Source organism: Pseudomonas sp. JZ114 (assembly GCF_051027705.1).
GTDB lineage: Bacteria > Pseudomonadota > Gammaproteobacteria > Pseudomonadales > Pseudomonadaceae > Chryseomonas > Chryseomonas luteola.
On the sequence record NZ_CP069256.1, the window covers coordinates 3155474 to 3210537 of the forward strand.

Genomic DNA, 55064 nt, shown 5'->3' on the forward strand with positions numbered 1-55064 from the left:
ACCGGTTTTTGAAGAGCTGAACGGCATGTTGTTCTACCCCGTTCAGTATGAGGGCGAGGAAATGTCGCCCAACGTGTTCTATACCGGCGCAGCGCCCAATCAGCAGGCCATTCCGGCAGTGGAATACCTGATGAGCGAGGATGGTGGTGCCGCCAAGCGCTTTTTCCTGCTGGGCACCGATTACGTCTATCCTCGTACCACGAACAAGATCCTCCGCGCCTTCCTGCATAGCAAGGGCGTAGACGACAAAAATATCGAAGAGGTCTATACCCCCTTTGGTCATAGTGATTATCAGACCATCGTTGCCAATATCAAAAAATTCTCTGCCGGCGGCAAGACCGCTGTGGTCTCGACCATCAACGGCGATTCCAACGTGCCCTTTTACAAGGAACTGGCCAACCAGGGGTTGAAGGCAACAGACGTACCGGTAGTGGCTTTCTCGGTGGGTGAGGAAGAGCTGCGTGGTATTGATACGGCGCCACTGGTCGGTCATCTGGCAGCCTGGAACTACTTCCAGTCCGTCGAAAATCCGGTCAACGAGAAATTCGTATCCGACTGGAAGGCCTATGCCAAGGCCCATAACCTTCCCAACGCCGCTACAGCTGTCACCAATGACCCGATGGAAGCGACCTACGTCGGTATCCACATGTGGGCGCAGGCCGTCGAGAAGGCCAAATCGACCGATGTGGACAAGGTGCGTGATGCGCTGGCGGATCAACGCTTCCAGGCGCCTTCGGGTTATACCCTGACCATGGACAAGACCAATCATCACCTCCATAAGCCGGTCATGATCGGCGAGATCCAGGATGACGGTCAGTTCAGTGTGGTCTGGCAGACTGAAGGTCCCATCCGCGCACAGCCCTGGAGCCCTTATATCACCGGCAATGACAAGAAGCCGGAGCATCCAGTCAAGGGTACGTTTTAACGCATGAGTTGATAACGCGTCGCGGGCATTGGGGAGCCTTTCGCTTGCCAGTGTCTGCTTCGCCACGAAGCGCCCGAGGGTGCAGCCCCTGCACACACGAGAGAAAACATGCGCCTGGTTTCCTTTTTATTGACTGCCTTGCTGCTGAGCGCTGCCGGCTTGGCCTGCGCCGGCCCGGCCAGTGATTTCGCCGCCGCCAGCAGCGCCGAACAGATCAAGCTACTACAAGCCTGGTCGGCTGAGCCCAGCCCTGACCGCTTACCTTTTCTACAAGCCCTGCAGGACAACACCGTAGTTATCGACGATGAAAAGCACGTGTTCTACAAGGACGGCAATACACTGCATGCCGCAGAAGGTGACTCTACAGTAGCGCCTGTCGGCACGCCGAAAAGCTTCCGCTTGAACAACCGGCTCCGGGTCTTGATCAGCAATGCCCTGGCGAGCCACCAGCTCCTGTCCAACGATGCTTCGGCACGTCTGCACGCCGCACAGGCATTACGGCAGGAAGCCAAGCCAGAACAGCGTACGCTGCTCGAACAGCGCCTGCATATCGAGGCAGATGAAGACGTCAAACAGGCGTTGAGCCTTGCCCTGGCCAACCTACAGTTGACCGATCCTGATCCTGCCGTGCGTTTGGCTGCGGTGCGCCTGCTGGGCGATACAGGCGAGCCCCAGGCACGCACGCGCCTGCAGGCGCTGACCAATCCCGCCAACGAGACCGACGCCAATGTACGCAAGGCCGTAGCAACCAGTCTGAAACAGGTGGAACGTCGCCTGCTGATCGGTGATCTGCTTGGACAGGCCTTTACCGGCCTTTCCCTGGGCTCGATTCTGCTATTGGCAGCCTTGGGCCTTGCCATCACGTACGGCCTGCTGGGTGTGATCAATATGGCCCATGGCGAGATGCTGATGCTGGGCGCCTACTCCACGTACGTGGTTCAACTGCTGTTCCAGCGTCTGGCGCCCGATTGGCTCGCTTTTTATCCACTGCTGGCTCTGCCTGTGGCATTTCTTATCACAGCGGTCATTGGCATGGCACTGGAACGTACCGTGATCCGCCATCTGTACGGCCGCCCGCTTGAAACCCTGTTGGCTACCTGGGGCATCAGCCTGATGCTGATCCAGCTGGTGCGCGTCGTGTTCGGGGCCCAAAACGTGGAAGTGGCAAATCCGGCATGGCTCTCGGGCGGTATCCAGGCCTTGCCGAATCTGCTGCTGCCATATAACCGGCTGATCATCATTGGTTTTGTAATTGCGGTTCTGGTTCTCACCTGGAGTCTGCTCAATATGACCCGGCTAGGCTTGAATATCCGCGCCGTGACGCAGAACCGCAACATGGCAGCCTGCTGCGGCGTGCCGACCGGGCGCATCGACATGCTGGCATTTGGCCTGGGCTCGGGTATTGCCGGCCTGGGTGGCGTGGCGCTATCGCAGGTTGGCAACGTCGGACCTGACTTGGGTCAGGGCTACATTATCGACTCCTTTCTGGTCGTGGTGCTTGGCGGGGTTGGCCAGCTGGCTGGGAGCGTCATGGCTGCGTTCGGCCTGGGCATTGCCAACAAGATTCTCGAACCACAGATCGGCGCAGTACTGGGCAAGATCCTGATCCTCGCGCTGATCATCCTGTTTATCCAGAAGCGCCCCCAAGGCCTCTTCGCTCTCAAAGGGAGGGTTATCGATTGAACCAGCCCCTGACCATTACGCTTGCGCAAAAAGCCGGCCCGCGCTGGACCCTGGCCCTTGGCGGATTAGCCCTGGTTGGCCTGCTTGCCTTGCCGCTTCTCTCCTTGCTACCGGCCGACAACCCATTACAGGTGTCGGCTTATACCCTGACACTGGTAGGCAAGATTCTCTGCTATGCCATCGTGGCGCTTGCTCTGGACCTGGTCTGGGGATACGCCGGACTGCTGTCGCTCGGCCACGGTCTGTTCTTCGCCCTGGGTGGCTACGCGATGGGCATGTATCTGGTACGCCAGTCTGCCGGAGAAGGCGTCCCGGCCTTCATGTCGTTTCTGTCCTGGACGGAAATCCCCTGGTTCTGGGCGGGTACGCAGCACTTTCTGTGGGCGCTATGCCTGGTCGTACTTGCACCTGGTGTGCTTGCCTTTGTGTTTGGTTTTTTTGCCTTTCGCTCACGCATCAAGGGTGTGTACTTTTCGATCATGACCCAGGCGTTGACCTTTGCCGGCATGCTGCTGTTCTTTCGTAACGAGACCGGTTTTGGCGGCAACAATGGGTTCACCGGCTTCACTACCCTGCTCGGCTTCCCGATCGCCTCACCGGGCATGCGTGCCATGCTTTTCCTGCTGACAGTCGCCCTGCTTGTAGGCAGTCTGCTCCTGGGCTGGCAACTCGCACGCAGTAAATTCGGCCGCATTCTTACCGCCATCCGCGATGCGGAGAACCGCGTCATGTTCTGCGGCTACGACCCACGCGGCTTCAAACTGTTCGTCTGGACGCTGTCGGCTGTGCTTTGTGGTCTGGCGGGTGCGCTGTACGTACCTCAGGTGGGCATCATCAACCCGAGCGAAATGGCTCCGACCAACTCCATCGAGGCTGCCATCTGGGTGGCACTGGGCGGCCGCGGCACGCTGATTGGCCCGATCATTGGTGCGGGCATCGTCAATGGCGCCAAGAGCTGGTTCACCGTTGCCTTTCCCGAGTACTGGCAGTTCTTTCTGGGCCTGCTGTTCATCGTAGTGACCCTCTATCTTCCCAAGGGCGTGATCGGACTGATCCGTAAGGATAAAGACCTATGAAAGCCGCTCCTGTACCTGAGCTGCTCGATGCCTCCCTAGGCAGCGAATCGAGCGGGCTGGGCCACCGTGTTACAGGCGGTCTCGATACCCGCCACGGCACGATTCTTACGCTAGAGGATATCAGTGTCAGCTTCGATGGATTCAAGGCGCTAAATGACCTGACGCTTTACATCGGCGTCGGTGAGCTGCGCTGCATTATCGGGCCCAATGGTGCCGGCAAGACGACCCTGATGGACGTCATCACCGGCAAGACCCGCCCCGATACTGGCAAGGCCTACTTTGGCGAAACCCTGGACCTGACACAGATGAGCGAGGTGCAAATCGCTCAGGCAGGCATCGGTCGGAAGTTTCAGAAGCCTACGGTATTCGAAGCGCTTACCGTGTATGAAAACCTGGAGTTGGCACAAAAGGCCGACAAGTCTGTCTGGGCCAGCTTGCGAGCAACGCTTAGTGGTGAGCAGAAGGAGCGACTCGAGGACATCCTGACCACGATCCGCCTGAGCGAATCGCGTCATCGACCGGCCGGGTTGCTCTCCCATGGACAAAAACAATTCCTGGAAATCGGCATGCTACTGACGCAGGAGCCCCAGTTACTCCTGCTGGACGAACCGGTAGCCGGCATGACAGATGCCGAAACCGAGTTTACGGCGGAACTGTTCAAGTCGCTGGCCCGCAAGCATTCGCTCATGGTGGTGGAGCATGACATGGGCTTTGTCGACACCATCGCTGATCATGTCACCGTGCTGCACCAAGGGCATGTTCTGGCAGAGGGCTCGCTTGTCGAAGTACAGGCCAATGAGCAGGTCATCGAGGTCTATCTAGGTCGATGAAAGCGCCCCGTAGCGTGGATCAAGCCCAGCAATGCTGTGCAGCTGGCAATTGATGAGTAGGTAATCTCCCCTCTCGCTCATGCGTCCATAAGGAACAACGATGCTTCAGGTTAACGAACTTCATCAGTATTACGGTGGTAGCCACATCCTGCGCGGTCTGTCCTTTGAGGCAAGAATTGGCGAAATCACGTGTCTACTGGGCCGAAACGGCGTTGGCAAGACGACGCTGCTCAAGTGCCTGATGGGTCTTATACCCTCGAAACAGGGAAGCGTGACCTGGGAAGGCAATGTGATTACTTCGCTCAAGCCACACCAGCGGATTCATGCCGGTGTCGCCTATGTACCGCAGGGTCGTGAGATTTTCCCTAGGCTTACCGTAGAGGAAAATCTGCTGATGGGCCTGTCTCGCTTCCCGGCCGGACAAGCCAAGGAAGTCCCTGATTTTATCTATGAGCTGTTCCCTGTTCTCAAGCAGATGAAGCATCGTCGAGGGGGAGACCTCTCTGGTGGTCAGCAGCAACAGCTCGCCATTGGCCGCGCCCTGGCCAGCCAACCGCGCCTGCTGATTCTTGATGAGCCCACCGAAGGGATTCAGCCGTCCGTTATCAAGGAGATCGGTACGGTCATCAAGCGGCTGGCGGCCAGAGGCGATATGGCCATTTTACTGGTGGAGCAATTCTATGATTTTGCCGCCGAATTGGCCGATCACTATCTTGTGATGTCTCGTGGGGAAATCATCCAGCGCGGCCAGGGTACACAGATGGAGGCCGACGGCGTAAGCGGTCTGGTCGCCATTTGAAAACCGCTTGCCAGAGCACCCACGCGGCATGCCATGATCCCGTCAGTTCAGCGTAATGATGCTGACGGTAAACCAAAACAGATAAGAACCGATGAACGCACCAATTACATCCGCCCTATTTACCCCTGCCTGGCAGGCCGAGCTGGAATTGGCCTATTCACGCCAGGATGACTGGACTCGTCCAGTCATGCGGCGGCATGCCGGTCCGCTGCGGGTGCAGAAGCATTTGCACGCGGAGGGGCCGGAGGTGTGCCAGCACATCATTGTTCACCCACCTGGCGGTATTGCCGGCGGAGATCGCCTGGCAATCAGTGCTCGTGTCGGTGAGCAGGCCTGGGCGCAACTGACCAGTCCGGGTGCCGCCAAGTGGTATCGCGCGACAGGCCCAGCTCATCAGTGTCTCACACTCGCCGTCGAGCCCGGCGCCACGCTGGAATGGCTACCTCAGGAAACCATTGTCTTCTCGGGTGCGCAGGCCGAGCTGGCTACCCGTATCAATCTTGAAGGTGACGCCCGCCTTTTTTACTGGGACATGGTTGCCCTGGGTCGCCCCGCCAGCCAAGAGCGCTTTGCTACAGGACACTTCCAGTCTCATCTGGACATCTACCGCGACGGCCATCTGCTATGGCATGAGCGTCAGCGCATTGCCGGAGGCGACCGTTTACTGGAATCGCCTATTGGACTCGCCGGATATCCTGTCTTCGCCACGCTGATCGTGACCGGCGATATTGACGAATCCCTGCTACAGGCCTGCCGCGCCCTGCCGTGCCAGGGCCGTGGCGATCTCTCACAACTCCCTGGCCTGCTGGTAGCTCGTTGTCTTGCCCATGAGGCGTTGGCGGCACGTGCCTGGCTGATCGAACTCTGGACGCTGTTACGCCCTGCCCTGCTAGGCCGCCGCGCCGTCTCTCCTCGCATCTGGAGCACCTAATGGATTTGACACCTCGCGAAAAAGACAAACTATTGATTTTCACTGCCGGTCTTGTGGCTGAACGGCGTCTGGCCAGGGGCCTCAAGCTCAATTATCCCGAGGCCATGGCCTTTATATCGGCCGCCCTGCTCGAAGGCGCCCGGGACGGCCAGACGGTAGCCGAGCTGATGCACTACGGCACCACGCTGCTTACCCGCGAACAGGTCATGGAAGGGGTTCCGGAAATGATTCCAGACATCCAGGTGGAAGCTACCTTTCCCGACGGGACCAAGCTTGTAACCGTACACCAACCGATTGCCTGAGGCTGTTATGACGTGCTCTATCGCTCCTGCCCACGAATCCGATCTGCCTGGCATTCTGGCCATCTACAACGACGCCGTAGAAAACACCACGGCGATCTGGAACGAGACCCTGGTCGATCTGGCCAACCGCCGCGCCTGGCTGGCAGACCGCACCGCCCAGGGGTTTCCCGTACTGGTTGCCCGTGATGCTGCCGGTGAGGTAGTCGGCTATGCCAGTTATGGCACCTGGCGAACCATTGAGGGTTTCCGTCATACCGTCGAGCATTCGGTATACGTCCGCAGCGATCAACGGGGCCAGGGCATCGGCCCCATGCTGATGAAGGCCCTGATCGAATATGCCCGCAACGCCAATCTACACATGATGGTAGCGGCTATAGAGAGCGGTAATACCGCGTCGATCCGCCTGCATGAGCGACTGGGTTTCGTAACGACCGGCCAGATGCCGGAAGTGGGCCGCAAGTTCGATCGGTGGCTGGACCTTACATTCATGCAACTCAAACTGGAGTCCCATCATGGTTGACGTCACCCTTGAACGCATCGATGCAGAAGCATTTCAGCACTACAGACAGGGCTTAGGCGACCTTTTGCGTGACTGTGTTGCAGGCGGTGCCTCGATCGGGTTTCTGGCTGATCTGAGCAATACCGAAGTTGACGCATATCTGGATAACGTTCAACAGGACATCGCAGATGGCAGCCTTCATCTCTGGGTTGCGCTGTTAGGTGACCGGACGGTGGCCGGTAGCGTACAGCTGGCGCCAGCGACCAAACGCAATGGCCTCAAGCGCGCCGAAGTACAAAAGTTGATGGTACTACGTGGCGCTCGGCGGCACGGCATCGCACATCGGCTGATGATCACGCTGGAAAGCGCTGCATTGGACATGGGCCGCACCCTGCTCTACCTCGATACGCTGGCGGGTTCAGGCGCCGAACAGCTCTATCAATACCTGGGATATCAGCGTGTCGGGGAAATCCCGGATTATGCCGCGAACCCCGACGGCATCTATCACCCGACCGCCCTTTACTACAAGCAGCTCAGGAGCCTCTCATGATCCCTGGCGAATACCAGATCAAAGACGGCGATATAGAACTCAATGCCGGTCGTCGAACCTTGAGCCTGACGGTAGCCAACACGGGGGATCGCCCTGTCCAGGTCGGCTCTCACTATCACTTCTTCGAAACCAACGATGCCCTCGCCTTTGACCGTGAGCAGGCCCGTGGCATGCGCCTGAACATTCCGGCAGGTACGGCGGTACGCTTCGAGCCGGGCCAGTCACGCGATATAGAGCTAGTGGAGCTGGCAGGCGACCGTATCGTGTATGGCTTTGCTGGCCGTGTGATGGGCCATTTATAACGCGCAGCTCCGATGCAATAAACATCAGTCTTGATGATGGGTATTGCTTCGCACCTTCCATCCCATTGCCAGGATGGTCAAGGCGCGCCGCCTGAAGGCAGTAATACCCCTTACCAACCCACACCCGAAACACAGAACGGGACCGGCGCTGCGCCACCGTTCCCTACACGATCAGGATGAGTGATATGAAGATTTCACGCCAAGCCTATGCCGACATGTTCGGTCCCACTACGGGCGACAAGGTGCGTCTGGCGGATACGGACTTGTGGATTGAGGTCGAGCACGATCACACCGTTTACGGTGAAGAGGTCAAGTTCGGAGGCGGCAAGGTCATCCGCGACGGCATGGGCCAGAGTCAGCGCTGCGCAGCCGACGTGGTCGACACGGTGATCACCAATGCGCTGATTCTTGACCACTGGGGAATCGTGAAGGCGGATGTCGGCCTCAAGAATGGCCGTATTGCAGCCATCGGCAAGGCAGGCAACCCGGACATCCAGCCGGGAGTAACGATTGCTATTGGTGGCGCAACAGAGGTCATCGCCGGAGAAGGCATGATCCTTACAGCAGGCGGCATCGATAGTCACATTCACTTCATCTGTCCGCAGCAGATCGAAGAGGCCCTCATGAGTGGTGTGACTACCATGATCGGCGGAGGCACAGGCCCAGCGACAGGCACCAATGCGACTACCGTAACGCCCGGCCCCTGGCATATGGCGCGCATGCTGCAGGCGGCAGATGCCTTCCCGATGAACATCGGTTTTACCGGCAAAGGCAATGTGAGCGTCCCCGAACCGCTAATAGAGCAGATCAAGGCTGGTGCTATTGGCCTTAAGTTGCATGAGGACTGGGGCACGACACCGGCAGCTATCGACAACTGCCTTGCAGTGGCTGACCAGTACGATATCCAGGTTGCAATCCATACCGATACGCTGAATGAGTCTGGCTTTGTCGAGACAACCCTGGGCGCGTTCAAAGACCGTACCATTCACACCTATCACACCGAAGGTGCAGGTGGTGGACACGCGCCGGATATCATCAAAGCCTGTGGTTTCCCCAATGTGTTGCCCAGCTCCACCAATCCAACCCGGCCGTTTACCAAGAACACCATTGATGAGCACCTGGACATGCTTATGGTCTGCCATCACCTCGACCCAAGCATCGCTGAAGACGTAGCCTTCGCCGAGAGCCGTATCCGTCGTGAGACCATTGCTGCCGAGGATATCCTCCACGACCTGGGCGCGTTTTCAATGATCAGCTCTGACAGCCAGGCCATGGGCCGGGTAGGCGAAGTCATAACCCGTACCTGGCAGACGGCAGACAAAATGAAGAAGCAACGCGGTCCTTTGCCCGAGGACGGTCCCGGCCATGACAACTTTCGCGCAAAGCGCTATATCGCCAAATACACTATTAACCCGGCCATTACGCATGGAGTCAGCCATGAGGTAGGCTCTATTGAAGTGGGTAAATGGGCAGATCTGGTCTTGTGGCGCCCGGCCTTCTTTGGCGTGAAACCCTCATTGATTCTAAAAGGCGGTGCCATTGCGGCGAGCCTAATGGGTGACGCCAACGCGTCCATCCCTACTCCACAACCGGTTCACTATCGACCTATGTTCGCAAGCTACGCCGGTTCGCGTCATGCCACGAGCCTGACCTTTATCAGTCAGGCGGCCTTTGACGCAGGTGTGCCTGCCCAGTTAGGCCTCAAGAAGCAAATTGGCGTCGTAAAAGGCTGCCGTACGGTGAAGAAAACCGACCTGATCCATAACGGCTATTTACCCACCATCGAGGTCGATCCACAGAACTATCAGGTGAAAGCAGATGGACAGCTGTTGTGGTGCGAGCCGGCAGAGGTATTGCCCATGGCACAGCGTTATTTCTTGTTTTGATCGGGTCTTGCGGAAGCCCCAAGGCAGCGTTACCGCTTCTGAGCGGTAACGCTGCCTTGGAGAAACGGAATTACTTGCTTGCGGCGTCGATGGCCTTCTGCAGGTTTTCCGTATCGGTCGCGCCGGGAATAACGGTCACGTTGTCTGCGGTTGCGCCCTTGGTCGGCATGACTACGAACGTAGGCGTACCCTGGATCTGCATCTTGCTGCCTAGGTCCATGTTGGCCTGGATCTGGGACTCTAGCGTCTTCGCGTCAGCCTTGACATCGGCCAGCTTCAGATCAACGGCTTTCAGAGCCTTCTCCACGTCCTGCTCGGTCAGCTTGCCCTCGTTCTTGCCGGTTGCAAACAGACCGTTATGGTATTTCAGGTAAGCCTCACCACCCTTCTTCGCATACACATACTGACCGGCTTCCGCCGCCAGGATGGACGCAGGCCAGCGAGCACCAAAGACCGGGAACTCCTTGAAGACGAAGCGAACATTAGGATTCGCCTTGATCAGTCCTTCGACCGTCTCGGACATGTGATAGCAATAGATGCACTGGTAATCGAAAAACTCGACGATCGCCACCTTGGCATCCTTCGGCCCTACGGCAGGCGTCTTGGCATCGTTGAGCAAGGCATCGGCGGAAGCTACGGCACCCACGGTCAGCTGACTGATCTGCTCTTCCTGTTGCTTCTGCTGCAACGCCTGGCTGACCTGAACCAGCACCTCAGGGTGCTTGATCAGATAATCCGCGGCAATCTTGCCAATCGCATCCTGCTGGCTGGCATTGAAACCGCCAACACTGCTATCGGCGTGGGCAAAGGGAGCGCAGGCCAGAACCAATGCTGCAAGAGCTGATTTGGCACGCAGCGTCCGACCTTTGAAATTCTGCATCTGTGGTTCCTTGGCTATGAACGAGGGGAAATAGCACTCCGCCGGTGGGCGGAAAGCTCATGATCGTACCGCATGCCGAGGCCTTTACAAAAACAGGTTGAATTGAACAGGCACAAACCTGAGGCATTTGGCACACCTGAAGGCAATCCAGCAGAATGCCTTGGGGCAGCTGGTCGCCTTCAACTGACGTTTGCCATGAATGAGAGTCCGAATGGTTTTAGCGAGGTAAATGTAAATGACTGATCAGGCTGACTTCATCCGAATAGTGAAGAGTGAAGTGCTTTCCGAAGACTTCTCTGTACTCAAGAAACACACCATCGATTACCGTCGCCGTAACGGCCAGTGGCAACAGCTGACCCGGGAAACCTACAATGCAGGCGACAGCACTACCGTGCTCATCTATAACCGGGCGCAGCGGACCGTTGTGCTCACCCGGCAGTTTCGCTTTCCTGCCTTCGTCAATGGCGTAGCAGACGGCATGCTGCTCGAAACACCAGCCGGCAAGCTTGATAAGGCGTCTCCTGAGAAACGTATTAAGGAAGAGATCCGTGAAGAGACCGGCTATGACATCCAGAATGTCACGCCACTGTTTGAAGCCTACTCAACCCCCGGCTCCGTGACGGAAAAGCTCTCTTTTTTCACGGCTGAATACGAGTCAAGTAACCGCAAGGAAGACGGTGGCGGCCTGGAGGGAGAAGGTGAGGACATCGAGGTACTGGAAATGCCTTTCGATGAAGCGCTGGGGTTAATCAGGCAGGGGCAGATCAAAGACATGAAGACCATCACCCTGCTCTACCACGCAGCGTTATACGTATTCGATAAACCTGTAGCGTAATGTCAGCCATTTTCGGGCGAGCAAGCTTACTAGGCCCACTCGCCCGAAGGCGATTCCTTACAGGCGGAACCGTGCCATTTGCGTAGCCAAATGATCGGCCATAAGAGACAGCTCCTGACAATCCGCACGACAGGCATTCACATCCTTGACCGTTGTTTGAGCAAGGTCAGCGATACCCTGAACGTTCCGGTTGATCTCTTCCGTTACTGAGCTTTGCTCTTCAGTAGCGGTCGCCACTTGATGGTTTCTATCCGTAAGCTCTTCGACATGCGCAGCAATGGCATCTAATGACCGGCCTGTTTGTCTGCTGGCCTCTACGCCCGTTTCAGTAGCCGACTGTCCGGCACGTATGGAGGCAACGGCCTCGTCAGCACGCCCTTTGAGTTCACCAATCATGCGCTGAATCTCAGAGGTCGCGCTTTGGGTACGGCCAGCCAGGGTACGAACCTCATCAGCCACCACGGCAAATCCACGCCCCATTTCCCCTGCACGTGCTGCCTCAATGGCTGCATTGAGCGCCAGCAAATTCGTCTGGTCGGAAATACTACGAATTACCAGCAAAACCTCATCAATGGTATCGACCTGTTGAGCCAAGGCACCTACAGAGCTTGCCGCCTCCTCAATATCGGCCGACATCCCTTGGACATACTGGATAGATTGCCCAACCACCTGCTTAGCGGATACCGCCTCTTCCTGAGTGCTGCAAGAGACCTCAGCTGCAACGCCGGCATTGCGTGCGATCTCTTGCACGGTCAGCCCCATTTCATGCACAGCGGTAGCCACCATGTCGGTCATATGCTGCTGCTGGGTCGCTCGCGCCGATGTGCTGTCCACTACCTGGGCAACCTGGACCACATTCTGCCGAAGCTGCTCGCTGGTATGCAGGGCATTACCGATCAGCTCGCGCAAACTTTCAACAAATCGATTAAAGCCACGCGCCAGATCACCCAATTCGTTCGCACGGCTTTCATCAAGCCGACGCGTTAGGTCGCCATCACCGCTACCAATATCGATCAGCGCGGTTGTTACCTGACGAATCGGCCGAACGATACTGCGCGCCATCCAGACAACCAGTCCCAGAAACGCCAGAACAACGGCCAGACTAATACCTGAAATGATAAACAAAGCCTTTTGGGCAGGACCATAAACCTCCGAAAGCGGCACCTCGCTGACCAGCGTCCATCCAAGCGACTCGACTGGCTCAGCTACCGCTACGTATTCCTGGCCATCCCGCTCAAACATCACAGCCTGACTGTCAGCGCCTTTTGCCTTGGCAATCAGTTGCTGGGCGGGCCCAGTTCCTACTAACTGCTCAAGCATCTTCTTGTCATTGAGTTCGGCTTGGGGATGGATTTTCACCTTGCCGTCTGGACTGACTAAATATACCTGACCCTGCTGGCCAAAACGGAAGTCACGAATCATGTCTGACAATGCTGTCAGGCTGAAGCCCAGCCCTACTACACCCAACAGGCGGCCGTCGCGCTCGATACGCTCATCAATAAATAAGGTGGGCATATGAGTATTGTTATCAATGTCGATCACGATCAAACGCTGTTGTCCGCTCGCCAGAAAGTCATAAAACCACTTACTGTTCGCTTCGCCAGGTTTGAGCGTGATATCCAGGCCTTTGTTCGTAAAATAATGGCCGGAATCCTTGGAGATGATAAAGGACACGAGCGCGTTGTAATGCTGTTGGAGATTCGATAAATAATGTACGAACTGAGGCTGTTGCTCGACAGCTTCGCCAGCACTCAACCAGTCAGCAATCAAGGTATTGTTGGCCATATTACTGGCCGTGGTCAGCGGGACGGTCAGTACTCGCTCAAGATCATTTCGAATCGCTTTGACACTGGTCGGCATAGCCTCTTGAAGCAGATAACGATCGGTTAACCGATTCAAGGCATAGGCATAGATACCAATTACAACCAAACTGCTAATGACCAAGGCGGCGCCCATGCTCAAGATAAGCTGCCACTGGATACTGTTTCGCCAAAGACGCATAACGTAACGTGCCTCAAATTCCGCGACTAGAAGAGATGCTGCAAAGAGATCTGGAGATGGTTAAGCGGTAACCCTAAATGCAAGGGCACAGCTAGCGTCTAGACGTTCTTTGAGTAAACGAATAAATAGTGCAACGCGTATCGACGAACAGAAGAAGAACTTTACGGGGAGAGAATGGTTTTTGGAGAGTGGGTGACTGACGGCAACAATAAAAACCGGACAATAAGGCGTTGCCTTTTAAAAAGGCAACGTCATGATTCCTTAGAAAGATGCTAGCGTGCGTTGACAAGCCCTGTATTTATAAGGCTTTAATGAGCAGCAAGGTGGCTCTATTACCTTGCTCCCTACTGCTCTCTAGCGTAGCTGACTATCCTTGCTGCCACGTCGGTTATAGCCGCTGAACCGGGCCTGCTCCTTGTCGTGCGCGGCCTGACAGTTAACGCACAAGCGCACGCCCTTTACTGCCTGGCGTCGAGCCTCGGGAATAACCGCATCGCACTCTTCGCAGTGCGTCAGGCTTTCACCACGCCCCATCTGGCTTCGAGCGCGCTGGATAGCATCTTCAATGGTGCTGTCGATCTGCTCCTGAACCGCACCGTCGTTTGCCCAACCACTGGCCATAGGACTCTCCCATTTAGCTGTGAGACATCCTGTTGATATGGGTACATCTGCACCTATAACAAGAGGCCAGCGCAACGTCATTTGCCGTAGCCGACCAATGACATCCTATGACTCATTTACACCAGATCTGCTCGTGTCAGCTCACTTTTGAGATAGGCGTAATAAATAGGCGCAGCCACAAGTCCTGGTAGGCCGAAAGCCGATTCAAAAACCAGCATGGCTAACAGTAATTCCCAGGAGCGGGCCTTGATTTGCCCTCCGACAATGCGCGCATTGAGGAAATACTCAAGCTTGTGGATAGCGACCAGATAGCACCCTACGGATACTGCCACCCATAACGAAACCGACAGCCCTACGATCAGAATCAAGGTATTAGAGAGCAAATTCCCGATCACGGGCAGCAGCCCCAGAATGAAGGTCGCTACGATCATTGTCTTGATCAGGGGCAAGTGGATGCCACAGAGCGGCAACACACCCGCAAGAAAGACGGCTGTCAGAATGGTATTGATAAAGGAGATCTTTACCTGGGCAAATACCACGTTGCGAAATGCCTCTGACAGCAGCGCCACACGGTCCAGCAGCGCGGTGGACAGCGGACGTTCCTGGGCTCTGCTGCGCTTGCGCTGCAAGGCAACGGCAGCGCCCAGGATCAGGCCAATTACGAGGGTGACAAACGTGTGTATGGCATCCTTGCCAATGGTCTGCAGCTCACCCAGGTGAGCGCCGAGCCACTCATTGACCGAGTGACGAAAATCCTCGGCGCTGGCGGGCAGGTATTTATCGAGCGCCATGGGAAGTTGCCCACGGGCACGCTCGGTGAGCGCCATGAATTTATCGATCAGACTGCCCGGATTGCGAACTTCATGCAGTACAAAACTGATCGCGCCCGCAAAGAATACAACCAGGACACAGACAACCAGGGTCACCAGCAGGGCTACCGCTACGATACGGGCACGATCACCGGAAATAAGCCCCTGCAGGCGAGGCTCCAGCATATTGGCCAATTCAAAGACCAGCAGACCGGCAAACAGACTGGGGACCAATCCAAGCGGAAAAACCAACATGAGGCTGGCCAGAATAACGAACCAGCTAACCAGAAGAATCTGACGAGGCGTAAATACGGGCATGATGTCCTATGCGTTATAAGGCAGCCTCAAGGAGGCAATCCATTCCATCAATCATTATCGTAAAACAGAGGTGACTACGGCTCTTGCGCAACCTCTATTGTGCCCTGTTAAGGGCCCGCGCGGGAAATACCGTTCATGTCCGGGTCTTTCAAAATTCGACGGCATAACGCCTAAAGCCACTACAAAATGAAGGGTTGCTCTATACTACGCGTTTCCCTTTCAGAGGCTTTGCCACGTGTTCGCCGGTCTCGCTCATTTTCGTCAAACGTACCTTGTCCGCTTCTGGGCTCCCCTTCCGACACTGGTCGCCTTGGGTGTCCTTTCGGCGTATTACTTCATGCTCACCCATACGTTCTGGGCCGTCACCGGAGAATTTACCCGTTGGGGAGGACATGTACTGTCCTGGTTCGGCCTCCATCCTGAGGAATGGAGCTATTTCAAGCTTATCGGTTTGCAGGGCACCCCGCTGGACCGGATCGATGGCGTCATGATTGCCGGCATGTTTCTCGGTGCCTTGAGCATGGCGTTGTTCGCAGGCAATGTGGGCTGGCGCTGGCCTACCAGTCGTAGGCGCCTGCTGCAGGGATTGATTGGTGGGATCGTTGCAGGCTTCGGTGCTCGCCTGGCTATGGGATGTAACCTGGCCGCCTTTTTTACCGGCATTCCGATGTTCTCCCTACATGCCTGGGCTTTCATGCTTGCGACTGTCGCAGGAGCCTGGATAGGGGTAAAGCTCAGCCTGCTGCCCTTTCTGAGAGCGCCACTCAAGGTTGGCAAAACCCGCTCGCCCATGCCTTCCCCAGATGCGCTTGCACGCCGGGCCAGAACACAATCCCGCCTGGGCATCACCGTACTGTGTACCGCGGCACTGCTGGCTGCCTGGCGATTCGAAGCCTCCTTTGTATTGGGTATCGCCTGCGTATTCGGACTCTTGTTCGGTACCCTGATCGAGCGGGCTCAGATCTGCTTTACCAGCGCCGCCCGTGACATCTGGACGACCGGCCGCACTCGGGCTGCCCAAGGGATTCTGTTGGGGATGGCGGTTGCGTCCATTGGCACCTTTGGTGCAATTCAGCTGGGCGTTGCGCCCAAGATTTTCTGGATGGGCCCGAACGCCATCATTGGCGGCCTGCTCTTTGGTATCGGCATCGTATTGGCCGGCGGCTGCGAGACCGGATGGATGTACCGCGCCGTGGAAGGACAGGTGCACTTCTGGGTAGTGGGCCTGGGCAATGTGATTGGCGGTACGTTGGTGGCAGTGTATTGGGACGAGCTGGGTAATGCACTGGCTCTTCCTTATCCTAAGATCGACTTACTGAAAGCCGTCGGCCCTGGCTATGGTTTGCTACTAACCTTTATCGGCCTGGGCATCGCCCTGCTATTGGTTCAACTCAACGCTCGCCGTTTCGGCACCTCCAGGAGAGTCCATGAGCACACAACCGGATCTGTCTCTCGACCTGAGGGGCGAACACTGCCCCTATAACGCCATCGCTACACTGGAAACCCTGGAAACAATGCAGGCTGGTCAATTGCTCGAAGTCATTACCGACTGTGCGCAGTCGGTACATGGCATTCCAGAGGATACCCAACGCTATGGCTATCGGTGCCGTAGCGTCGAGCAGCATGGCTCGCTGTTCCGCTTCCTGATCGAAGTCCCTGCGGAAAAGGCAGGCCAGACGGCAGCCAGCGTTACCGTGTAGTCAGGAGGCCTCTCTGGAGGCCCCCATTCGACTTACGCCTCGGCAGCCACTCGGTGCGCCATGGCAACACCGGGCCTTATGGCTGAGCCGACTGACATCAGTTCATTCAATGCCGACACTACCTGATCGACAGTGATCGCCTGCATGGACGCCCGGCACTTTTTGCAAGGCAGCCGTGCGCCATTACCCAACGGCGTCTTGCCTTGATACAGATTGATATGGCCCAGGTAACCCGTGACCCGTGGCGAAATAAACTCTGAAAACAGCACAACGGCTGGCGTCGAAACCGCTGCAGCAGCATGGTGCATTCCGCCTTCAGCCCCAACAAAACCCCGGGCGTGAGCCAGTACGGCCGCCGCTTCGCGAAAACTGGCCGTCACGACATGCCGTACCCCTGGAAGCAGCCGGGTTCCCTCCGGCCCCAACTGCACGAAGTCGAAGCCGCACCGAGCCAGCTGTTCCCAACGCTCCCAGAGCCAGGCCTTGTTGGAATCGGTCACCTTGGTATGGGGCTCAATGACAATCGAGCCCTGGGCATGTTGTCGACCGAACGCCAGTTCCTGGGCAGAGAAAAATATCTCGCCAGGCACCAGCTCAAAGACCTGCCACTCGCAGACCTTCTTGTTCTTGCGGTAGATATACGGACGGCTCTTGGGTGCGTTGCATATCGTGACGCACCCTGGCTCCGGCTGTTTGAGAATATAGGGATTGTTCTCCCAGATCTCCGACCAGCGCGGCTGCCCCTCACAATCCACGAACACCACTTTCTGCCGTGTCTTTTCATAATGCACGCGGGCCTGACCCGCAGCCATCAGCTCGTCACCCCATCCCATTCGATTTCTCCCGAATGTAATGCCGAACCCAAAATGTGCCAGGAGACTAGCAGGCTCATCCTTAAGATTTGCTTAACCAAACTGCATTCGTAAGCGTTTCGTTAAGCAGACACCTTTCAAGGGTGTAAGCGGGTATTTCCATCGGTTCTGAGCGATGCCGTCGACAGCATCGTCACAGAGTAACCACAGGGGCACACGGCTTTTCAGCCAGACGTGCGATAGTGTGGGCTGATCGGATACCGGAGCGCTTGATGTACCAGGAACTCAACGAGCTATGGCTGCTGTTCATTCAGACCCTGGCCTGGACGACCTACTATCTTCAGCTCGGGCTGCTGCTTTGCGCTGTTGGCATTGTGGCCGGCCTTGTGAAATGGGGCGTATGGTGGGGTAAGGCTCTGGTTATAGGCTCTGTCGGGATTGCCGCCCTGCTTGCGCTGGCACTGGACGCCATTGGCAAACTGTTTGCCACGTTATAGATGAGAAGCATTATACAAGGCATGTCAAAAAATCCCTGGAGCCGAACCTGTAAGGAACACTACCCGGCACCGCCGGTCCGTGTGTAGGTGACAAGGAAACTGCTTATAACAAGTTGTTTATCCATGGAGACCACCATGACTGTCAAAGCCCTGTTTGCTGTAACTGCCCTTCTGGCCTCCAGCGCTGCGCTGGCAGCCTCCCCAGCGATGGAAAAAAATGGTGTTCTGGTCGATGACCAGGGCAGAACGCTATATACCTACGACAAGGACACTGAAGGTGTTTCCAGTTGCAATGGCAAATGCGCGGAAAACTGGCCGCCGCTCAAGGTAGAGGCTGGCAGCAAGCCTTCGGATGCCTGGACCGTGATCGAGCGCGAAGATGGCGCCATGCAGTGGACCTACAAGGGCAAGCCGCTGTATACCTTCGTCCAGGACAAAAAGGCTGGTGACAAGACTGGCGATGGCAAGGGTGGTGTCTGGCATATAGCCAAACCATAACGGCTCAGGAAACCGGCTACCGCGCCGGTTTCCCTTCTGACACACCGCTGCCAAGATGCACTGGCATGCTCATCAATACCCAGCACCTGAGCCCGGCATCAGCCCGCCTGAATACCCTCTTTCGAGAACTCTTCATGACCGACTCCTCGCCCATCCGTATCCTCGACTCACAGATTCTTGCCAATGACTGGGGCGTGCTGACCAAGTACACCCTGGATTACCAGCGGCGTGATGGATCACGACAGCAGCACACCCGTGAGACCTACGACCGCGGCAACGGCGCGACGGTACTGTTGTACAACCTGGAGCGCCGTACCATTGTGCTGATCCGACAGTTCCGCCTGCCGACCTATCTCAATGGCATTCCTGATGGCATGTTGATCGAAACGCCGGCCGGCCTGCTCGACAACGCCGCGCCTGAAGAGCGCATCCGCGCTGAAATCGAAGAGGAAACGGGATACCACCTCCATCATGTTACCAAGCTGTTCGAAGCCTACATGAGCCCGGGCTCGGTCACGGAAAAACTCTACTTCTTCGCGGCAGAATACGATAGCGATACACATAGAAGCGAAGGGGGTGGGCTGGCTGATGAAGGTGAGGACATCGAAGTAATGGAGTTTGGCTTCGATGAATTGCTAGACATGATTCGCGCCGGACGCATTCTGGACGCCAAGACCATTATGCTGGTGCACTATGCAGCGCTCTACTTGTTCCCTAAGCGCTAGACATCGTACACATGGCTAATCTGCCTCTCAAAGCGAATATCCTGCTGCAGACCCTGCGGCCTACGACCATGCTCTTCGTTGAACATGGCCAGGACGTGCTTTAACCAGATTTTTAAGCCATTTCACAGTTTTAGATCCCTCTCCTGCAAGGGCAGAAACCTCTGCGTTTGCAGGAGGTCGCACACCTCTTATCAGTTGAATCAGTGGCCAGCCACTTTGCTGGCAAGCCCGTAATATGCAAGCACCGGATAGACGCATCAGGAAATAATATTCCGGCTTACTGGCCTGAAAAGGTGTGGATCGTTCAGGTTCTAGCCAGAATTTAGCATATAACCTGTTTGACGGCCCCTGCGCGGCGTGCTCCATGCACAAACTCTGCATGAGGTGATTGCTGATCGTAGGCCAGGCTTGTTACGGTACGGCCCTTTCCAAAAGATGGCCTTTTGTCCAGGCTCTCATACTTTTATTACATGACCATTTAATGCCTATGCCCACTTTTCTCGCAGCCCTTTTTTCTCGTACCCCGTTAGCCAAGGGCACACGCATTTTTTCCAAAGGCTCTACCTGGAGCGCCTGTTTGCTCGGAGCAGCCCTTACAGCAGGTCTGGGTCAGGTACAGGCCCAGGAAAACAAGGCGGCTGACCGTTGGGTCAGCGATACGCTGTCTACGTATGTTCGCAGCGGCCCGACCGATGGCTATCGTATCGTTGGATCACTCAAGTCCGGCCAGAAAGTCGAGCTGGTCAACACCCAAGGTGATTACAGCCAGATCCGAGGCGAAAGCGGTGATCTGGTATGGATTCGCTCCAGCGAACTGCAGGAACAACCAGGCCCGGTAGAGCGTGTACCGCAACTGGAACAGCAGGTAAACGAGCTGAGCAGCAAGCTCAAGACGATCGATGACAGCTGGAAATCCCGCGTTCAGGGCATGCAGGAAACCATGGACGCCCGCAAAGCACGCATAGATGAACTTGAGCAGACCCGGCGCCAGCTAGATGCTGAACTGACCGACGCACAGTCCGAACTTCGCAGCGTTAAGGCGCGCCTGGGTGATGAGAACAAAGATGCCATGATGCGCTATCTCGTTTACGGAGGCAGTATTGCCGGAGCCGGCCTGTTGGCAGGTTTGATCCTGCCGTCATTTGCGGGTCGCAGAAAGCGCAACGATCGCTGGTTCTAAAGGGCAGGCTCCAGCACAACATATGTGCCTGGAGCCCTCCTTTTACTCATCAAGCACAAAGCGGGCAAGCCGCTGCCTGAGCATGCGGTTTTCCATACGCAGGGTTTCTACCTGGGTCAGCAGGTCGAGCGCCAGTGCGATGCCCGCCCAGTCCAGCTCAAGCTCTCGTTGCAGCCGTACGGCACGACGTACCGTATGCAACGCTGGCAGGTCGAATACCCATACTTCTGGCCGCGGCCCGCGTGGCTCGACGATGCCATGCTCGACAAGCTCGACGATGTGAGTCACTGGCGTATCGACCAGCTGGCTGATCTCTTCGATGTCAAATTCCACGATTACGGTGGTCATCTCAGTCCCTCCACTCACTTCTAGGGTTGAAGCTGGCCTTGTTTGCCAATTGCTCCCATAGTTTCCGAGTAGCCTCATCATGAGTCTTGGGCATGACAATCTTGATCACGGCGTACAGGTCTCCTGCGCCGCCCTTCCGGGTTCGCAACCCCTTACCCTTGAGACGTAAACGCTGCCCCGCCTGGCTGTTGGCCGGAACGGTCAATTGCAGCTTTCCGCTCAAGGTGGGGACAGTTACCTTAGCGCCTAGTGCAGCTTCCCAAGGCGCAAGCGGAACGGTCAGAAGCAGGTCATGCCCGTCGACATCGAAGAGTGGATGAGGAACCAGCCGGACAACCAGATAAAGATCGCCGTCGGGTCCGCCATTGAGCCCTGGGGCGCCCCGCCCTTTCAGCCGGATTCGCTCGCCATCGGTCACGCCTGCCGGAATGCGTACGTTCAGGCTCTTGGGTACGCTCTCGTGACGCAGACCGTTCGCACTATAGCTAGGCACCCGATAGTTGATGGTCCGCGGCTCGTCCGACAGCGTGTCTTCGAGAAACAACGGCAGTTCCATTTCCACATCCTGCCCTCTTCGTCCGGCACTACGCTCCTGGCCGCGCCCACTACCGGGTCGGGCACCAAAAACAGATTCGAAGAAATCGGAAAAATGCCGCTCGTACTGCCCGTCTCCTCCTCCGCCAAAATTGCCGTTGAACTCCCAGCCTGGCGGCGGCTCGAACTGCTGCCCGGCCCGGCCGTACTGGCGTAGTTGATCGTATTCGGCTCGTTTTTCCGGATCTCTGAGAACCTCATAGGCCTCGGAGACTTCCTTGAATTTGTTTTCCGCATCCGGCTCTTTGCTGACATCTGGATGATATTTGCGCGCCAGCTTGCGGTATGCGGTCTTGATCGCTTTTTCGTCTGCGCCCGGGTCGACGCCCAGTAGCGCATAATAATCTTTGAATTCCATCGAACCTCACCGTCTCGTCAATCGACAACAGCCAAAAGCAGACAGCCATGACAGGCCTGCCGCTGCCCGGTGATCGTACCTGTCTATAACCATAGCCCTATCAGCCCGGTATGGCGCTGATACAGGTCAGTGCACGACACAAACACCCTTCGATAAAGATGTGGACAGTACGCCAGGAATCCAGTGCCGGTTGCGAAAAAGACACGGAAGGCAGCCGTTTGCCAAGCGGCTTCAGGCGCGCACCGCCTGTGCGAAGGCGGTGCGCGAGGGAGGATCAGTTTTACTGCTGAATCAGATTGACGCGGTTGCCTGTGCCGGATTGGCTCAGGTTGACCCGTAGATCAGCACCGGTCTGCTGTAGCGTGATGTGGTTATCCGATCCGCTCAGCTGGCTGAGATACGCCACGTTACGATCGCCCTGCTGCCCGATGATGATTTCATTGAGCGAGCCTTCGGTCGAAGCGCTCAGGATGTTGTCGCTACCCTCTTGCGTGCCGTACAGGACGTTACTGTTGCCGGTCTGGTCGGCATAGAACTCGTTACCGGTCCCGGTCTGGTTGGCGGTCGCAATGTTGTAGTCACCCACCTGGCTGAGCTGAGCGGCCTGCCAGTCACCTGCCTGGAAAGCATCGATACTGTTCGAGACACCACTCTGGGTAGTGTCTGCGTCGTTATTGCTGCCTTCCTGAGTGACCAGGGCGCCGCCATTCTGACCGTCGATACGAACAGCGGCTTGCTGCTGCGTACCGCGCTGGGTGACATAGGCCGAGGTATTCATACCACTGACCTCAAGCGTGGCCACGGAACCCTGGCTGTCCAGCTGGTAGATATTGGCGGAGGTATCGTTCCCTGTCTGAATGACCGTCGCAACGTTATTGGAGCCGTCCCGCTGCCACAGCAGAGCGGTGTGATTGTCGCCCTGTTGATTAACGGATACTTCACTGGCCACGGCCCCTTCCTGCAGCGTATGGGCCCAATGAGTATTGCCGTTTTGCGTAATCCGGGAGGTTGCCTGGGTCGTGTTTAGTTGCTCGGTTTCAGCTTCGTTGGCAGTGCCTGTCTGGCTCTGGTTGACTGAAGCGGATTCGGAAGCTTGCTGGGAGACCGACGCCTGATTGTTCCAGCCATACTGGTATTGGTTGGAATAGGCATTGGTCGAGTCAGCCTGCTCGACAGTCGCAACGTTGTAATTGCCCGCCTGTGCCTGCTGTGCAGTACCGGCTTGGCTATTGGCCTGAGCCAGACGAGCCTCATTGGCGTAACCGCTATGCGACTGCTTGGCGGCGTTACCGGAGCCGGACTGCTCGATCGTAGCCGTATTGAGCACACCGTGCTGGTCCTGTCGGGCCGTATTGTTTTCAGCGAAGGCTTGCGTGGCTAACACCGCGAGAACGGCAGCGGCGAGCGGTTTGAAGATAAACATAGCTCTCTCCATGAATGTTTATTTCCACCAGAGGTACAGCAAGGCCTAGAAGACCTTTACCGCATTACCATTGCGCAAGAACCTGCAAGGGCACCCTAGCGATCAGGCATTGTGAATCGGGAGGCTATATTCGCCGTTTAGCGCAGCGACGGGTATCAACCGAAAGATTGAAAATATGTGCGTCTTGCCTTTTGCCAAGCGATGACCGGCACCTTATGGATGGGCGGTTAGAACCTTACGACGCCCTTACGGCCTAATGGATAACGCCTGAATAAGGCCCGAACGGGAGACGAACATGAGCGACATCAAGCACCCCAAAAACCAGAACGCTGAAAACGAAGACCTCGATAATCGTGACGTCGATGACGACCAGCTAGACCAGGCCGTAGAGGAAACCTTCCCTGCCAGCGACCCGATTTCACCATGATCTGATCAGTCGATCGGATTTCTTCTACTCGGTCTTGGGGTTGAAGACTATATGCCTATAGCTTCAACCCTTTTTTTGTGCCTGATGTTTCCCAACGCCTGTCTATCACGGATGCGCTAACGGGTTGGCCATCAGGGGACGGATCAGAATCACCGAACGCAGCAGCGTTGAAAGCCTGGCTGCCGCCTTCGACATCCGGCGTAATCATTCCTGGATAGCAATCGTGCCCCTCATGCCTGTGGCAGTCAGGGCATGTTGCGTATTGAAGCGTTAGCCTGCCGAGCGACACCTTTACTGATCGCTGTTGGAGCATCCTTGCAAGTTGGCCTGGGTCACGTTGCTGAACGCCGGAACACTACGCGTCAGCCAGACATTACCGCCAATGGTGGAGCCTTTTCCGATAGTGATGCGTCCCAGAATGGTCGCGCCGGCGTAGATCACCACATCGTCCTCGACGATCGGATGACGTGGATGCCCTTTTTGCAGATTACCGGACTCATCGGCCGGGAAGCGCTTGGCACCTAAAGTCACTGCCTGATAGATCCGGACCCGCTCGCCAATGATGGCTGTCTCACCGATAACCACGCCGGTACCATGATCGATAAAGAAGCTGGGGCCGATCTGCGCCCCTGGATGGATATCGATACCCGTGGCTGAATGAGCCAGCTCTGCAATCATGCGCGCCAGTAGCGGCAGGTCCGAACGATAGAGCTGATGCGCCAGACGATGGTAGATAACAGCCAGGATACCGGGATAGCACAGCAGCACTTCATCCACACTGCGCGCGGCCGGATCGCCCCGGTAGGCTGCCAGCACATCGGTATCCAAAAGACGGCGTAGATCAGGCAGTGCCAAAGCGAAGTCCTGCACGATGCGCTGCGCCGGGTCTTCGACCAAGCATTCAGGCATCCCCCGCTGTCGGGCGGTATAGCACAGCTCCAGCCGCACCTGCCCTAACAGAGCATTGAGCGCACGGTCCAGCACGTGCCCTACGAAAAAGTCTTCGCTTTCCGCACGTAGGTCACTGGGTCCTAGACGGAGCGGAAACAAGGCGCTACAGAGCGACTCAAGGATCTCGCTCATTACCGCTCGCGAAGGCAGTTCACGGCTGCTCAGTTCTCGCGTTCGGCCATGCTGGCTACGCCATTCGTTACGAGCGTCATGCAGCTCACCTACGATTCGTTCCAGTTGCCAGTTGATCCCCGGGGCTTTACCCCGCACCGTATTTGAATCGCTCATTACCACGTTCCTGGAAAAAGAACCGGCGCGGGCCGGTCCTGGGTTCGACAATAAAACGTTGCGGCTGATCGAGCGCGCCCCAACGCCTGTTCGTACCTTACCGCATCGCCTGCCCGATCGGATAGGATGGGGACAGACCTGCCAACGCCGCACCGCCTGGCGTCAAGGCAACCATAAGTGGAACATTCATACAGGAGAACTCTTATGACGTTTGGCCCCCTGGTCAGTACCGAGTGGCTTGCCAACGCATTGGGCAACAAAGACCTGGTGATATTCGATGCCAGTGTCTACCTGCCTAACGAGTCGAAACATGCACGCGCCGAGTATGAGGCTGCTCACTTACCTAATGCTCGCTTCTTCGATATCGAAGAGATTTCAGATCAGGACACAACGCTGCCGCACATGGTGCCCTCTCAGGGTCGTTTCGCCCGGCTGGTAGGTGAGCTGGGGGTCAACAACCAGTCCCGCGTTGTGGTTTATGACCAGAAAGGGTTGTTTTCAGCAGCGCGTGCCTGGTGGATGTTTCGCCTCTTCGGCCATGATCAGGTCGCAGTGCTTGATGGAGGCCTTCCCAAGTGGCAGAGCGAACATCGACCTGTAGAACAAGGCCCGGCACCTGTCGTACCGGCCCACACGTTCGAAGCCACATTCCATGCCAGAATGCTACGGGGCCTGGGCGATATCCAGGCCAACCTCGACAGCCGCCTCGAACAGGTACTGGATGCACGCGCGGCCAATCGCTTCGAGGGGTCGGTGCCCGAGCCGCGTGCAGGCCTGGCCTCCGGGCATATTCCAGGTAGCGCCAGCCTGCCCTATACCGATCTTCTCAATGCTGACGGAACGTTCAAGGATGTCGAAACGCTTCGCGCGCGCTTCGCGCACTCTGGTGCGGACGGCTCACGACCAGTGGTCACCAGCTGCGGCAGTGGCGTGACAGCAGCCGTTCTTCTCCTGGGACTGGCAGTGGCAGGCCTACCGGAAGGGGCCCTGTACGACGGCTCCTGGACAGAATGGGGCTCACGCCCAGATACCCCCAAAGCGACAGGACAGGCTTGAGCATTCCTGCGGTATCGCTCCTCTGACGGTACCGCCCCACCACCGCGGCGTAGGCTCCAAAGATTATTCTTTAGTCTAATAGACGCCTTTTCTAGGGTCTCGACCAAGACAGATCTTCTTCCCTGAGCCACGCTGTTTCAGGGCTCGGCCGCTTATGTGCTACTTAAAAGTGTTATCAGGCATACAGTTAAGCCATTTGTCTCATACGGTCTTTCAAGTGCGATAAACGAACAAATGGCTATTGCTTTAGGTAGCGAATCGATAGCATTATCGCGGCACGTCATCGTACAACCCTGGCCATAAGGCACAAGGGTGAATTCCACAATAAATTTAATAATGGAATAACCTGAATGTTGAAGATCGCACCCTGCACGGCCTTATCTTCCCCACCCGATATTCCCCCCTCTTCCAGATTTCGCGGAGGCGTTTGCGCGTCCGCTTAGGTTCGGCTGCCTATTCAGGCCGGACATGAAATGCCCTGAGGATCAGGGCCTCTCCGCCTCTGATAAATTAATCCGCAAGAGATTGCGCTCAGGTGCGGCACCATTACTCATGGGAGTACAACAATAATGACCCTTCGCTATCTCTCTGTTCCTGCGTTTATTGGACTCACACCGCTTGCGCTGGCCTTGGCATTACCGATGGCTGCTCATGCCGAAGGTTTTCTGGAAGACGCCAAAGTCAACGTGATGACCCGTAACTATTACTTCAACCGGGATTTCCGTACCCCAAACGCTCCACAGAGCAAGGTCGAAGAATGGGGTCAAGGTTTCATTATGACGGCAACCTCGGGTTACACACCGGGCGTCATAGGTTTTGGTCTGGACCTGACCGGGCTCTATGGGATCAAGCTGGACAGCGGTCGGGGTCGTGCTGGTACACAGTTGCTGCCGGTACATGATGACGGGCGTGCCGCCGATGATTTCGGTCGTTTGGGCGCTACCTTCAAGGCTCGTATTTCCAAGACTGATCTGTTGTTAGGCGAATTGATGCCTAACGTACCCGTGCTTCGCTTTAACGATGGTCGCCTGCTTCCTCAGACATTCCGCGGTGCGACACTGACCTCCAAGGAACTGGACGGCTTCACGTTCTATGCTGCGCAGATTCGCCAGGTGAGCCTGCGTAACTCCTCCAACATGGAGGATCTGTCCATCACGACCGGCGGTGCCCGTCAGATTCGTGCAGCCTCTTCGGATCGCTTCAATTATGTAGGGGGTGAATACACCTTCAACGAGAAGCGCACCATGGTTGGCGTATGGCACGCGCAGTTCGAAGATGTCTACAAGCAGAACTTCTTCAACCTGACCCATACCCAGAAGTTCGGGGACTGGAGCCTGGGCGCGAACCTGGGTTACTTCACCGGTGAAGAGGAAGGCCAGGCGCGCGCGGGCAACCTGGACAACAAACTCTTCACTGGACAGTTGTCCGCCGGTATTGGTGGTCACAAGTTTACCGTAGGTTATCAGCGCGTCAGCGGTGATAACGGCTGGCTGAGCGTTAACGGTTCCAGCGGCGGCAGTATCGTAAACGACATGTTTACCCAGAGCTTTGACAATGCCAAGGAACGCTCGTGGCAGCTGCGTTACGACTACAACTTTGCTGCTATGGGTATTCCGGGTCTGGCCTTCATGGCGCGTTACGGCCATGGTGACAACATCTACGTCAACGCTGCCAATGATGACGGCTCGGAATGGGAACGTAACTTCGATGTGGCCTATACCTTCCAGAGCGGCCCGCTCAAGGACCTGAACATGCGTTGGAGAAACTCTATGGTCCGTCGCGACTATGGCAGCAACAACGATGTCGACGAGAACCGCCTGATCTTCAGCTACCCTATCTCGATTCTGTAAGCGCCAGGTCAATACAAAAAGCCCGTCTTTCGACGGGCTTTTTTATAACGCCTTGCCTACTGCCCTTCATATTGAGTTTGGCGTGACTCCACGCCCAGCTCATCCCATACCGACTCGGCCAAATGGAAGGTCGCGTTGGCCGCCGGGATACCGCAATAAATGGCGCTCTGCATGATCACTTCCTTGATCTCATCGCGCGTTACACCGTTGTTGGCAGCGGCGCGCAGATGCAGCTTGAGTTCTTCGCTTCGGTTCATCCCAATCAGCATGGAAATGGTAATCAGGCTACGGGTATGCCGCGGCAGGCCCGGACGGGTCCAGATATCACCCCAGGCATGCCGGGTGATCATCTCCTGAAACTCCTCGTTGAATGGCGTGAGCTTTTCCAGGCTGCGATTCACATGGGCATCGCCCAATACCGCGCGACGGACCTCCATGCCCTTTTCATAACGTTCGCGTTCGTCCATCTCGAGATCTCCTAAGCCGTCAGGAAAGCCAGAACACGGCGACTGAATGCTTCGCCGGCCTGTACATTGGAAAGATGCGCAGCATCGAATTCCGCATACTCGGCATTCGGAATTTGAGCCTGCATGTAGTGACCGTCGGCCGGTGTGGTGACGGCATCGTGCGTACCCGCCACGATAAGCACCGGAACGGTGACGGCCTTGAGATGCTCACGAAAATCACCGTCACGCACGGCAGCACAATTGGCGGCATACCCTTCTGGCGAGGTAGCTGCGAGCATGTCGGTAATGCGCTTGACCTTGGCTGGCTCTGCCTGAGAGAACTCAGGTGTAAACCAGCGCCCAATAGAGGCATCACGCAGATTGACCATGGCCGCCTGGCCGCCCTTCAAAACCGTATCAATACGGTCATTCCAACCGTCTGCCGTTCCGATCTTGGCGGCGGTATTACAGATAACGACACGCTGGATACGGTCACTGGCGTTTACTGCCAGCCACTGCCCGGTCAGTCCACCCATGGACAGTCCACAGAAAAAGGCTTTCTGAACCTTGAGCGCATCCAGCAGCGCCAAGACGTCATGGCCCAATTGCTCAATGGTGTACGGACCGGGCGTGACGGTGGAGCCGCCGTGGCCCCGTGTGTCATAACGCAGTACGCGAAAATGCTCGGTAAAAGCGGGAACCTGGTCATCCCACATATGCAGGTCAGTGCCCAGCGAGTTGGACAGTACCAGAACCGGCGCGTCTTCACGGCCATCGAAACGGTAATTCAGTTCGCCCTCGGCGAGTTGCACAGTTGGCACAGGAATCCTCCTAGCGAGCAGACGTCAGTGAATGGTGTTCGGCACAGGCGCGTTCTACCCAGGTGCGGGCCTGTCCCAAGTAGTGCGCAGGATCGAGCAGATGATCCAGCTCATCGGCAGACAGCTCGGCGGTCACGGTCTCGTTCTGCCCGAGCGCCTCACGCAGGTGGCATTTCTGCTCGACCGCACGGCGGCAGCACTGCTCGACCAGCTGATGCGCCTGCTCACGGCCGACACGTTGGCTAAGGGTAATGCTGACAGCCTCGGCCAGTACCAGTCCGTGGGTCAGCTCCAGGTTCGTGCGCATGCGTTCGGCATCAACTTCCAGCCCTTCGGCTACCAGCAACGCCTGTTCCAGCGCACCCGAAGTCAGGCAGAAGATATCAGGCAGGGTGTCCCATTCGGCATGCCAGAGCCCCAGGCTGCGCTCGTGTTCCTGAGGCATGGCCGCGAACATGGTGGCGACAAGGTTGGGAATACGGGTCGCAGCGCTGATCAGGACTGCCGCGCTGACCGGATTGCGCTTGTGGGGCATGGTCGAGGAACCACCCCGCCCCTGCCCGGCCGGCTCGAAAACCTCCGCCGCTTCTGTCTGCATCAACAGGGAAAGGTCACGCCCCAGCTTGCCCAGGCTTCCGACAATCATGCCGCACACACTGGCGGCCTCTACCAAGCGGTCCCGCTGGGTATGCCAGGGTTGATCAGGCAGTGTCAGGTCAAGTTCTTTAGCCAACGCCTCGGCGACCGGCATGGCCTTGTCACCGAGCGCCGCCAGTGTGCCCGACGCACCACCAAACTGCAGCACCAGAACACGCGGCTTAAGCTCAGCCAGCCGTTGGCGATGACGGTTAATGGCGCCTAGCCAGCCGGCAATCTTCATACCCAGCGTGACGGGCGTTGCATGCTGCAGCCATGTCCGTCCGGCCAAGGGCGTGTCTACATAGCGCTGAGCCTGTTTGGCCAGGGCATCAGCCAAGGCAGCCAGACCGTCTTCCAGCAGCGCGAGGGCTGCGCGGACCTGCAGCACAAGCCCAGTATCCATGACGTCCTGACTGGTGGCGCCCATGTGCACATAGCGCTCGGCCTCGGGGCTTGTACGCTTGATTTCACGTCCCAGTGCCTTGACCAGCGGAATGGCCGAGTTGCCGCTGCTCACGATGGCCTGCTGCAATTCGGCAAGGTCATAGGCCTCGGCGCGGCAAGCCGCCTCGATCGGTGCGACGGCATCCTTGGGAATCAGGCCGACCGCGGCTTCGGCTCGCGCCAGGGCGGCTTCGAAATCCAGCATGCCCTGCAGGCGCCCGCTATCACTGAAGACATCACGCATCGCGGCCTGAGTAAAGTAGGCATCGAAGAGTTGATGGGTCGGACGCTGACTCATACGCATTTATCCTTGTTAGTGATCGTCATGCAGATAGCTGGCTCTGCGCGGCAGGCGCAGGCTTACCAGGAAGGCCACTACCAGCATGCAGGACACATAGATGTAGAAGAGATTCTCATGCCCCATGGCTTTGAAGTTCAGCGCAACGAACTCGGCCGAACCGCCAAACAAGGCATTGGCTACGGCATAGGAGAGCCCTACCCCTAGCGCACGCACCTGTGGCGGAAACATCTCGGCTTTTACCAGGCCACTGATCGAGGTGTAGAAACTTACAATAGCCAGCGCGAGGATGATCAAGCCAAAGGCAATGACCGGGCTGGTCGTGGTTTTCAGGGTCAGCAGGATGGGATAGGTACACAGTGCGCCGAGCGCACCGAACCACAACATGGAAGCGCGGCGGCCAATACGGTCAGACAAGGCACCGAACAGCGGCTGCATCAGCATGTACAGGAACAGCGCACCGGTCATGATGCCGCTGGCCGTCTTGGCATGCATGCCTACGGTGTTGACCAGATACTTCTGCATGTAAGTTGTAAAGGTATAGAAAATCAGCGAGCCACCGGCGGTATATCCCAGCACAGTGAAAAACGCCGCCTTGTGATGTTTGAACAGAGCCGACAGCGAACCTGCCTCTTTGGCAGCACGGCTTTCTGCCGTCGTGGTTTCCTCAAGCGAGCGACGCAGCAACAGCGAAATCACGGCAGCAACCGCACCCACCACAAAAGGAATACGCCAGCCCCAGGCACGCAGCTCCTCTTCGGACAGGACCTGTTGAAGGATGACCACCACCAGCACCGCCAGCAACTGTCCACCAATCAGCGTCACGTACTGGAACGAGGCATAAAATCCGCGCTTACCCTTCAGCGCCACCTCACTCATATAGGTTGCAGTAGTGCCGTATTCACCGCCGACCGACAAGCCTTGGAAAAGTCGCGCCATGAGCAGAAGAAGCGGCGCCCAGAAGCCAATGCTGTCGTAGGTGGGCAGGCAAGCAATCACCAGTGAGCCGGCGCACATCATGAGCACGGAGATCATCATTGACGTACGCCGCCCATAACGGTCGGCCACCCCACCGAAGATCCAGCCACCGATGGGCCGCATCAGAAAGCCTGCGGCAAATACACCGGCAGTGTTAAGCAGTTGAACGGTGGGGTCGTCTGAGGGGAAAAACGCGTGAGCAAAATAGATGGAGCAAAAGGAGTAAACGTAAAAGTCGAACCACTCGACGAGGTTACCGGACGAGGCGCCGACAATGGCAAAGATTCTTTTACGACGCTCTTCCAACGTATAGGAACTGGTAGTCATTCGATCCGCTCTTGTCATTGAAATAGGAATAATCCGGCACGCAATCGATCCTGACGTGCCGGTGAATGACCCTACAGAGGGCAGCCTTTGCCCTGTCGCAGGGTGTGCCGCCTACGCGTGACGGATTCGCAGGCCTTGGTGAGACATGTCCTTTTACAATTCTCTCCTTTGCAAAGCCGCAAATCCTTCGCGCTGGCGCAGATCACCCTTATTCCTCATCAGCGACCCGTTGTACGAGGTGCCCAAGACATTGACCTCAAACGCGCTCGACTGCCAGCGCCAGACCTTGTCCAACCCCAACACACATGGTCGCGAGCCCCAGCTGCTTGTTGGTCTTTTCCAGCCAATGCACGGTAGTCATGACCAGGCGTGCACCGCTCATTCCCAGCGGATGACCCAGTGCAATGGCGCCGCCCTGCGGATTTACTTTTTCACTGTCGTCCGGTAATCCCAAGCCTCGCACTACCGCCAGGGCCTGGCTGGCAAAGGCCTCGTTCAGCTCAACCACATCGAAGTCTTCAATGGTTTTCCCCAGACGGGTCAGCAGCTTTTGCACCGCCGGCACTGGGCCGATTCCCATGACACGTGGCGCAACGCCGCCACTTGCCATGCCGAGAATGCGGGCGCGAGGCTTGAGGCCATACTTCTGCACGGCCTCGGCCGAGGCGATGATCATGGCCGCAGCGCCGTCATTTACACCCGAGGCATTACCCGCCGTGACGGTCTTGTCGGGCCCATTGACGGGCTTGAGCTTGGCCAGCATCTCCAGCGTGGTATCAGGGCGCGGATGCTCGTCCTTGTCGACGATCGTCTCGCCTTTCTTGTGGACGATTCGTACCGGCACGATTTCTTCGGCAAAGAAGCCGCTCTCCTGGGAAGCCGCCGTGCGCTGTTGGCTGCGCAACGCAAAGGCATCCTGATCGGCGCGGGAAACATTGTGATCCTGCGCGACATTGTCTGCCGTTTCCGGCATGGAATCGGTACCGTACTTCTGTTTCATCAATGGGTTCACGAAGCGCCAGCCGATGGTGGTGTCTTCGATCTTCTGTCCGCGGGAAAACGCAGTGTCCGCCTTGCCCATCACGAACGGAGCACGGGACATGGATTCCACACCGCCGGCAATGGCCAGCTCCATCTCACCTGTGGCAATGGCGCGGTAAGCCGTCCCTACAGCGTCCATCCCCGACGCGCAAAGGCGGTTCAGGGTAACGCCCGGTACGGTTTCCGGAAGGCCTGCTAATAGAAGCGCCATACGTGCCACGTTACGGTTGTCCTCGCCCGCCTGGTTGGCGCAGCCCATGAATACCTCATCGACTTCCGCCCACTGCACTCCAGGGTTGCGCTCCATCAGCGCCTTGAGCGGAATAGCCGCCAGATCATCGGCACGGACGCTGGACAGCGCACCGCCAAAGCGTCCAATAGGTGTACGAACGGCATCGCAGATGAATACATCACGCATCATGAGTCTCCTGATACCGCTCCTGGTCGGGCCGATGGCCCATGGGTAAGGAGGCGGTGTGACGGTCATGGCAGCACCTGAAATCGAGGGTGCCAGCTACCTGGGTCGTACTCGCCCGGACGGAAGACCAGGCGAGTGATGGTGAACGGAACAGTAAGCCGCAAGGCTGTAAGCAGACAATCCGATAATCGAATCTACGGTCGATTATCGAACACGTTTATCTGTTCCCGTATGCGGTTGCGTGATTCGAAAAGGCCTTATGACGCATCTGAATGACTGACGATACCCTTGATCACTACAGCCGCCGTAGCCAGCGCAGCAGGCACCACCAGCGCAGTCAGCACCTGCTCGAAATTCCATCCCAGCCCCAGTAGAGTGGCCCCCATCCAGGCCCCAAGAATGGCACCGAAGCGTCCGATACCCAGCATCCAGGACACCCCTGTGGCACGACCCTGGGTCGGGTAGAAGCGTGCCGCTAATGAAGGCATGGCGGACTGCGCACCGTTGATGCACATCCCTGCAACCAATACCAGCGTAGCCAGCAACGTCACGTGACCCAGGCTCTGCCCGACACAATACGCAAAGACACCAGCCAACAGGTAAAACGTGCCAATGACCCAGTGCGGATTGATCCGGTCCATCGCCCAGCCCACGGCTACCGCGCTAAGCACGCCACCAAACTGAAACAGGGCTCCGATGAATGCAGCCTGCTCCATACTTGCCCCGCTGTCGCGCATCAGGGTAGGCAACCAGCTTGTCAGCAGGTATACGATGACAAGTCCCATGAAGTAAGTCAGCCAGAGCAGCACCGTGCCCAGCCCACACGCCTTGGAGAAAATAACGGCAAAGACATTGCGCGCCTTGACTGTGCGCTGCTCTGGTACGCTGAACTCCCTGGCCTGCTGCACGATACTTGGGCCGATGGGCAGCAAGGCCTTGCGAATCCGTGCCACGCCCCGGTTATGCACCACCAGATAGCGGGCCGATTCCGGCAACCACAGCAGCAGCACCACTGCCAGAGCCATCGGTAGCAAGCCCCCGAGCAACAGCAGGCTATGCCAACCGAACGCCGGAATCAGCTTGGCAGAGATGAACCCGCCACACGCCATGCCCAAATTGAAGCCGCAGAACATGCTGGTTACCAGTAACGACTTGAGCCGCTCCGGGGTGTATTCAGACAGCAGTGTCGTGGCATTCGGCATGGCGGCGCCTAGTCCAAGGCCGGTCAGAAATCGCAGAATGACCAGTTGATCCACCGTACCGCTGTAGGCCGAGATCACGCTGAAAAGTCCAAAGATGGAAACGGCGGCAACCAGCACGACCTTACGGCCGAACCGGTCCGCCAACGGTCCCGAGCCCAACGCACCAAACACCATCCCAACCAGGGCAGCGCTCATGACCGGTCCAAGGCTTGCTCGATCGATACCCCAGTCCTGGGTCAACGCCGGTGCGATAAACCCCATGGCAGCAGTGTCCAGGCCATCCAGGAAAACGATCAAAAAGCACAACACCACGATTCGCCACTGATAGCGGCTCAGCGGCTGGGCATTGATAAATGTCTGAACATCAAGTGTCGTGTTCGTTGAGGCTCCCGTCATGACAAGGCCTCCATCATCCACGAATAGAAAGAAAGCGCATCGGAGCGATGCGCATGCACCATCCCGTTCACGGGAGAAATCATGCAGAACATAGGCGGACTCTGTTGTTTTTATCAGGCGTGCCGGCTGGCAACGTGCCTCTACCCTACGGAGCAGGCACGCACTGCACAATTCGATTAACGGCTAAAGGTTCGATTAACGAACAGTTTCAGTGAAAGAGCTTGGAGCTGAGTTCCTGGCTGGCCTTGAGTAAAAGGGGCAGGAAACGACGCTCCAGCTCCTGCCGGGTGATGCGGCTGGCATGGGTGCCCACGTTCATGGCAGCCATGACCTGACCGGAGGCATCCAGTACCGGTACGGCCAATGAACGGAGCCCGACCTCCAGTTCCTGGTCAACGACGCACCAGCCCTGCTGCCGGATCTGCTCGAGACAGGGCAACAGCTTTTCTGGCGTATGCAGTGTGCGACTGGTCTTGATCTGCAGGTCAGCACGCTCGAAGTAATCCTGAAGGGCAGCATCATCCAGAGCCGCCAGCAGAATACGGCCCATGGAGGTGCAGTAGGCCGGAAGCCGGCTGCCAACGCTCAGATCGACCGAAATCAGCCGCAGCGGTGTGGCGGACCGGGCGATGTACAACACCTCATCCCCCTCAAGCGTGGCGACGGAGCAGGCCTCATGCAGCTGCTCGCTCAGGCGATCCAGAATGGGTTGGGCGGTGAGCGCCATGGGCGTGGATGACAGATAGGCATGGCCCAGCGTCAGCACCTTGGGTAATAGTGAATAGGTCCGTCCATCGGTGGTCACGTAGCCCAGCTTCATCAACGTATGCAGGCAACGGCGAACCGCCGCGCGGGGGATCTCGGTTCGGTGGCTGATCTGTGCAATGGTCAGATGCCGCTTGCGCTCCTGAAAGGCATGGATCACAGCCAGGCCACGTGCAAGGGACGTCATGAAGTTTGGATCGCCCGTAAAGGCCTCGATCCGCTTGGCCGGCGATGCAATGATAGGCGGTGCGCCAAAGCTGTGAGGGTCACGCGAATTCGAGTTATCCATGATCTCTGCCCGGCCGCTGTCTGATTTGGCCGATTATCGAAGCATCTGGTCGATAATCGCAATACGACAAACGCAGTCTTGTTCGTTTATAGGCCACTTACAGATCGTCACTGTGCCGATTTCGTCCTCGCACCCGGGGAAAAATCTCAAGCCATAAGAACGGTGGCGGTTCACCCTGTAGGCATCTGTCTATCGCTAAAGGGATAACGACCATGGGACATCAAGCGATCAACTGGCGCGGCGTCTTTCCGGCTGTCAGCACTCAGTTCAAGCCTGACTTTTCTCTGGACCTGGACGCCACTCACCGCGTTGTCAGCAAGCTCGTGGCGGATGGTGTGTCCGGGCTTGTAGTGTGCGGCACCGTTGGAGAAAACACCTCGCTCACCATGACGGAAAAGTTATCGGTCATCGAGACCGCCAAGGCGGCGGCGGCCGGACGCGTACCCGTGATCGCCGGCGTAGCCGAATTTACTACCGCCTTCGCACAGAAGATGGTTAACGAGGCGCGCTTTGCTGGCGTGGACGGTGTGATGGTTATGCCCGCGCTAGTCTACTCTGCCAAGCCCCACGAAACCGCTATGCACTTTCGCAGCGTTGCGACTTCGACCGATCTTCCGGTCATGGTCTACAACAATCCGCCGGTGTACAAGAACGACGTTACGCCGGACATCTTGGCCTCGCTCAAGGACTGCGAGAATATCGTCTGCTTCAAAGACTCCTCAGGTGACACTCGCCGCTTTATTGACCTGCGCAACGCTGTAGGTGATCGCTTCGTACTCTTTGCCGGCCTGGATGATGTAGTGCTTGAAAGCATTGCTGTAGGGGCCGTCGGTTGGGTATCCGGCATGTCCAATGCGTTTCCCAGGGAAGGCGAAACCCTGTTCCGCCTCGCCATGCAAAAGCGTTTCGACGAAGCCCTGTCGCTCTATCAATGGTTCATGCCCCTGCTACACCTGGACGCCCGCCCTGACCTGGTCCAGTGCATCAAGCTCTGCGAAGAGATACTAGGCCGTGGTTCAGCCGTCACCCGCCCTCCTCGCCTGAGCCTCGAAGGGGCTGCCCGTGATGAAGTGAAAGCGATTGTAGACAACGCGCTGACCCGACGTCCTGCACTGCCTGACGTCGGACTTTAAACTGCGTCGCTGGCAGCCTGCCGAAACTGCCGGGGCGTGAGTCCCGTCAGCGTCTTGAACTGGCGGCTGAAGGCGCTGTGATCGGTATAGCCGCACTGCAAGGCAATATCGGTGATCGGCATCGTCGTCCCTAGCAATTGAGAGGCTTTTTCCAGACGCACCTTATGGATCATCTGGCGGGGCGTGAGATGAAAGATCCGCTTGCAATAGCGCTCCAACTGAGCCACGGAAAGCTCTGCGATGGCTGTCAGCTCTGCCAGTGCGATCGGACGGGTGTAATGAGCACGAATGTGTTTATCGACCGCCGCAAGCCGTTGATACGCCGGGTGGTTATCCTGCGCGGCTTGCAAGTCATAGGAAATGCCAGCCATACCCAACACCTGCCCTGAATGCCCTTTCAAGGGCAGCTTGTAGGTCAGACACCACCCTGGCTCACGACCGTTGTAAAAATGCAGCTCAAGCTTGTCCTCGATGATCGCTCCGCGAAGCACCTCGTGGTCCTGCTCGGTATAGAGCGGTCCTAGATTCGCCGGAAAGACCTCAGCGGACGTCTTGCCCAAGAGAGGCGCAACCGTCTTGAACCCACACCGTCTCGCCAACGTCAGGTTGGCCAAGAGGTAACGTGCGTCTAGATCCTTAATAAAGAAGACCACATTGGGAATCGCATTGAGAAGCGGAGCAATCAGCGCAACGCTGTTAAGCAAGGTTTCTAAGTCTTCAGGGCGCTCTGCGGCAAGCCCCTCACACCAGGCTGTCATCTGCTCAGGGGCAAAACCTGGAGCCTGCCTGTCGCGTTCGGCTATAGGAGACATCATCTGAAGCATGAGCACCTCTTATGAGTGGTGGCGCGAATGCGCTCTGGGTATAGCCATAAGCGTCTCGACCCGTGCAGGGACCAACGGAATACGGGGCTCCGGCAAGGCCCAGCCAAACAATTCGCGAGCCGCCGTGCCACAGACACGTCCCTGGCAGGCTCCCATACCGCACCGGCTCTGAAGCTTTGCCGCATCCCATCCTTGCTCTCCCACCAGAGCAGAGAGGGCAACATCCTCGCAGCGGCAAATCAGCGTATCCGCACGGGCCAGTTGTCTGACCTCAGGTCGCAATCTGAAATGCGCTTGCACATGTCGGGCAAACCGCTGCCAATGCTCGCGACGTGGGAACAGAGTCTTTGCCTGTTCAACCTTGCCAATAGCAGCCAATCCGGCGATTTCGCCCTCGATCAACGCCAACTCACTACCACCAACGCCTGTACATTCACCGGCCGCATAGAGACCTGTCTGACTCGTCTGCTGATAGCGATCGACCGCTACAGCATCACCCTCAAGCTGACACCCCAGATGACTCGCCAGTTCGGTGTTGGGCACCAGACCAAACCCACAGGCCAGACGCGTACAGGGTACGACCTTATCACGGCCACCCTGGCGAATACGCACAGCCTCCAGACGATTATCTCCTAGGGCCTCAACGACATAACTCGCCCAGCGGTAGTGAGTCGAGAGCAATCTGAATGCCTGGGTGAGCTTGTCAGGCCAGCGCAGCAACCCGGTACCGAACGATATAACTTGCTGACGGGCCGCCTGTTCATAGACGCCTGTAAGCACAGCGCCGGCTGCTCTGGCCGTTCCGGCAGAAGCCAGCAATAACGGACCGCTTCCCGCTACCACCAGCCGCTCACCTGCCACAGGTGCGCCCCCTTTGATCAAGGCCTGCAACGCTCCGGCGCCCGTCACGCCGGGTAATGTCCAGCCCGGAAACGGTAGCAGCAGTTCCCGTGCGCCACAGCACAGGATCAATTGCCCATAGTCCAGCCGGCAACCTGACTGTGCATCCTCCAGTAACAAGGCCCCTGGTGCCAACGCAGCTACGATGCGCGTTCCTGCCAAGTACCGAACATTAGGCTGAGATAAAACCTTTCGATAACTCTGCGCCGATGCAGGTAGTACCACCCCTGGCCCGTCGCGCCATATCTGCCCGCCTAGCCGGGGGTTATCATCGATGACCACAATGGAGCGCTGGCTGGTGGATGCAGCCCTGGCTGCTGCCAGACCTGCCGGCCCAGCGCCTACGATAGCGATATCACAAGACAGCCTGTTCAGCCCCGTCATACCGTACGCTCCACCTGCATACCCTCATGACACAAGGTCTGGCAGGCCAGCTGTCGGCGACCGTTAATCATTACCCGACATTCCTGGCAAATACCCATTCCACAAAACGATGCACGTGGCTGACCTGTGCAGGACAGCCGTGCTACCGGTGATTCGCTCAATGCCAGCAAGGCGGCAACCGTCAGTCCGCCCGTAACGACTATAGGTTGCCGGTCGAGATACACCGTGATCATGCCGTTGCCTCCCGGGTGGTGGAAGCCGCATTTGCAAAGCGCTCAGGCCGGAACGGAGTGGAATCCAGAGGAATCGCTTCACCCAGTAACTGAGCAGCGATCATCCGTGCACTGGCCGGTGCGGTGGTAACGCCCAGCCCTTCATGGCCCAGTGCCAGCCATAGGCCCGGTTGATCGGGATATTGTCCGAGCAAAGGCAAACCATCCGGTGTTGCAACACGAAAGCCTGTCCAGCTGCGAATAGCATTCAACTCGCCCAAACCGGGTAGGTAATGCTGCGCACGCGTGAGCATACGACCAAGCACATCGAACTCGACGCGCTTATCCAGGGTATCGAATTGTCGGGATGAGCCGATCAGCAACTGTCCTGTAGGCCTTGGCTGCACATTGAACGCGACGGAGGTTCCATCACTGGCGTGAGCGCTGGCAGCATACCCAAGCTCCACCAGTTGATGGGTGACACAGGCGGGGTACCGATCTGTAATCAGTAAATGGCCTTTCTTCGGCCTTAACGGCACCTCCGGGAGTAACCGGCAAGCATCCAGGCCATTGGCAAGCAGAATAGCGGGTGCCGTCATCCAGAGACCATCGCTCAGGCATAACCGATTACCCTCGACCCGGATGACCTCCTCCTCCTGAACGGTGATTCGACTGCCGTGCTGGGCCAGCAGCCAACGGACTGCTGCCGGAGCGTAGAGGATCCCGTCGTCAATTACCTTCAGCGCACCTGCCAGATCAGAGCGCAGCATCGGCTCTAATTGCCGTAGCGAAGAGGCACTGACCCAATTCGACTGAACGCCATGCTCAGCCAGCCTGGCTTGCTTTGCCTCTGCTAACGCGCACTCATCATCGTTCGCCGCCAGCCACAGTGTCCCGCAGTTACGATAGGCGCATGCTTCAGGCAAGCGCTCACGCAACGCATTCCAGAGCCCGATGGAATAATGACTGAGCGCAAGCTCGGCAGGATTGTCATCCATGGCAACCAAGTGGCCCATCCCCGCGCCGGTAGCACCACCGCTTCGATTGTCAATGACCCGAACACACAAGCCTCGGGCAGCCAATTCATAGGCACACATAGCCCCTATGATACCGGCCCCCACGATAACAACATCTGCTGCAGCGGTGCGCGCCAGAAGGCTCACAGCCGAATTCCCCAGGCGAAGGGATCAGCCTCATCAATCAATAACGTGGCCTCGGCGCTGATATGGGCAGTGCCTCGAATAGTGGGAATGATCCGCTCCCCTTCCCACGCATAACTGGCTTCGAAAAGGCTGCCGATCACGCTGGCCTGCCGCCAGAGCTCACCCGGCTGCAGATGCCCATCCGCAGCAAGGCAGGCAAGCTTGGCGCTGGTTCCTGTCCCGCAGGGCGAGCGGTCATAGGCTTTGCCTGGGCAGAGCACAAAATTGCGGCTGTCCGCGCATTCATCGCCTCCAAACAGCTCGATGTGATCGATCACACCGCCGTTTTCGCCGCGTACGCCTTGCGCCTCAAGCGCCTGCCGTACTGCCCAGCTGTACTCGGTCAGCGCGTCGAGATTGTCGCTGTTCACCTGCAGGCTATGATCGGCAATCAGATAAAACCAGTTGCCACCCCAGGCAATGTCACCCCTCACCATGCCCAGGCCGGGCACCTCCAACGGAACATCCTTGCAATAGCGGTACGCAGGTACATTCCGCACGCTGACGGAAAGGTCCTCATGCAGCGTTGCCTCTACTGTCCCTACAGGGGTCTCGATCCGGTGCCGCCCTACATCGATCCGACCGAGATGATAAAGCGATCGCACCAGCCCAATCGTGCCGTGCCCACACATCCCCAGATAGCCGGAGTTGTTGAAAAAAATAACGCCGGCGCAGGCCTCAGGATCTACCGGCTCGCACAGGAGCGCACCCACCAATACATCGCTCCCACGGGGTTCAAGCACGCAAGTAGCCCGCCAGTCATCGTATTCATGCCGCAACAGTTTCAACCGCTCCGCCATGGAGCCTTTCCCCATATCGGGAAATCCCTCGATGACCAAACGAGTCGGCTCACCGCCCGTATGGGAGTCGATAACCTGGATACGTCTCATGGCGCCACCTCCGCAAAAGAGGCTTACAGCGTGGCGTGTCAACGCAAAATCGGCTTGGTGTTTTTCGCTCGGCGGGAGGACGAAATCAGCACAATTAACTGAGTGATATACAGGAGCGGCACGTCTGTCTTGTCTAACCGTATTAATGAACTGCTCCGCCATAAAGACGGAGCAGTTACTGCAAACAAGAGAGCTAGGCCTTTGCAAGGTAAACGTCAAACATACTTATGTAGGCTGAGCGCTTCAGAATGCGGATCTAATTGGAAAGGCCAGCAATCCAGTCAATCATATCGGTATTGTCATAGTTGCCAGAGTGAGGTTGGTTCCAGGCGATTTTGTAATCTACGTTCAACCCTCGATTCTGCAGGGCGATTGCCAGGTTGGCCGAGACGAAGGGTGAAGAATCGCGATCATAAGAGCCCACCCGAATACGCCAGTGCTTGGCCACCGAGCTTGTTCCGTACACAGTGGCAGCATAAGGATTCACATCAATACCACCATGCCCGTTGTACCTCAGTACGTAATACATCGGGTTCATCATGGCGGCCCAACGGGCAACGTCACTGCGTACGCGGAAGTTCTTGATGCTGGTATAGCCCTCAACTTCGCTCAAGCCGGCCTTCGCAATCGCGTCCTTAAGGTTCGGGTCAAAATGATTCCAACCGTCGGCAACGGTAATATCATTCTTCAACGCGGCAGGATCGGTATTGAACAGATCCATCTCACCCGTCACGTTGTAGAACCCGTTATCGAACGCACCGACCGGCTTCATACGGTTCATGTAGACGAGAAGGTTTTTCCAACTATTCAGGGTTGCCGTGCGGGTATTTGCATTCCACGTAATGACGCTATCGGGTGTCAGGCCCGATTTGACACCGTTTACCGTCTCGGCAGTTGCCATATAGGTCTGACCAGCCTCATTCAGGCTGCCATCTGCGCTCACATAACCGGAGTCAATAATAAAACGCGTCGCAGATGCACTGAAAAGACTGTACACGTAGTTTCGATAGGAACCGCCCGCTACCGCATCAGGGCTGTAGCTGTTCAGCTTGAGCGGTACACCCGTATCAGGATGCTTCAGTCCTAACCGGTTGAGATAAGTTGGATACATCTGCGCCATGACCGCAGAAAGGCGCTGATCATTGTTACTGAGCGTGATTGGTGCCGTACGGCCAGGATTAGCCGTAGTAATGCCAGAGCCATAAAAAAAGTACTCATAGGCCGCATTGGCATTATCCAAGTCTGTGATCGGGCAGAACGGCGAAGCGGCATACACGGTATCACTGCTGGGTGCAGCACCGATTTCATCCAGGTACGGCTTGAAAACAGCACTGCCTCCAGTAATGCCCAGCAGAGAGGTCATTGCCCCACCGCCACTGGTGCCGCTTACTACGATCTTGTTGGCATTACCCAGCATGACCGAATCGTTGTATTTCAGGTATCGCACCGCTGCCTTCAGATCCACAAGTGCAGCCGGGCCATTACCGACCTCTGTGGTCACGCCATTGACAAGCATGGTGGTATTACGGCCCCGGCCAGCCGGAGACACTACGACAATTCCTTTGGACAGGGCCAAGGCGGCGGCAATAGCTGAGCCTGAACCACTACCTGAAGAGTTGACATTATCAGTGGTGACATCCGCGGGTGTCAGGAGATCGAGCTCCATGTAGCCGCCTGTATTAAGCGGCATGAAGATGGGGGAGCCTTGCGTAGCATTCGCAGGGATATAAATGCTCATGACCTGTTTGGCAGGATCATTGGGCTTGGCAACATAGCTCACCGTATAGGCAGTGTAGGTGACGGTCTGCCCATACACAGTGACCTGCCCCACTGTTCCGCCACTGGCAGGATTGAAGCGAAGCGAAGCCTGATGACTACTTGCATGGGCAGACATAGCCGCCATTACACCAAGCATGCCGCACAAGGCCAATGTGCCAGCGCGACGCTTCAAAAAGGTACTCCGCATAGTGCTCTCCTAACGAGGTTTATTATTGTTTTCCACAATGAGGTCTTACTGGCTGTAGCTATACAGTTGAATCGTGGGGCAACTATGTCAAAGGCTTTGCAGGCATAGTGCGCCATGACCCCGGCTACAGTAGAAGCCATCCCATACGCTGTAATCCAAGCATGGGAATTGCGAGACAGGAGTACATTCGGATTGTTGAGATATGCCTTTTCCTTATCGGCATCTGCAGTAAAACACTGCTCCAAGGGTAAAGGGCTTGGTGCTGCCTCACCTCTTCATAACATGAAACCTATTGGCCTATCCTTCTGTTGAGTCCTGATTCAAAGCCGCTCTACTCCAAGCTGCCTCAACCGGCTCAGCGTCCGGGCAAAATCCACAGTGGCATCCCCGGCCAGCTCATCCATAGGCACTTCGCTGGACAGGATCAAAGTCACGCCCCGGTCGTAAGCGATATCCACCAGGTTTAGAAATCGCTGTCGAACGGCATCAGACTGACGCGCCAGGCAATCAAGCCCGCTGATGCCAACGTGCGAAAAATGCTCGACAATCCAGAGGTAATCCAAGGTCGAATGAGGCTGCTCACAGAGGTCGGCAAAATCCAGCCAGATCCGCTCCCCTTCATACGCGCGCACCGAAAGGGGATGATGATTGACGTCCAGGGTAGCGTCCGTCGTAGCGGCAGCAGACAGGTCCAGCAGTGTTTGCAAACGCTTCACACCGCCCGCCGACTCTGGCCAGAGGTAATACCCCCATAGGGTCTGCTCGTCGCTGCGCTGCCGATAATCGACCTTACCGTTGATGGCAAGCACATCGAAGCGCTTTTCGATCAATGCAATGATCGGCTTGAAGCGCTCTCGATACAACGGGTTTGGACACAGGCCCTCCGGCTTATAATTGGATGTCATCACCAGCCCGACACCCTCATCTACCAGCACCTTGAGCATACGACCCAACAGCATGGCATCGCCAATGTCATGCACATGAAATTCATCAAAGCACAGCAGACGTACTTCCCGAGCGATTTCCCGGGCTACCTGTGCCAGAGGATCGGCTTGGCCGGCATAGTCACGCATCCGCCGCTGCAACTCCTGCAGAAAGGAATGAAAATGCACGCGACGCTTTTCCGTAATGGGGACGGCCGTATAGAAGGCGTCCATGACAAAGCTCTTGCCTCGCCCTACGTCGCCCCAGATATAGACGCCCGCAGACGGCTTTTTAAACCAGGATTTACGATCGGCCAGAAAGCGATCAAGCCAGTCAGCCAGATGCACCAATGCCGCCTCTTGGGCGGCATCGGCCTGATAGTGACGGGCGGCCAGTTCGGCAGCGAAATGTTGTCGAATTAACTCGCCCGCGTTGAGCGGTTCAGATGTAGCCATCAGAAATCGAAAAAGACAGTTTCCTGTGGACCTTGCAGATGCATGTCGAAACGGTAAATCACTTTGCCATTTTCTTCAAAGCGCTTGGCGATCAGAGTCGGCCTGCGAGGTGGCTCGACAAGGTTGAGCACTGGACAAATCGCATTGGCTTCCGCTTCGTCCTCAAAGTAGATACGGGTCTGCAGATGGATATTGATGCCACGGGCAAACAGCGCCAGATTGATATGCGGCGCCATGGGCCTGCCCTGGCTGTCCATCACCTTACCCGGCTTTATCGTTTGCATCGACCACTCACCGGCATCAAAGGTAGTAGCCGTACGGCCAAAGCTGTTGAATGCCTTTTCCGGATGATAAACCGGATCGTAGACACCTTCGTGATTGGCTTGCCAGACCTCCAGAAAGGAATCGCGCACCAGATTGCCGTTGCCGTCAAACACTTGCCCCGTCAGCACGATGTGCTGGCCTGGCGCATCCGGCTTGGCAAGATCATTCCAGATTTCCATGTCACGCGTCGGATTACCAGCTGCGGCCAGCGCAAGACCGATGTGAACGTAAGGGCCTGCGGTTTGTGAAGGCGTCTCTGGCAGAAATGTCGTAGTCATGATCGCCTCCTCACAGGTTCTCGAAATGGGTTTGACGTGCGCCACGCGTCACAATGTCAAAACGGTAAGCCAAGCAGTCCATCGGGTTGGCCATGGTCATGTCCAGACGTGCAATAAGTGTCTGCACGGCCTCCGGGTTCGCAATCGACTTCACGATCGGGCAGATCGGTATCAGCGGATCACCTTCGAAATACAGCTGCGTAATCAATCGAGTGGAAATCGAAGGTCCCATGACCGAAACATGGATATGGGCGGGCCGCCAATCATTCACCCCATTACGCCACGGATAAGGCCCCGGCTTGATGGTACGGAATACATAGTTGCCATCATTGTCGGTCAGGGTACGTCCTACACCGCCAAAGTTGGGATCGAGCGGCGCAAGGTAGACGTCGTTCTTATGGCGATACCGTCCACCAGCGTTAGCCTGCCAGATCTCTACATACGTCTTCGGTACGGGCTTACCAAACTGATCGACTACTCGTCCAAACAGGATAATTCGCTCGCCCTGTGGCAAGCCCCCATTATTGAAGTTCAGCAGCAGATCGTTATCGTGCTTGCCCAACTGAAGATGAGAAAAATCCGGGCCGGTACGTTCAGAAACCGTTTGCTGAATGCTAACCAAGGCCTGTCGGGGTGAACGGGGTACAGACGACTTATAACCAGGCGTATAGGCATGGGGATGCCAGTTACGGTCACGGGCGACAAAGCGAGTGTCATTGGAATTATTATTCATGGCTTTACTCCACAAAGAGCCTTACCCATCAAAGGGGTTGCCCGGAGTGTGGCGCAATGCCGCAGGCCAGCCAATTGAAATGACGGCAATCATTCATAACCAAATGGTTATGAGGCTGATCGCTCGGCAACCAGCTCGCTGGCGACTTCCCGTAGAACCTCACAGAACCATTGCGCCGCCAGCGGAAGCGTTGCCGTATTGTTGCGGCATAAGCCAATCGAGCCACCCGGCTCCTGAACGCCTAGAGACAGCTCAGCCATCACACCAGCCTTGATGTCGGTCTCCACGGCATCCAGAGGCGCAATCCAGACGGCATCACTTAACAGTACATAGCGCCGGCTCAGCGCTGGCGAAAGCGTCTCCAACCGCTGCGACATCAGGCTGATCCCACACTGCACCAGAAAGCTTTCGGCGTACTGCCGAATTGTGGTGCCCGTCAACGGAAGAACCCAGGGATAGTCCGCCAGTCGTTGCCGGTCAATTCCAGTCGCTGCTTGCAACGGATGACCGTTTCGAACCACCAACGTCATCGACTCGCTATACAGATGCTCGAAGTTCAGGCCGCGGATTTCAGGGTTGTCCGTCATGCGCCCCACCACAATATCCAGCTCACCTACTCTCAGTTTATTGAGTAGATAGGTACTCATGCCTGTCGTAACACTGATGGTGAGCCCCCTGTAGCGTTCGTGGAGTCGCCTGATGACCTCCGGTATAACCAGACTTTCCACTGTCGAAAGTACCCCAACCCGTACTTGGCCACCCTGCACCCCGCCGCTGCGTACCGTATTGACCCCATCTCGCAATGCTTGGACGCAGGGGCCTGCATAACGCATAAAGGCCTGACCGGCTTGCGTCAGCACTACGCCATTCTTGTCCCGCTCGAACAGGCGCGCCTCAAGAATGCCCTCAAGCTCCTTAAGGGTCTTGGAAATGGCAGGCTGAGAAACCGACACGGCATGGGCCGCCTTGGCGAAACTGCGGTGCTGAGCCACTTCAATAAAGCACAGGAGATGTCGAAATTTGATACGGGTATCGATGTTCATATCGCGCCAGCGTCAGGAGCAGACTGCCATTGTTAACCTCAACCCGTCGGCAAGTCACTCGACCCAACTGCCATACCCGGTAAAATGATCGTCCCACGCCCTGCTGCCAGATAAGCCCCTCAGCTCATGAAGAAAGTGTTGATCGTTCTGCTACGAGGTTACCAGCTCTTCATCAGCCCCATGATTGGCCCACGCTGCCGTTTCTATCCCTCCTGCTCGCATTACGCCATTGAGGCCCTACAGACCCACGGTGCCTTGCGTGGCAGCTGGCTGACCATTCGCCGTTTGTTGCGCTGCCACCCGTTTCATCCGGGCGGTATCGACCCTGTTCCTCCCTGTCATTGCAAAACCCAGGATAAACACTCGAACCGCTGCCACTAATACGAGATCAGCCTAGTTCCTCTCCTCTTTAAAAGGCGAGCAATTTCACCCTTTAGAGCGATACCCAAGTGGCCCGCCCTGCGCGATAACGTAGTACGAAGCGCTATTGAGGAAATAGCCATGAACGTACTGCAGCGGATCAGTTTGAGGTTTGCGTTGCTGGTTTCATGTCTCGGCTTTTCCATCGAGACGCCCAACGCGGCGGACCTGCTCAATAACTTCGATCTTTCTACGGTCTCGGATGTAGCCGCCCGGCAGGCCCAGGGTTCCCTTGGTCAATCGACTGCCGACCGCATAGCGGCCACCGTTATCCAGCAGGGCAGCGACAGCCAGGCCTTTCTCACCCAAACCGGATTAGGCAGTCAGGCACCTATCCAACAACTCGGTGGAAATCATCAGGCAGCCATGCTGCAAAATGGTACGGAGCTGACCGCTGTCATTCTGCAAAGCGGCCAGGGCCATAACGCTTCTATCATTCAGCGAGGCTCAGCCAATCAAGCCGCTATCCATCAGTATGGCGCCTATAACGAAGCGCTGATCGACCAGAACGGCACCGGTTTACAGGGCAGTATTATCCAGTTCGGAAACAACCAGAGCATCACTGTTCAACAGCGCTAGCGGCTCAATGCCGCTTGTTCATGAAGTCAAAGGAAGATGTCATGTGCAAAGTCCCATCTATTCCTGTGCTCTCTCCCGATTCCCAGCCGGCAGAGACTTGTTTGACAAAGGTTAGAAAAAACCGCATCCCGCCCTAGCTCACTTCTACAGCTCGCTTACAGGCAATGCTCTGTAGCGTTCGGCTATCTGCCTGTTAGAGCTGTATGGCTTTTACCCTCCCGATAACTACAAGGAGCACGTCATGTTTATGATGAAACCTAGCGTTGCGGCTGCTTTGCCCAGGCTTGGCCTGCCTGCTCTAGCCGTCATTAATAATGCAAGCCTCAACCAGGCAGGCAACAACGCTTTCCTCCCCGAGGATGGGCGAGCCCTATCGTAACCGCATCGACTACGGGCAATGGCAACACGCTTTCCTTGGAGCAGCCAATCGTGCTGTGTCGATCAGCACTGCCACGGTAGAGGAGCAGAGAATAAACAATCAGGCCATGCTGACTCAGAGTGGCAATTTTAACGAGTTGGACTATCGTCAGGAAGGCAATGGCACCAGCCAGCGATCACCATGAATGGACAGGAGTTGCGCCGCTCTGTAAAGCAGCGCCTGCTGTTGGCCATACCAGAGAATTAAGTCTTTTTTATTTCGCTTTGATTAAAGTTTCAATCTTTAGATTGATAGCGAAGCGGGAACCCGTCAGCAAAACTTGTAAGTGCTAAACAGGAGTTAGCCATGACCATGTTGCAACGACTGCTTTCTCAAACGGCCCTGGTAGTAAGCTGCCTTGCAGCGCCACTGTATTTGCAGGCTGCTGACCTGCTCGATAACTTCGATATCGCCTCCTCATCGACAGATTTGGCTGGCACACCCGATGTACGTGCATTGGCTGCCGCCTCGGTCAATGGTCTCGTCGCTCAGGTCCAGCAAAATGGCAATAGCAACCAGGCCACCTTGAGTCAGCAAGGGCTTAACTCCCTGGCAACCATTACTCAACAGGGTAATGACCAGCAGGCTTATATTCTGCAGCAAGGCTCAGACCTGGCTGCCGTCATCAAGCAGGTAGGAGAAGCCAATAGCGCACTGATCTCCCAGACCGGGTCAGCAAATGCTGCTGTTATCAGTCAGTACGGCAACGCTAACAATGCCGCCATCGAACAGAATGGTACTGGTCAGCAAGCCAGCATTATCCAATACGGAAACAATCAGAATGCTGTCATTCGCCAATACTGAGCCCAAGGAGCCATCAATGCTTAGCAAAAGCCAGATCAGTTAACGCCTCTTGATGGTAGAGGTTGGCTAGGTATACCGTTCATCGGGCTTGGCCAGCTCTAGATCAGCCTCCTCCGGCAGCCATGGATTAATCCCTCCATGGCTTAAATGCCTCATCTTTTCAATCTTTTGGTTGATACCCAGTTTCGTCTGTACGGCCAACAATCCGCACAGCGCTATACAGGGATTAGCCATGAATTCGCTGCAAAGATTGTGCTCAGGACTTGCGCTCGCCTTCTCCGGCATGAGCCTTGTTGTACCGCCGCTCCAGGCGGCTGATCTGCTTGATAATTTCGATATCGCCACGACGACTTCAGACCTTGCCGGCACGCCTGACCCGCGCGCACTGGCAGCTGCAGCATCGGCTGGCGGATTGGTTGCTCAAATCCAGCAGAACGGTAACAACAACCAGGCCACCTTAAGCCAACAAGGCCTTAACTCACAGGCGCTCATCTCACAACTTGGTAACGATCAGCAGGCCTTTATCCTTCAGCAAGGGGCTGACCTCTCCGCAGTTATTACCCAGGCTGGTTATGGCAACACGGCTTCCATTACCCAGATCGGCTCGGCAAACGTCGCGCTGATCAACCAGTACGGCGCTTATAACAGCGCTTCCATTGAGCAGAACGGTACCGGTCAACAGGCCAGTATTACGCAATACGGTAATAACCAAACCGCAGTGGTACGTCAGTACTGATAACAACGGATGTTTAAACATCACGCATTAGAACGTCGACATTTTCATTTCTCGTTATTGTGATTACTACAAAGGGAATAATCATGCACAGCTTCAAGCCTCTTGCTGCCGCCATCCTGATCGCTCTCAGCTCACACGCCTTTGCTGAGATGAACTCCGCTGAAACTACTCAGGATGGAGACAACAACTCCATTACGACCGAACAAATCAACGGCACTCAAAACAGCAAGAGCATTCAGGAGCAGATCGGTAATGGTAATGCTGCAACCCTGACCCAGAGCGCTGCCCTGAATAGCACTTCCTATCAGTACCAGGACGGATCAAATAACGTTGCCAACACTGCGCAGGAAGGCAGCGACAACTATTCGAGCATTTATCAAGAAGCTCAGGAGAGCAGCCAAGTAACCGTTACCCAGACCGGCGACACCAATTCGTCTACGGTTTATCAGTTGACCGGCAACGACAACCAGGCTCAGGTTATCCAGCTGGGTAGCAACAACGTAGCTGAAGTCACCCAGGGTGGCGGCGCTGCTTATGGCATGTCCAGCAGCAGCGTGGCTACCATCAACCAGAATGGCAACGACAACTCCCACATCATAAACCAGGATGGCTATGCCCATCAGCTGAGCGCTACCGCGACCGGCAATGGCAACCAGGTTGAAGTGACGCAAAGCGGTATGAACGCTTCTGCAACACTGGCCCAGACAGGTGATAACAACGCCATTACCCTGACCCAGACAGGCGACGGCCAAACAGCGACCGTTACTCAGGACGGCACTGCCAATACCGTAGCCATGGTCCAGGATGGGTACAGTGGTCCAGACTTCGCCACTATCTCCCAGCGCGGCGATAACAACGCCATTACCAGCTTCCAGGATGGTAAGTTCAACGAGTTGTATTTTGATCAGAACGGCACAGCCAACACGCTGAGCGTTTCCCAGATTGGTCGTGGCAACAACCTGACTGGCGCCACTTCAGGCACCAACAATTCGGCTGATGTAAGCCAGAGCGGCGACAGCAACTACACCAGCGTTACTCAGGATGGCAGCGACAACATCGCTACCGTTCAACAGCTGGAATCGCAGCTGGCCGCCAATGCCGTTGTCTACCAGTCCGGGGTAGCTAACCAGGCTGCTATTACGCAGCGTGGTGAGTTTGCCATCGGCAACTCTGCAACCATCTCGCAGACGGGTACTGGCAACAGCGCTGTCATTACCCAGCAGTAAGCGCTTGCATCTGAGCAGTACCTTGGACGCCCTCATTTAGAGGGCGTCTGCACAAGGAGGTCAAAGATGCGCTACTCTGATCTCCAGCCTGTTCAAATGATCGTAACGTAGACTGACATGCCTGGACTCTTCGCCCTGCCTATGACTGCCATGTTACTTGCCGCCTCGACTCCACCTGTAGAGGCCAATCTGAACCTGATCGCAATTTCACCACAGCAAGCCTCCATAGAGCTCTGTTTCAAAGGCAGCGGGCAAGCCGTACGGTTTGAGATGATTGTTCAGGCCAGTGGCAAAGCCGGCAATAACCGATCCCGCCAAGCTGGTGAGGTCAAGGCAAGCGAAGATGGAGCCTGCCCTGTACGTAACAAACTGGGCTTCGCCCCTCAGACAATGGTCAGTGCTCATTTGAAATGGTGGGTCGATGGAGTTGAGCAACCTGAAGTCCATAAGCAACTAGGCGACTCTCTGCAAGAAAACAAAGACACCCGCGCCTAGACACGCAGCGAGTATTATTGCTTCAGCAACCGCAACGTTTGAGCGTCCTCCTGGCCATTGAAATACTTGATCAACGCCGCCTGATAAGGGCTCTGCTCCCCTGCAACGTGTGCGAATAACGTCATTGATGAATGAAATTTCAAATCGTCAGGATGACCAAAAACCTGCGCTACCGACGCCCCTTCCAGGCTATTCACAATCTCACAACACGTTTTCAGCCGACTCCCTAGAAGCTCATGCTCAAGGTAGGCAGTAGCTTCATCCAGCCCGGATATGGCATACCGCCTCGCCATGGCGCTATGCCCAAGTCCTTGCAACTGCGGAAATACGAACCACATCCAGTGGGTACGTTTATGACCTGAGCGGAGCTCTGCAATCACTTGTTGCCAAACAGTCTCTTGAGCGCTCACGAAGCGTTGCAAATCATGACGATCTGACATGTGGATTACCGTGAGCGCTGCGCCTGTGGATCCTCTGGCTCGTTGAATTTGGTACGGCGCTGCTCTCCCCCCTTCTCATTCTGGGACTTGTTCACCTCACCTACCTTGCTGGCTTCCTCGGGCGTTTCCGCCGTGCTGCGCTTCGCATGTTCGTCGGCCATGATGCACCTCATTGATTCAATACGTACTGCTTAGGCAATATCCTCAGCCAGTAGTGCCCAACAGTTGAAGAGCAAATTCAGTCATCGAACCCCACCTGCTCATGCATTTCATCCACTTTCATTTCCAGGCGGTAGGCCAGAGCAATGAACAGTGCCTGGCAAAGGCATAGCGTTGCGCTCAGGGAACGAAAAGCGAATGCACTGCCCTCGTTGACCAGCAACAATGCGCTGGCTCGCTTGGCCAGGGGTGACAACTGGCTGTCTGTAATGATGAGCGTCTTGGCTTGATTATGCTGAGCGATACGTACGCACTGCTGGCTTTCCTTACCATAAGGCGTAAAGCTAATGGCTACGATGAGGTCGTTGGCTCGGACGCTACGCATCTGTTCTCGATAGCTACCGCCAAGGCCAGACACGAGATGAATACGCTTGTTGGTGTGTTGCAGGTTATAAACAAGGTAGTGCGCTACCGCAAATGAACGACGAACCCCCACTACATAAATGTTCTCCGCATTGACCAGCAGGTCGACCGCTTTCTCGAACGCCTGATCGTCCAGCTCTTCTCCCAATCTATCCAGTCCTGAACGTGTGGCACTTATGCATTCACGTGCCAAATCGCTTCCGGCAGCCGGTTGAGACTTGTTGGCAATCATTCGCCGGATACGCTGCTGATAGTTCTGGACAGGTGTTGCCTTATGCGTATAAGCCTCACGAAACAGGGATTGCATTTCACTGAAGCCTTTGAAGCCGAAACGCTGAGAGAACCGTACGATTGCCGAAGGGTGTACTTCGCATTGGCGGGCAATATCGCTAATACGATCAACCATGACACGATCACTTTGCTGGCTCATGTAGGCCGCTACACGCTTGAGCTGACGAGGCAGAGACTCGTACTCTGCCGTAATCATCTGCTGCAGAGTTTCCACACTAGCAGGCGCTACAAGGGAAGAGCTTGAAGAATCAGTATTAAGCATTTCGAATCCTTTAGATGAATCGTTACAGCAAGCACTTAACGAAACCAGACGCCAACGTAATCGAAAATGCTTTCATTCTTCAGGAATATCTGCAAAAGAAAGGAATTTAAAGGCGGCTCGCTTCGTTGTCATTCGCCGGGATATCAGCTTAGAACATAGGATTATTTTTCTAAACAAAATTTTTTAGAAAAAAATTTATTGACTTGTTCTGGACCAGATTATCGCTGTACAACGAGCTGAACAGGGGTCAGCCGTACTTCAAATGCTGTAAAAAAATACAGCTGACTATAAGGCTCGCTTTGCGCAAGTCTCCAAAGCTGTTTTGAAGACGATAAAGCCAAATGCGAAACTGAATACTTAGGTTCCACCGCACGCATCAGCGCATAAGTTATGCACCGCATATCGCGCAGCACTGCATCAGAAACAGGCGCTGCTGCTTTTACAGTGATACGCGTAAGCTGCTCGCCTGTAGTCTCTACTGACATGTCAAAGCTGGACGCGCCCCGAGCGGAATATACCCACCCGGCCTCATCCTTCATTGGGTGTGGCGCTCCCAGCATCAGGGCTTTGCAGCTAGGCAGCACCGCTAAATAGGCAGGAATTCTCCGTTCGAGCTGCGCCTTGTCCAATCCAAGAGACAAAGGCGCAGCCTCACTGACGGTCGCTAAGACAATACTGCCAAGAAGCCACACCCCTAGCCAGTTTAACAATGACATATCAGGCGATAGTGTCGACAACACCACCATCAACACGCAACGCAGCACCCGTTGTCGCTGAAGCCAGAGGAGAGGCTGTGTAGACAACCAGATTAGCGACTTCCTCTGTAGTTGCTGCACGCTGGAGAATGGAGCTAGGCCGGTTTTCCCTTACAAAATCAGCGGCCGCCTCCTCCAGAGTCTGACCAGTACGCTCGCTCGCCTCCTTGAGCATCTCCGCTACGCCTTCAGAAAGCGTTGGACCTGGCAGAATGGAATTAACTGTCACGCCTGTACCAGCCATCCGTTTGGCCAATCCACGCGCCACGGACAGATTGGCTGTTTTGGTAAAGCCGTAATGAATCATGTCGGCCGGAATATTGAGCGCTGATTCAGAAGAAATAAAGATTACGCGCCCCCATTGCCTCGAGACCATGCCAGGCAAATATTCCCGAGAGAGCCGAACGCCAGACATCACGTTGACCTCAAAAAACTCCGTCCAAATATCATCGCCCGTTTCAAAAAAGTCTCGAGGCCCGTATATACCCGTGTTGTTGACTAGAATATCAACCTCAGGCTCAGCAGCTTTCAATACAGCACATCCGTCAACGCTCCCGACATCCGCAACCACTCCACGTAATGTCGCATCCGGTACATACTGCTGCAGGAGACTAACCGCCTTATCTACTGATGGAGCCGATCGACCGTTTATAACTACAGTCGCTCCTGCCTGAGCCAATCCTTTCGCAATAGCGAAACCAATACCACGAGTAGAGCCGGTTACGATTGCCGTTTTACCAGAAAGATCGATCTGCATGAAAAATCTCCAG

General features: G+C 56.2%; 60 protein-coding genes and 1 pseudogene (1 of these 61 cut by a window edge). 29 read left to right on the forward strand and 32 right to left on the reverse strand.

Going from position 1 to position 55064, the window contains the following annotated elements; translation table 11 throughout:
• The 11 genes from urtA to ureC form a co-directional block, all read left to right on the forward strand.
• Nucleotides 1-925: the 3' portion of an urea ABC transporter substrate-binding protein gene (gene urtA / locus JQR90_RS14885; protein ID WP_010795433.1), read on the forward strand. The gene continues 350 nt to the left of window position 1, outside the view; the window shows 925 of its 1275 coding nt (coding positions 351-1275); the start codon falls outside the window, past its left edge; its stop codon occupies nucleotides 923-925.
• A gap of 108 nt (nucleotides 926-1033) precedes the next feature.
• A complete protein-coding gene (gene urtB / locus JQR90_RS14890; RefSeq protein WP_010795434.1) occupies nucleotides 1034-2608 on the forward strand; it encodes an urea ABC transporter permease subunit UrtB in 1575 nt (524 codons plus the stop codon).
• The gene (gene urtC, locus JQR90_RS14895) at nucleotides 2605-3684 is read left to right on the forward strand and encodes an urea ABC transporter permease subunit UrtC (RefSeq protein ID WP_010795435.1); all 1080 of its coding nucleotides are present in this window, start codon (nucleotides 2605-2607) and stop codon (nucleotides 3682-3684) included. Before urtB ends, urtC begins: the two co-directional genes overlap by 4 nt.
• On the forward strand, nucleotides 3681-4514 hold the full coding sequence (gene urtD, locus JQR90_RS14900) for an urea ABC transporter ATP-binding protein UrtD (protein WP_219653265.1): 834 nt from the start codon (nucleotides 3681-3683) through the stop codon (nucleotides 4512-4514). Before urtC ends, urtD begins: the two co-directional genes overlap by 4 nt.
• Nucleotides 4515-4614: 100 nt before the next feature.
• Nucleotides 4615-5313 (forward strand): urea ABC transporter ATP-binding subunit UrtE, encoded by a 699-nt coding sequence (gene urtE / locus JQR90_RS14905; protein ID WP_010795437.1) that lies wholly within the window; start codon nucleotides 4615-4617, stop codon nucleotides 5311-5313.
• 91 nt (nucleotides 5314-5404) lie between these two features.
• Nucleotides 5405-6244: an urease accessory protein UreD gene (locus tag JQR90_RS14910; protein ID WP_434140088.1), complete on the forward strand. Its 840-nt coding sequence runs from the start codon at nucleotides 5405-5407 to the stop codon at nucleotides 6242-6244.
• Nucleotides 6244-6546 (forward strand): urease subunit gamma, encoded by a 303-nt coding sequence (locus tag JQR90_RS14915; RefSeq protein ID WP_010795439.1) that lies wholly within the window; start codon nucleotides 6244-6246, stop codon nucleotides 6544-6546. The genes JQR90_RS14910 and JQR90_RS14915 overlap by 1 nt, the downstream gene beginning before the upstream one ends.
• Before the next feature lie 7 nt (nucleotides 6547-6553).
• On the forward strand, nucleotides 6554-7066 hold the full coding sequence (locus JQR90_RS14920; protein WP_434140089.1) for a GNAT family N-acetyltransferase: 513 nt from the start codon (nucleotides 6554-6556) through the stop codon (nucleotides 7064-7066).
• Nucleotides 7059-7595, forward strand: coding sequence for a GNAT family N-acetyltransferase (locus tag JQR90_RS14925; protein WP_434140090.1), 537 nt, complete (start codon nucleotides 7059-7061; stop codon nucleotides 7593-7595). The genes JQR90_RS14920 and JQR90_RS14925 overlap by 8 nt, the downstream gene beginning before the upstream one ends.
• A complete protein-coding gene (locus JQR90_RS14930; RefSeq protein WP_010795442.1) occupies nucleotides 7592-7897 on the forward strand; it encodes an urease subunit beta in 306 nt (101 codons plus the stop codon). Before JQR90_RS14925 ends, JQR90_RS14930 begins: the two co-directional genes overlap by 4 nt.
• Before the next feature lie 185 nt (nucleotides 7898-8082).
• The gene (gene ureC, locus JQR90_RS14935; protein ID WP_434140091.1) at nucleotides 8083-9783 is read left to right on the forward strand and encodes an urease subunit alpha; all 1701 of its coding nucleotides are present in this window, start codon (nucleotides 8083-8085) and stop codon (nucleotides 9781-9783) included.
• Nucleotides 9784-9853: 70 nt separating this feature from the next.
• Here the strand turns inward: ureC and JQR90_RS14940 are convergent, their stop codons facing one another.
• The gene (locus JQR90_RS14940; RefSeq protein ID WP_122041857.1) at nucleotides 9854-10663 is read right to left on the reverse strand and encodes a DsbA family protein; all 810 of its coding nucleotides are present in this window, start codon (nucleotides 10661-10663) and stop codon (nucleotides 9854-9856) included.
• Nucleotides 10664-10898: 235 nt separating this feature from the next.
• Here JQR90_RS14940 and JQR90_RS14945 point away from each other — a divergent pair, with 235 nt between their 5' ends.
• Nucleotides 10899-11498 carry an NUDIX domain-containing protein gene (locus JQR90_RS14945; RefSeq protein WP_434140092.1) on the forward strand — a complete coding sequence of 200 codons (600 nt, stop codon included), beginning with the start codon at nucleotides 10899-10901 and terminating at the stop codon, nucleotides 11496-11498.
• A gap of 57 nt (nucleotides 11499-11555) precedes the next feature.
• Here JQR90_RS14945 and JQR90_RS14950 read toward each other — a convergent pair whose 3' ends face one another.
• The 4 genes and pseudogenes from JQR90_RS14950 to JQR90_RS14965 all read right to left on the reverse strand — a co-directional run bounded on the left by JQR90_RS14950 (nucleotide 11556) and on the right by JQR90_RS14965 (nucleotide 15247).
• Nucleotides 11556-12293, reverse strand: coding sequence for a methyl-accepting chemotaxis protein (locus JQR90_RS14950; RefSeq protein ID WP_434140786.1), 738 nt, complete (start codon nucleotides 12291-12293; stop codon nucleotides 11556-11558).
• Between the two features lie 165 nt (nucleotides 12294-12458).
• Nucleotides 12459-13499, reverse strand: a pseudogene (locus JQR90_RS14955) (cache domain-containing protein); the annotation flags it as partial.
• A gap of 354 nt (nucleotides 13500-13853) precedes the next feature.
• Entirely contained in the window at nucleotides 13854-14120 is a 267-nt protein-coding gene (locus JQR90_RS14960) for a DksA/TraR family C4-type zinc finger protein (protein WP_074825024.1), read from the reverse strand.
• Nucleotides 14121-14236: 116 nt separating this feature from the next.
• Nucleotides 14237-15247, reverse strand: a complete 1011-nt coding sequence (locus JQR90_RS14965; protein WP_019364309.1) for an AI-2E family transporter — start codon at nucleotides 15245-15247, stop codon at nucleotides 14237-14239.
• 235 nt (nucleotides 15248-15482) lie between these two features.
• On the opposite strand from JQR90_RS14965, the gene yedE reads away from it, so the two are divergent.
• Together yedE and yedF are read left to right on the forward strand one after the other, a co-directional pair.
• Nucleotides 15483-16730: a selenium metabolism membrane protein YedE/FdhT gene (gene yedE, locus JQR90_RS14970; RefSeq protein WP_434140094.1), complete on the forward strand. Its 1248-nt coding sequence runs from the start codon at nucleotides 15483-15485 to the stop codon at nucleotides 16728-16730.
• The gene (gene yedF / locus JQR90_RS14975) at nucleotides 16675-16947 is read left to right on the forward strand and encodes a sulfurtransferase-like selenium metabolism protein YedF (RefSeq protein ID WP_434140095.1); all 273 of its coding nucleotides are present in this window, start codon (nucleotides 16675-16677) and stop codon (nucleotides 16945-16947) included. The genes yedE and yedF overlap by 56 nt, the downstream gene beginning before the upstream one ends.
• Before the next feature lie 32 nt (nucleotides 16948-16979).
• Here the strand turns inward: yedF and JQR90_RS14980 are convergent, their stop codons facing one another.
• Nucleotides 16980-17780: a glycosyltransferase family 9 protein gene (locus tag JQR90_RS14980; RefSeq protein ID WP_122041854.1), complete on the reverse strand. Its 801-nt coding sequence runs from the start codon at nucleotides 17778-17780 to the stop codon at nucleotides 16980-16982.
• A 251-nt stretch (nucleotides 17781-18031) separates the two neighbouring features.
• On the opposite strand from JQR90_RS14980, the gene JQR90_RS14985 reads away from it, so the two are divergent.
• The 4 genes from JQR90_RS14985 to JQR90_RS15000 all read left to right on the forward strand — a co-directional run bounded on the left by JQR90_RS14985 (nucleotide 18032) and on the right by JQR90_RS15000 (nucleotide 20659).
• A complete protein-coding gene (locus JQR90_RS14985) occupies nucleotides 18032-18256 on the forward strand; it encodes a hypothetical protein (protein WP_434140096.1) in 225 nt (74 codons plus the stop codon).
• Nucleotides 18257-18391: 135 nt separating this feature from the next.
• Nucleotides 18392-18754 carry a COG4315 family predicted lipoprotein gene (locus JQR90_RS14990; RefSeq protein ID WP_074825039.1) on the forward strand — a complete coding sequence of 121 codons (363 nt, stop codon included), beginning with the start codon at nucleotides 18392-18394 and terminating at the stop codon, nucleotides 18752-18754.
• Between the two features lie 134 nt (nucleotides 18755-18888).
• Entirely contained in the window at nucleotides 18889-19479 is a 591-nt protein-coding gene (locus JQR90_RS14995; RefSeq protein ID WP_010795455.1) for an NUDIX domain-containing protein, read from the forward strand.
• A gap of 487 nt (nucleotides 19480-19966) precedes the next feature.
• Nucleotides 19967-20659 carry a TIGR04211 family SH3 domain-containing protein gene (locus JQR90_RS15000; RefSeq protein WP_372238907.1) on the forward strand — a complete coding sequence of 231 codons (693 nt, stop codon included), beginning with the start codon at nucleotides 19967-19969 and terminating at the stop codon, nucleotides 20657-20659.
• A 42-nt stretch (nucleotides 20660-20701) separates the two neighbouring features.
• On the opposite strand, the gene JQR90_RS15005 is transcribed toward JQR90_RS15000, so the two are convergent.
• The 3 genes from JQR90_RS15005 to JQR90_RS15015 all read right to left on the reverse strand — a co-directional run bounded on the left by JQR90_RS15005 (nucleotide 20702) and on the right by JQR90_RS15015 (nucleotide 23382).
• Nucleotides 20702-21007 (reverse strand): chaperone modulator CbpM, encoded by a 306-nt coding sequence (locus JQR90_RS15005; RefSeq protein ID WP_286787399.1) that lies wholly within the window; start codon nucleotides 21005-21007, stop codon nucleotides 20702-20704.
• 1 nt (nucleotide 21008) lies between these two features.
• Nucleotides 21009-21959: a curved DNA-binding protein gene (gene cbpA / locus JQR90_RS15010; protein ID WP_122041851.1), complete on the reverse strand. Its 951-nt coding sequence runs from the start codon at nucleotides 21957-21959 to the stop codon at nucleotides 21009-21011.
• A gap of 280 nt (nucleotides 21960-22239) precedes the next feature.
• On the reverse strand, nucleotides 22240-23382 hold the full coding sequence (locus JQR90_RS15015; protein ID WP_434140097.1) for a hypothetical protein: 1143 nt from the start codon (nucleotides 23380-23382) through the stop codon (nucleotides 22240-22242).
• 295 nt (nucleotides 23383-23677) lie between these two features.
• On the opposite strand from JQR90_RS15015, the gene JQR90_RS15020 reads away from it, so the two are divergent.
• Complete coding sequence (locus JQR90_RS15020) at nucleotides 23678-23809, forward strand: hypothetical protein (RefSeq protein WP_434140098.1); 132 nt, start codon at nucleotides 23678-23680, stop codon at nucleotides 23807-23809.
• Nucleotides 23810-24100: 291 nt separating this feature from the next.
• On the opposite strand, the gene epsC is transcribed toward JQR90_RS15020, so the two are convergent.
• On the reverse strand, nucleotides 24101-25048 hold the full coding sequence (gene epsC / locus JQR90_RS15025) for a serine O-acetyltransferase EpsC (RefSeq protein WP_434140099.1): 948 nt from the start codon (nucleotides 25046-25048) through the stop codon (nucleotides 24101-24103).
• A gap of 204 nt (nucleotides 25049-25252) precedes the next feature.
• On the opposite strand from epsC, the gene sseA reads away from it, so the two are divergent.
• Both sseA and JQR90_RS15035 read left to right on the forward strand, forming a co-directional pair.
• Nucleotides 25253-26104 carry a 3-mercaptopyruvate sulfurtransferase gene (sseA, locus tag JQR90_RS15030; protein WP_434140100.1) on the forward strand — a complete coding sequence of 284 codons (852 nt, stop codon included), beginning with the start codon at nucleotides 25253-25255 and terminating at the stop codon, nucleotides 26102-26104.
• Between the two features lie 569 nt (nucleotides 26105-26673).
• A complete protein-coding gene (locus JQR90_RS15035; RefSeq protein WP_434140101.1) occupies nucleotides 26674-27954 on the forward strand; it encodes an OprD family porin in 1281 nt (426 codons plus the stop codon).
• 56 nt (nucleotides 27955-28010) lie between these two features.
• Here the strand turns inward: JQR90_RS15035 and pcaC are convergent, their stop codons facing one another.
• From pcaC to JQR90_RS15070, 7 genes are all read right to left on the reverse strand, one after another.
• Nucleotides 28011-28421, reverse strand: coding sequence for a 4-carboxymuconolactone decarboxylase (gene pcaC, locus JQR90_RS15040; protein WP_010795464.1), 411 nt, complete (start codon nucleotides 28419-28421; stop codon nucleotides 28011-28013).
• Nucleotides 28422-28432: 11 nt separating this feature from the next.
• Nucleotides 28433-29221 (reverse strand): 3-oxoadipate enol-lactonase, encoded by a 789-nt coding sequence (pcaD, locus tag JQR90_RS15045; protein ID WP_122041846.1) that lies wholly within the window; start codon nucleotides 29219-29221, stop codon nucleotides 28433-28435.
• A 10-nt stretch (nucleotides 29222-29231) separates the two neighbouring features.
• Nucleotides 29232-30602: a 3-carboxy-cis,cis-muconate cycloisomerase gene (locus tag JQR90_RS15050; protein WP_010795466.1), complete on the reverse strand. Its 1371-nt coding sequence runs from the start codon at nucleotides 30600-30602 to the stop codon at nucleotides 29232-29234.
• A gap of 15 nt (nucleotides 30603-30617) precedes the next feature.
• Complete coding sequence (locus JQR90_RS15055; protein WP_010795467.1) at nucleotides 30618-31907, reverse strand: MFS family transporter; 1290 nt, start codon at nucleotides 31905-31907, stop codon at nucleotides 30618-30620.
• A 256-nt stretch (nucleotides 31908-32163) separates the two neighbouring features.
• Nucleotides 32164-33369 carry a 3-oxoadipyl-CoA thiolase gene (pcaF, locus tag JQR90_RS15060; protein ID WP_073449465.1) on the reverse strand — a complete coding sequence of 402 codons (1206 nt, stop codon included), beginning with the start codon at nucleotides 33367-33369 and terminating at the stop codon, nucleotides 32164-32166.
• A gap of 254 nt (nucleotides 33370-33623) precedes the next feature.
• Entirely contained in the window at nucleotides 33624-34964 is a 1341-nt protein-coding gene (locus tag JQR90_RS15065) for an MFS transporter (protein WP_010795469.1), read from the reverse strand.
• 208 nt (nucleotides 34965-35172) lie between these two features.
• The gene (locus tag JQR90_RS15070) at nucleotides 35173-36018 is read right to left on the reverse strand and encodes an IclR family transcriptional regulator (RefSeq protein ID WP_010795470.1); all 846 of its coding nucleotides are present in this window, start codon (nucleotides 36016-36018) and stop codon (nucleotides 35173-35175) included.
• A 212-nt stretch (nucleotides 36019-36230) separates the two neighbouring features.
• On the opposite strand from JQR90_RS15070, the gene JQR90_RS15075 reads away from it, so the two are divergent.
• Nucleotides 36231-37151, forward strand: a complete 921-nt coding sequence (locus JQR90_RS15075) for a dihydrodipicolinate synthase family protein (RefSeq protein ID WP_010795471.1) — start codon at nucleotides 36231-36233, stop codon at nucleotides 37149-37151.
• On the opposite strand, the gene JQR90_RS15080 is transcribed toward JQR90_RS15075, so the two are convergent.
• The 10 genes from JQR90_RS15080 to pcaQ all read right to left on the reverse strand — a co-directional run bounded on the left by JQR90_RS15080 (nucleotide 37148) and on the right by pcaQ (nucleotide 47286).
• A complete protein-coding gene (locus JQR90_RS15080) occupies nucleotides 37148-37909 on the reverse strand; it encodes an AraC family transcriptional regulator (RefSeq protein WP_208859634.1) in 762 nt (253 codons plus the stop codon). The genes JQR90_RS15075 and JQR90_RS15080 overlap by 4 nt on opposite strands.
• A gap of 75 nt (nucleotides 37910-37984) precedes the next feature.
• Nucleotides 37985-39259 carry an NAD(P)/FAD-dependent oxidoreductase gene (locus JQR90_RS15085; protein ID WP_010795473.1) on the reverse strand — a complete coding sequence of 425 codons (1275 nt, stop codon included), beginning with the start codon at nucleotides 39257-39259 and terminating at the stop codon, nucleotides 37985-37987.
• On the reverse strand, nucleotides 39256-39492 hold the full coding sequence (locus tag JQR90_RS15090) for a 2Fe-2S iron-sulfur cluster-binding protein (protein WP_010795474.1): 237 nt from the start codon (nucleotides 39490-39492) through the stop codon (nucleotides 39256-39258). The genes JQR90_RS15085 and JQR90_RS15090 overlap by 4 nt, the downstream gene beginning before the upstream one ends.
• Nucleotides 39489-40625 (reverse strand): NAD(P)/FAD-dependent oxidoreductase, encoded by a 1137-nt coding sequence (locus tag JQR90_RS15095; protein ID WP_037030462.1) that lies wholly within the window; start codon nucleotides 40623-40625, stop codon nucleotides 39489-39491. Before JQR90_RS15095 ends, JQR90_RS15090 begins: the two co-directional genes overlap by 4 nt.
• A gap of 5 nt (nucleotides 40626-40630) precedes the next feature.
• Nucleotides 40631-41563: a 4-hydroxyproline epimerase gene (locus JQR90_RS15100; protein ID WP_010795476.1), complete on the reverse strand. Its 933-nt coding sequence runs from the start codon at nucleotides 41561-41563 to the stop codon at nucleotides 40631-40633.
• Nucleotides 41564-41819: 256 nt separating this feature from the next.
• Nucleotides 41820-43529 (reverse strand): subtype B tannase, encoded by a 1710-nt coding sequence (locus JQR90_RS15105; RefSeq protein ID WP_434140102.1) that lies wholly within the window; start codon nucleotides 43527-43529, stop codon nucleotides 41820-41822.
• A gap of 320 nt (nucleotides 43530-43849) precedes the next feature.
• Nucleotides 43850-44908 (reverse strand): cell division protein ZapE, encoded by a 1059-nt coding sequence (gene zapE, locus JQR90_RS15110; protein ID WP_010795478.1) that lies wholly within the window; start codon nucleotides 44906-44908, stop codon nucleotides 43850-43852.
• Nucleotides 44908-45510 (reverse strand): protocatechuate 3,4-dioxygenase subunit alpha, encoded by a 603-nt coding sequence (gene pcaG, locus JQR90_RS15115; RefSeq protein WP_010795479.1) that lies wholly within the window; start codon nucleotides 45508-45510, stop codon nucleotides 44908-44910. Before pcaG ends, zapE begins: the two co-directional genes overlap by 1 nt.
• 10 nt (nucleotides 45511-45520) lie before the next feature.
• A complete protein-coding gene (gene pcaH / locus JQR90_RS15120) occupies nucleotides 45521-46243 on the reverse strand; it encodes a protocatechuate 3,4-dioxygenase subunit beta (protein ID WP_010795480.1) in 723 nt (240 codons plus the stop codon).
• Nucleotides 46244-46350: 107 nt separating this feature from the next.
• A complete protein-coding gene (gene pcaQ, locus JQR90_RS15125; protein ID WP_010795481.1) occupies nucleotides 46351-47286 on the reverse strand; it encodes a pca operon transcription factor PcaQ in 936 nt (311 codons plus the stop codon).
• Between the two features lie 126 nt (nucleotides 47287-47412).
• Between pcaQ and yidD the strand changes: the two genes are divergently transcribed.
• The 7 genes from yidD (at nucleotide 47413) to JQR90_RS15160 (ending at nucleotide 51964) form a co-directional block, all read left to right on the forward strand.
• Entirely contained in the window at nucleotides 47413-47667 is a 255-nt protein-coding gene (gene yidD, locus JQR90_RS15130; RefSeq protein WP_010795482.1) for a membrane protein insertion efficiency factor YidD, read from the forward strand.
• Nucleotides 47668-47787: 120 nt separating this feature from the next.
• Nucleotides 47788-48285 carry a hypothetical protein gene (locus tag JQR90_RS15135; RefSeq protein WP_010795483.1) on the forward strand — a complete coding sequence of 166 codons (498 nt, stop codon included), beginning with the start codon at nucleotides 47788-47790 and terminating at the stop codon, nucleotides 48283-48285.
• Nucleotides 48286-48526: 241 nt separating this feature from the next.
• Nucleotides 48527-48664, forward strand: coding sequence for a hypothetical protein (locus tag JQR90_RS15140; protein WP_010795484.1), 138 nt, complete (start codon nucleotides 48527-48529; stop codon nucleotides 48662-48664).
• Between the two features lie 345 nt (nucleotides 48665-49009).
• Nucleotides 49010-49507 carry a hypothetical protein gene (locus JQR90_RS15145; protein WP_010795485.1) on the forward strand — a complete coding sequence of 166 codons (498 nt, stop codon included), beginning with the start codon at nucleotides 49010-49012 and terminating at the stop codon, nucleotides 49505-49507.
• Nucleotides 49508-49739: 232 nt separating this feature from the next.
• On the forward strand, nucleotides 49740-50243 hold the full coding sequence (locus JQR90_RS15150; protein ID WP_230382101.1) for a hypothetical protein: 504 nt from the start codon (nucleotides 49740-49742) through the stop codon (nucleotides 50241-50243).
• Between the two features lie 83 nt (nucleotides 50244-50326).
• Complete coding sequence (locus JQR90_RS15155; RefSeq protein WP_010795487.1) at nucleotides 50327-51469, forward strand: hypothetical protein; 1143 nt, start codon at nucleotides 50327-50329, stop codon at nucleotides 51467-51469.
• A 141-nt stretch (nucleotides 51470-51610) separates the two neighbouring features.
• A complete protein-coding gene (locus JQR90_RS15160) occupies nucleotides 51611-51964 on the forward strand; it encodes a hypothetical protein (RefSeq protein WP_230382102.1) in 354 nt (117 codons plus the stop codon).
• Nucleotides 51965-51978: 14 nt separating this feature from the next.
• Here JQR90_RS15160 and JQR90_RS15165 read toward each other — a convergent pair whose 3' ends face one another.
• The 5 genes from JQR90_RS15165 to JQR90_RS15185 form a co-directional block, all read right to left on the reverse strand.
• Complete coding sequence (locus JQR90_RS15165) at nucleotides 51979-52404, reverse strand: DUF1810 domain-containing protein (protein WP_010795489.1); 426 nt, start codon at nucleotides 52402-52404, stop codon at nucleotides 51979-51981.
• A gap of 5 nt (nucleotides 52405-52409) precedes the next feature.
• Entirely contained in the window at nucleotides 52410-52565 is a 156-nt protein-coding gene (locus tag JQR90_RS15170) for a hypothetical protein (protein ID WP_010795490.1), read from the reverse strand.
• 77 nt (nucleotides 52566-52642) lie between these two features.
• On the reverse strand, nucleotides 52643-53539 hold the full coding sequence (locus tag JQR90_RS15175) for a MurR/RpiR family transcriptional regulator (RefSeq protein ID WP_010795491.1): 897 nt from the start codon (nucleotides 53537-53539) through the stop codon (nucleotides 52643-52645).
• A gap of 218 nt (nucleotides 53540-53757) precedes the next feature.
• Nucleotides 53758-54291 carry a hypothetical protein gene (locus tag JQR90_RS15180; protein ID WP_125912873.1) on the reverse strand — a complete coding sequence of 178 codons (534 nt, stop codon included), beginning with the start codon at nucleotides 54289-54291 and terminating at the stop codon, nucleotides 53758-53760.
• The gene (locus JQR90_RS15185; RefSeq protein ID WP_010795493.1) at nucleotides 54257-55051 is read right to left on the reverse strand and encodes an SDR family NAD(P)-dependent oxidoreductase; all 795 of its coding nucleotides are present in this window, start codon (nucleotides 55049-55051) and stop codon (nucleotides 54257-54259) included. Before JQR90_RS15185 ends, JQR90_RS15180 begins: the two co-directional genes overlap by 35 nt.
• Nucleotides 55052-55064 lie beyond the last annotated feature (13 nt).

Excerpts from the sequence above, each read along its gene's own strand:
- urtB (WP_010795434.1), top strand. The coding sequence starts at position 1,034 with ATGCGCCTGGTTTCCTTTTTATTGACTGCCTTGCTGCTGAGCGCTGCC.
- urtD (WP_219653265.1), top strand. The coding sequence starts at position 3,681 with ATGAAAGCCGCTCCTGTACCTGAGCTGCTCGATGCCTCCCTAGGCAGC.
- urtE (WP_010795437.1), top strand. The coding sequence starts at position 4,615 with ATGCTTCAGGTTAACGAACTTCATCAGTATTACGGTGGTAGCCACATC.
- JQR90_RS14910 (WP_434140088.1), top strand. The coding sequence starts at position 5,405 with ATGAACGCACCAATTACATCCGCCCTATTTACCCCTGCCTGGCAGGCC.
- JQR90_RS14915 (WP_010795439.1), top strand. The coding sequence starts at position 6,244 with ATGGATTTGACACCTCGCGAAAAAGACAAACTATTGATTTTCACTGCC.
- JQR90_RS14920 (WP_434140089.1), top strand. The coding sequence starts at position 6,554 with ATGACGTGCTCTATCGCTCCTGCCCACGAATCCGATCTGCCTGGCATT.
- JQR90_RS14925 (WP_434140090.1), top strand. The coding sequence starts at position 7,059 with ATGGTTGACGTCACCCTTGAACGCATCGATGCAGAAGCATTTCAGCAC.
- JQR90_RS14930 (WP_010795442.1), top strand. The coding sequence starts at position 7,592 with ATGATCCCTGGCGAATACCAGATCAAAGACGGCGATATAGAACTCAAT.
- ureC (WP_434140091.1), top strand. The coding sequence starts at position 8,083 with ATGAAGATTTCACGCCAAGCCTATGCCGACATGTTCGGTCCCACTACG.
- JQR90_RS14940 (WP_122041857.1), bottom strand. The coding sequence starts at position 10,663 with ATGCAGAATTTCAAAGGTCGGACGCTGCGTGCCAAATCAGCTCTTGCA.
- JQR90_RS14945 (WP_434140092.1), top strand. The coding sequence starts at position 10,899 with ATGACTGATCAGGCTGACTTCATCCGAATAGTGAAGAGTGAAGTGCTT.
- JQR90_RS14950 (WP_434140786.1), bottom strand. The coding sequence starts at position 12,293 with ATGACCGACATGGTGGCTACCGCTGTGCATGAAATGGGGCTGACCGTG.
- JQR90_RS14960 (WP_074825024.1), bottom strand. The coding sequence starts at position 14,120 with ATGGCCAGTGGTTGGGCAAACGACGGTGCGGTTCAGGAGCAGATCGAC.
- JQR90_RS14965 (WP_019364309.1), bottom strand. The coding sequence starts at position 15,247 with ATGCCCGTATTTACGCCTCGTCAGATTCTTCTGGTTAGCTGGTTCGTT.
- yedF (WP_434140095.1), top strand. The coding sequence starts at position 16,675 with ATGAGCACACAACCGGATCTGTCTCTCGACCTGAGGGGCGAACACTGC.
- JQR90_RS14980 (WP_122041854.1), bottom strand. The coding sequence starts at position 17,780 with ATGGGATGGGGTGACGAGCTGATGGCTGCGGGTCAGGCCCGCGTGCAT.
- JQR90_RS14985 (WP_434140096.1), top strand. The coding sequence starts at position 18,032 with ATGTACCAGGAACTCAACGAGCTATGGCTGCTGTTCATTCAGACCCTG.
- JQR90_RS14990 (WP_074825039.1), top strand. The coding sequence starts at position 18,392 with ATGACTGTCAAAGCCCTGTTTGCTGTAACTGCCCTTCTGGCCTCCAGC.
- JQR90_RS14995 (WP_010795455.1), top strand. The coding sequence starts at position 18,889 with ATGACCGACTCCTCGCCCATCCGTATCCTCGACTCACAGATTCTTGCC.
- JQR90_RS15000 (WP_372238907.1), top strand. The coding sequence starts at position 19,967 with ATGCCCACTTTTCTCGCAGCCCTTTTTTCTCGTACCCCGTTAGCCAAG.
- JQR90_RS15005 (WP_286787399.1), bottom strand. The coding sequence starts at position 21,007 with ATGACCACCGTAATCGTGGAATTTGACATCGAAGAGATCAGCCAGCTG.
- cbpA (WP_122041851.1), bottom strand. The coding sequence starts at position 21,959 with ATGGAATTCAAAGATTATTATGCGCTACTGGGCGTCGACCCGGGCGCA.
- JQR90_RS15015 (WP_434140097.1), bottom strand. The coding sequence starts at position 23,382 with ATGTTTATCTTCAAACCGCTCGCCGCTGCCGTTCTCGCGGTGTTAGCC.
- JQR90_RS15020 (WP_434140098.1), top strand. The coding sequence starts at position 23,678 with ATGAGCGACATCAAGCACCCCAAAAACCAGAACGCTGAAAACGAAGAC.
- epsC (WP_434140099.1), bottom strand. The coding sequence starts at position 25,048 with ATGAGCGATTCAAATACGGTGCGGGGTAAAGCCCCGGGGATCAACTGG.
- sseA (WP_434140100.1), top strand. The coding sequence starts at position 25,253 with ATGACGTTTGGCCCCCTGGTCAGTACCGAGTGGCTTGCCAACGCATTG.
- JQR90_RS15035 (WP_434140101.1), top strand. The coding sequence starts at position 26,674 with ATGACCCTTCGCTATCTCTCTGTTCCTGCGTTTATTGGACTCACACCG.
- pcaC (WP_010795464.1), bottom strand. The coding sequence starts at position 28,421 with ATGGACGAACGCGAACGTTATGAAAAGGGCATGGAGGTCCGTCGCGCG.
- JQR90_RS15050 (WP_010795466.1), bottom strand. The coding sequence starts at position 30,602 with ATGAGTCAGCGTCCGACCCATCAACTCTTCGATGCCTACTTTACTCAG.
- JQR90_RS15055 (WP_010795467.1), bottom strand. The coding sequence starts at position 31,907 with ATGACTACCAGTTCCTATACGTTGGAAGAGCGTCGTAAAAGAATCTTT.
- pcaF (WP_073449465.1), bottom strand. The coding sequence starts at position 33,369 with ATGATGCGTGATGTATTCATCTGCGATGCCGTTCGTACACCTATTGGA.
- JQR90_RS15065 (WP_010795469.1), bottom strand. The coding sequence starts at position 34,964 with ATGACGGGAGCCTCAACGAACACGACACTTGATGTTCAGACATTTATC.
- JQR90_RS15070 (WP_010795470.1), bottom strand. The coding sequence starts at position 36,018 with ATGGATAACTCGAATTCGCGTGACCCTCACAGCTTTGGCGCACCGCCT.
- JQR90_RS15075 (WP_010795471.1), top strand. The coding sequence starts at position 36,231 with ATGGGACATCAAGCGATCAACTGGCGCGGCGTCTTTCCGGCTGTCAGC.
- JQR90_RS15080 (WP_208859634.1), bottom strand. The coding sequence starts at position 37,909 with ATGACAGCCTGGTGTGAGGGGCTTGCCGCAGAGCGCCCTGAAGACTTA.
- JQR90_RS15085 (WP_010795473.1), bottom strand. The coding sequence starts at position 39,259 with ATGACGGGGCTGAACAGGCTGTCTTGTGATATCGCTATCGTAGGCGCT.
- JQR90_RS15090 (WP_010795474.1), bottom strand. The coding sequence starts at position 39,492 with ATGATCACGGTGTATCTCGACCGGCAACCTATAGTCGTTACGGGCGGA.
- JQR90_RS15100 (WP_010795476.1), bottom strand. The coding sequence starts at position 41,563 with ATGAGACGTATCCAGGTTATCGACTCCCATACGGGCGGTGAGCCGACT.
- JQR90_RS15105 (WP_434140102.1), bottom strand. The coding sequence starts at position 43,529 with ATGCGGAGTACCTTTTTGAAGCGTCGCGCTGGCACATTGGCCTTGTGC.
- zapE (WP_010795478.1), bottom strand. The coding sequence starts at position 44,908 with ATGGCTACATCTGAACCGCTCAACGCGGGCGAGTTAATTCGACAACAT.
- pcaG (WP_010795479.1), bottom strand. The coding sequence starts at position 45,510 with ATGACTACGACATTTCTGCCAGAGACGCCTTCACAAACCGCAGGCCCT.
- pcaH (WP_010795480.1), bottom strand. The coding sequence starts at position 46,243 with ATGAATAATAATTCCAATGACACTCGCTTTGTCGCCCGTGACCGTAAC.
- pcaQ (WP_010795481.1), bottom strand. The coding sequence starts at position 47,286 with ATGAACATCGATACCCGTATCAAATTTCGACATCTCCTGTGCTTTATT.
- yidD (WP_010795482.1), top strand. The coding sequence starts at position 47,413 with ATGAAGAAAGTGTTGATCGTTCTGCTACGAGGTTACCAGCTCTTCATC.
- JQR90_RS15135 (WP_010795483.1), top strand. The coding sequence starts at position 47,788 with ATGAACGTACTGCAGCGGATCAGTTTGAGGTTTGCGTTGCTGGTTTCA.
- JQR90_RS15140 (WP_010795484.1), top strand. The coding sequence starts at position 48,527 with ATGTTTATGATGAAACCTAGCGTTGCGGCTGCTTTGCCCAGGCTTGGC.
- JQR90_RS15145 (WP_010795485.1), top strand. The coding sequence starts at position 49,010 with ATGACCATGTTGCAACGACTGCTTTCTCAAACGGCCCTGGTAGTAAGC.
- JQR90_RS15150 (WP_230382101.1), top strand. The coding sequence starts at position 49,740 with ATGAATTCGCTGCAAAGATTGTGCTCAGGACTTGCGCTCGCCTTCTCC.
- JQR90_RS15155 (WP_010795487.1), top strand. The coding sequence starts at position 50,327 with ATGCACAGCTTCAAGCCTCTTGCTGCCGCCATCCTGATCGCTCTCAGC.
- JQR90_RS15160 (WP_230382102.1), top strand. The coding sequence starts at position 51,611 with ATGACTGCCATGTTACTTGCCGCCTCGACTCCACCTGTAGAGGCCAAT.
- JQR90_RS15165 (WP_010795489.1), bottom strand. The coding sequence starts at position 52,404 with ATGTCAGATCGTCATGATTTGCAACGCTTCGTGAGCGCTCAAGAGACT.
- JQR90_RS15170 (WP_010795490.1), bottom strand. The coding sequence starts at position 52,565 with ATGGCCGACGAACATGCGAAGCGCAGCACGGCGGAAACGCCCGAGGAA.
- JQR90_RS15175 (WP_010795491.1), bottom strand. The coding sequence starts at position 53,539 with ATGCTTAATACTGATTCTTCAAGCTCTTCCCTTGTAGCGCCTGCTAGT.
- JQR90_RS15185 (WP_010795493.1), bottom strand. The coding sequence starts at position 55,051 with ATGCAGATCGATCTTTCTGGTAAAACGGCAATCGTAACCGGCTCTACT.